A 42,838-nucleotide genomic window follows, 5' to 3' on the forward strand; every position below is an offset into this window, starting at 1 on the left:
CCGAGGCACCGCAGCAGCCCGCCCCCGCGCCGGTCCCCGAACCCGCGCCGCAGCCCGAGCCGAAGCCGGTCGCGAAACCCGCGCCGCCCAAGCCCGCGCCGCCGAAGCCTGCGCCCAAACCCGCGCCTGCGGCCAAGCCGGTCCCGAAGCCGCAGCCGAAACCCAAGCCCGCGTCCCCGGCGGCGGAGAAGGCGCCGGCCAAGCCCGCGCCGACGAAACAGGACAGCGCCGCCGCGTCATCGAGCAAGGCCAAGACCCCGCCCGCCGCGTCGAAGGGCAAGGGCAAGACCGAAACCGCCAAGGGCGACCGCCCGCGCGGCAGCCGGCTGGGCAGCGACTTCCTGAAGGGGCTGACCGCCGAAAAGAGCGATGCCAAGCCCAATGACGCGCCACCCTCTGCCGCGCGTGTCGATGGCAAGGCGCTGGCCGCGATCCAGCAGGCGATCGCGCGACAGATCCAGCCGTGCGCCGACCGGCAGGTCGATCCCGGCCCCGGCGCGAACCAGATCGTGACGACGCTGAACCTGCGACTCAACCGCGACGGCACGCTGTCGGCGACGCCGACCGTGGTGCGACAGAACGGCGTCGACGACGACAATCGTCGCTACGCGCGGCGTGTGGTCGATCTGGGGATTGCGGCGTTCAAGGGCTGTTCGCCGTTGAAACTGCCTGCCGAATACTATTCCACCGCCAACGGGGGGTGGAGCAACATCAACTATAATTGGAAACTGCGGTGATGCGATACCGGCTGCTCCTTCTCGCCACGCTCGTTGCCACCCCCGCGTTCGCGCAGCAGGCGCCCGCGCCCGCCGCCGCTGCCGATGCGGCCGCCGCGCCGGCCGGGCAGACCCCGCCGCCGCTGGAAGTCGACGTCACCGGCGGCATCTCCGCGCCGATGCCGATCGCGATCCCGCCGATGCCGACGCAGGCGGTGGTGCAAACGCCGGCCGGCTCGACCGATCAGCTCGGGCGGCAATTGTCGGAGATTGTCGCCAACGACCTGCGCAGCTCCGGCCTTTTTACCCCGCTTGCCCCCGGCCGGATGCGCGCGATCGCCTTCCCGGAAGTGACCGCGCCGGCGTTCGATTACTGGGGCGGGTCGGGCGCGCAGGCATTGGTGCAGGGCTATATCCGCGCCAACGGCGATGGCACGCTGACGGTCGGCTGCTACCTGTATGACGTGTCCGCGCAGACGCAATTGACGCGGCAGGGCTTCGTCGTGCCGCCGTCCGACTGGCGGCGCGCGGGCCACAAATGCGCCGACATGGTCTATACCCGCCTGACCGGCGAGGGCGCCTATTTCGACAGCCGCGTCGTCTATGTCAGCGAGACCGGGCCGAAGGCGAACCGTATCAAGCGGCTGGCGATCATGGACCAGGATGGCGCGAACAGCCGCTTCCTGACCGCCGGTTCGTCGATCGTGCTGACCCCGCGCTTCGCACCGAATCAGCAGTCGATCGTGTACATGAGCTATGTCGGCAAGACCCCGGCGATCTACGTCTACGATCTCGGCTCGGGGCGGCAGCGGCTGGTGGTGCAGAACGTCGCGACCACCTTCGCGCCGCGCTTCTCGCCCGATGGGCGCTATATCCTGTTTTCGATGGCACAGGCCGGTAACACCGATCTTTATCGCGTCCCGGCGGGCGGTGGCGCGCCGCAGCGGCTGACCAACTCGCCCGGCATCGACACCGGTGGCAGCTATTCGCCGGACGGATCGAAGATCGTGTTCGAGAGCGACCGCTCGGGCGGGCAGCAGCTCTACGTCATGAACGCCGATGGTTCGAACCAGCACCGGATCAGCTTCGGCGGTGGCCGCTACGCCACGCCGGTCTGGAGCCCGCGCGGCGATCTGATCGCCTTCACCAGGATCCAGGGGGCGTTCCGCATCGGGATCATGAGTCCCAGCGGGCAGGGCGAGAAGCTGCTGACCAACAGCTGGCAGGACGAAGGCCCGTCGTGGAGCCCGAACGGCCGCGTCCTGATGTTCTTCCGCCAGGGACGCGGCAATGCCGGCAAGGCCGACCTTTGGTCGGTCGACCTGACCGGCGTGAACGAGCGTCGCGTACCCACCCCGCTCGACGGATCGGACCCCGCCTGGGGACCGTTACGTCCGTAACCCGATCATCGATCGACCATAGAGGAGACACCCGATGGCCCGTCTGACCACCACCCTACTGATGGCGACCGCGCTGGTCGCGACCGCCGCCTGTTCCAAGAAGCGCCCCGAGGTGCTGCCCCCCGCGCCGGGTGCCGCGCCGACCACGCCGGCCCAGACCGGTCCGGTCGATCCGAACGGCGGCGTGACGCCGGGGTCGGCCGCTGACTTCAAGCGTTCGACGCAGGGCGACACCGTGTTGTTCGGGCTGGACATGTACGACATCGACTCGACCGCACGTGCGATCCTGGATTCGCAGGCCGACTGGCTCCAGCGGTACAACAACGTCAACATCACGGTCGAAGGCCATGCCGACGAGCGCGGGACGCGTGAGTATAACCTCGCGCTGGGCGACCGCCGTGCCAATGCCGCGAAGAACTATCTGGTTGCGCGCGGTATCGCGCCGTCGCGGATCACCACGATCAGCTATGGGAAGGAACGCCCGGTCGCGCTGGGTTCCGACGAGGCGAGCTGGGCGCAGAACCGCCGCGCGGTGACGGTCGTCGTCAACTGATGCGGTGACGGGCCGAGGCACAGCCGCCGGCCCGGTCGCCTAGGCGCCGCGCAGCGCCCAGCGCAGCACGCGGCTCATGCCCGCCGCCCCGGCGCGGATCGCCGGACGCGCGATCGGTGCCGGGGTGCGGCCGTGCAGCGCCGCCGCCCAGTCGGGCAGCAGGTCCAGCGCCGCCGCGCCCGCCATCGCCAGCCCCGCCGCCTCGGCGCGGTCGTCGCCGGGGGCGAGCAGCGCGTCGGCGACCTCGCGCGTGCGATGGTCGCAGCGCAGATCGGGGCGCACACCACGATAGTAAGCCGCGATGTCGGCGCGCGAGCGCGGAACGTCGCGCGCGCCCAGTCGCTCGGCAACGATCGCGACCTCGGCGATATAGCGGTCCTGATCGTCGCCGCTCATCCCCGCATCGCGATAGCGCAGATAGCCGCGCAGGAAGCTGTCGGTTTCCGCAACATGCACCCAGGTTAGCAGCGCCGGATCATTGGCGTTATAGTGGGTGCCATCGGGCAGCGTGCCGTGCACGCGATCGTGGATCATGCGGACGTGCGCGATCGCGCGCTCGGCGGCGTCGGTCGGGCCGTAGGTGGTGACGGCGATGAACTGCGCGGTCCGCCGCAGCCGCGACAGCCGATCCTGCCGCCAGTTGCTGTGATCCCACACCCCCGCCAGCGCGCCGGGATGCAGCATCTGGAGCAGCAGCGCGGAGATGCCGCCGATCATCATCGCGGAAAAATCGCCATGGACGCGCCAGGCGGGCGTCGTCGGGCCGAACAGCCCATTGTCGCCGGGCGGACGCGCGAGATCCAGTTCGCCGCTGCCCACCAGCCCGCGCAATCGCCGCGCGAGCGTGGCCCGGGCGCGATCCACCGACATGATCGGCGGCGCGCGTCCGGGCCGGTCGGGGCTCAGCCCTCGGTCGCCGCCGACTTGCGACGGCCACGGCCCGAAGCCGGTGCCTCGGCGGCGGCGGGTGCCTCGCCGCGGCGCGCGCCGGGCTTGCGACCCAGGCCGATCTTCTTCGCCATGTCGCGACGTGCTTCCGAATAGCTTTCGGCGACCATCGGATAGTCCGGCTTCAGACCATAACGCTGGCGATACTCGTCCGGGGTCAGACCATGGCCGGCCAGATGGCGGCGCAGCGTCTTGTACGGCTTGCCGTCGATCAGCGAAATCAGATGATCCTTCGATGCCAGCGACTTTCGCACCGATACCGCCGGAATATATTCGGCGCTGGGCTCTTCCTGGGTTGCCGGGGCAGTCGTCGACGACAGATTGGTTACCGCATCGTGCATCGTGCGCAGAAATGCCGGGACGTCCTCACCCGACGCACGGGTGTTGGGATTTGCCAGCCATGCGATCGTCAGCTCGGTCGCAAGCTCAACCGCATTGGCAGTGATCGTATCATCGGACATCGCGAACTCCCTTATTTAATTGGTGTGCCGTAGACAGCGATGCAACGCAGGTCAACGCACCTCGCATCATGAAGTTGATGTGCGTCTATTTACCTTCGTAAATATCGCGCAACCGGCCGAAATATCCGCGTCGATCAATAAAAGCGCTCGGCACTCGCTTGACCCTGATGGAAGGCGGCGTCCATGATCCGTGTAGCAACGGGTGAGAAAAAAAGGGGCATCGACATGAATTCGGGTCGCGCCATACGTGCGCTGCTGTCCGCGGCGATAGTCGCCGTGCCGCTGGCCGGTTGCGCCGCCGATGGCAAGAAGCCGGCAACCGCCGAGAAGAAGGCGCCGCCGGTCCGTTATGCGCGCGATCCCTATCCCTCGACCTATCGCGCCTATCCGGGAGCGCCGACGCTGGTGCGCAACGCCACCGTCTTCGACGGCGAAGGCCGACGCATCGATGGCGGTGCGGTGCTGTTCGCGGACGGCAAGGTGGTCGCGGTCGGCCAGACACTCGACGCGCCGGCCGGTGCGACGGTGATCGACGGGCAAGGCAAGTTCGTTACCCCCGGCATCGTCGATATCCACAGCCATCTCGGCGATTATCCCAGCCCCGGTGTCCAGGCGCATTCGGACGGGAACGAGGCGACCGCGCCGATTACCGCCGATGTCTGGGCCGAACACAGCGTCTGGCCACAGGACCCGGGCTTCGGGCGCGCGCTGGCCAACGGCGGCGTGACGACGTTGCAGATCCTGCCGGGCTCGGCGAACCTGATGGGCGGGCGCAGCGTCGTCCTGAAGAACGTCTACGCCCGCACGATGCAGGCGATGAAGTTTCCGGGCGCGCCGTACGGGCTGAAGATGGCCTGCGGTGAGAATCCGAAGCGCGTTTATGGCTCGAAGAACCGCGAACCCTCGACCCGGATGGGCAATGTCGCGGTCGATCGCCAGACCTGGGCGAAGGCGGTCGCGTACAAGCGCAAATGGGACAAGTACGAGAAGGAAGGCGGCGATCCGCCCGAGCGCGACATCGGGATGGACACGCTGCGCGGCGTCCTGTCGGGCGAAATCCTGGTCCAGAATCATTGCTATCGCGCCGACGAGATGGCGATCGTCCTCGATATGGCCAAAGAGTTCGGCTACAAGGTGACGGCGTTCCATCATGCGGTGGAGGCGTACAAGATCGCCGATCTTCTGAAGGCCAGCGGCACCTGTGCGGCGGTATGGGCCGACTGGTATGGCTTCAAGATGGAAAGCTATGACGGGATCGGCGAGAATCTCGCGATCCTCGATCGGTCGGGCGCGTGCGCGATGATCCATTCGGACGACGAAAACGGCATCCAGCGGCTCAACCAGGAAGTGGCCAAGGTTCTGTCATCGGCGCGCCACGCCGGTATCCAGATCAGCGACGCGGCGGCATGGAAATGGCTGTCGCTCGGGCCGGCGACCGCGCTCGGCATCGATGCGCAGACCGGCAGCCTGAAACCCGGCAAGATGGCCGATGTCGTGCTGTGGAACGGCAATCCGTTCAGCGTCTATACCCGGCCGGAGAAGGTGTGGGTCGACGGTGCGTTGCTATACGATGCCAATGATCCGAAACGCCGCCCGGTCAGCGACTTCGAACTCGGCCAGCCCGGATCGGGAGATGTGAAGTGACGCGCGCGCTGTTCCTTCTCGCCACGATGCTGGCGACGCCCGCTGCGGCGCAAACCGTCGCCATCACCGGTGGCACGGTCGCGATCGGCGACGGCTCCGCGCCGATCGAGGGCGGCACTGTGGTGATCGCGAACGGGCGGATCGTCGCTGCCGGGCGCGGGGTCGCGGTGCCGGCCGGTGCGCAGATCGTCGACGCGACGGGCAAATGGGTGTCGCCGGGCGTGGTCTCGGCGATCACCGACCTGTCGCTGGTCGATGCCGATGGCGTGCAGGAAAGCAACGACGCGGGCGCGCGCAATTCGCCGTTCAAGGCGGGAATCGACGTGTCGCTGGGCGTCAATCCGGCGGCGGTCAAGGTCGCGAACGAGCGGCTGGGCGGCGTCACGCGCGCGCTGGTCGCGCCGAATGCCGGCGGATCGATCTTCGCCGGTCAGGGCGCGGTGATCGATCTGGGGGCGGATCCCGATGCGGTGACGCGCCCGCGCGCCTTCCAATATGTCGAACTGGGCGAGGAGGGCGGGAAGCTCGCTGGCGGCAGCCGTCCGGCGGCCCATGCGTTGCTGCGCGACGCCTTCGCGCAGGCGCAGGATTACCGTCGTAACCCGGCGGCGTTCGACGGCCGGTCGCGCGATGCGCTGGTGCTGCGCGCCGATGCCGATGCGCTGCTGCGCGTGATCGACGGGCAGGTGCCGCTGCTGGTGCATGTCGAGCGCGCGGCGGACATCCGCAACGTGCTGGCGCTGACCCGCGACTATCCGAAGCTGAAGCTGGTGCTGGTCGGTGCGACCGAGGGCTGGCTGGTCGCCAAGGAAATCGCCACGGCGCGCGTGCCGGTGATCGCGGCGGCGCTGGCCGATCTGCCCGCCAATTTCGAGAATCTCGCGGCGACCGAATCGAACGTCGGGCGGATGCGCGCGGCGGGCGTGCCGGTGGCGCTCGCCTCCACGGGCGCGTCGGGCGGCGACCACGTGCTGCGCCAGTTCGCGGGCAATCTGGTCGCGATCGCGCGCATTCCCGGCGCGACCGGACTGGACTGGGGGCAGGCGCTGGCGTCGATCACCAGCGCGCCGGCCGAGGCGATCGGGATGGGCGGCGAGATCGGCAGCCTGCGCACCGGGCGTCGCGCCGATGTCGTGCTTTGGGACGGCGATCCGCTGGAGCTGTCGTCGGTACCGGTCGCGACCTGGATCGACGGCCAGCCGCAGCCGATGCGGTCGCGGCAGAGTGAGTTGCGCGACCGCTATCTGACGTCGACCGAGGGGGCGCTGCCCAAGGCCTACGAGCGGCGGTAGATCGCCGCCACCGTCGTTCCCGCCCGCGCGGGAATGACGGTGGGCGCGCGTCTTACCCCATCGTCAGCACGATCTTGCCCACGTGCGCGCCCTCTTCCATCCGGCGGTGCGCGTCGGCGGCCTGGGCCAGCGGGAAGGTGCGGTCCATTACCGGCTTCAGCTTGCCCGCGGCCGCGAAGGGCCAGACGGTGCGCGCGATCTCCTCGGTCACGAGCGCCTTGAACGCGGCATCCCGACCGCGTAGCGTCGATCCCGTCAGCGTCAGCCGGCGGCGCATGATGTCGAACAGCGGCACCGTCGCCGAGGCGCCACGCTGCACCGCGATCGACACATGCCGCCCGTCTTCGCTCAGGCATTGCAGGTTGCGCGGGACGTAATCGCCACCGACCATGTCGAGCACCGCCGCACAGCCGCGCCCGCCGGTGATCTCCTTCACCCGCGCGACGAAATCCTCGCTCTTGTAGTTGATCGCATGATCCGCGCCGATCGCCAGCGCCGCCGCGCGCTTTTCGTCCGAGCCGACCGTGACGATCGTCTCCAGCCCGAACAGATTGCCGAGCGTGATCGCCATCGTCCCGATCCCGCTGGTCCCGCCATGGACCAGCACGGTATCGCCCTCAACCGCGAACGCGCGCTCGAACAGGTTCGTCCACACCGTGAACAGCGTTTCGGGCAGCGCGGCGGCTTCCACGTCCGACAGCGCGTCGGGCACCGGAAGGCATTGCGCGGCGGGCGCGACCGCATATTCGGCATAGCCGCCGCCGGCGATCAGCGCGCAGACGCGGGTGCCGAGCAGGTCCGGATCGACGTCGTCGCCCAGCGCGACCACCTCGCCCGCGATCTCCAGCCCCGGAATCGACGGCGCACCCGGCGGCGGCGGGTAGTTTCCCTGTCGTTGCAGCACGTCGGGCCGGTTGACCCCCGCCGCCGCGACTCGCACCAGCACCTCGCCCGCGCGCGGCGGCGGGACCGGGCGCTCCACCGGCACCAATACGTCGGGCCCGCCGGCCTGAGCGGGGTCGATCGCCTGCATCGTATCGGGCACGTCGGTCATGTCGGTCGCAAAGCCCCTGTTCTGCTTGCGCCGGCCTTATTGACTTCACCCGGCTGGGCGTCAACGATGCGGGCGTGGACCTGGACGACATCCTTGGGGCGCGCCCCGACGATCCGCTGGCCGCGCTGCTGCGCGAGGATCTCGATCGCCTGTCCGTCTCCGAACTGGAGGTGCGCGTCGTCGCGCTGGAGGGCGAGATTGCGCGCACCCGGCGCAAGATCGACGGCGCCGTTAACCATCGTGCAAGCGCCGACGCGCTATTCAAGCGGTGAGGGTCGACGCACCGGTTCGGCGACATGACGTGCCCGGTGCGAAGGGTGGGTGCTTGATGAAGCGCCGGTCGATCACGACATTCGTGGCAAGGGGTCGCGTGTCCTCACGCGGCCTGCAAGGAGTAACCTGATGCCGTCATTCGCCAGCGCTCTCGAGACCACGCTGCACAAGGCGCTCGAGGCCGCCTCGTCGCGCCGCCACGAATATGCGACGCTCGAACATCTGCTCCTCGCGCTGATCGACGATGAGCACGCCGGGCAGGTCATGTCCGCGTGCGGGGTCGATCTGGGCGAGTTGAAGACCACGGTCGCGCATTATCTCGATACCGAACTGGGGGCGCTCAAGGTCGATGCCGCGACCGATCCGTCGCCGACCAGCGGCTTCCAGCGCGTCGTCCAGCGCGCGATCCTGCACGTCCAGTCGTCGGGCCGCGACGAGGTGACCGGCGCCAACGTCCTGGTCGCGCTGTTTTCCGAGCGCGAGAGCTATGCCGTCTATTTCCTCCAGCAGCAGGACATGAGCCGGCTGGATGCGGTGAGCTACATCAGCCACGGCGTCGGCAAGGGCAATGCCACACCCGAGGCGACCAGCGTGAAGGGCGCGGCCGAGGAAGAGAAGAAGGAAAAGCCCGAAGCATCGGGCAAGAAGGGCGAAAGCGCGCTCAAGCAGTTCACAGTCGATCTCAACGAAAAGGCCAAGATTGGCAAGGTCGACCCGCTGATCGGGCGCTCGGCGGAGGTCGATCGCACCGTGCAGATCCTGTGCCGCCGGTCGAAGAACAACCCGCTGTATGTCGGCGATCCCGGTGTCGGTAAGACCGCGATCGCCGAGGGGCTGGCGCGCAAGATCGTCGAGGGCGACGTCCCCGACGTGTTGAAGCCGGCCGTCATCTACTCGCTCGACATGGGCGCGCTGCTGGCGGGCACCCGCTATCGCGGCGACTTCGAGGAGCGGTTGAAGGCGGTCGTCAACGAGCTGGAGAAGCTGCCCCATGCGGTGCTCTTCATCGACGAGATCCATACCGTCATCGGCGCGGGTGCGACCAGCGGCGGCGCGATGGACGCGTCGAACCTGCTGAAGCCGGCGCTGTCGGGCGGCACGATCCGCTGCATCGGATCGACCACCTACAAGGAGTTCCGCAACCATTTCGAGAAGGATCGCGCGCTGCTGCGCCGGTTCCAGAAGATCGACGTCAACGAACCGACGATCGAGGATACGATCAAGATCCTCGCCGGGCTGCGTTCGGCGTTCGAGGAGCACCATTCGGTCAAGTACACGCCCGAGGCGATCAAGTCGGCGGTCGAACTGTCTGCGCGCTACATCAACGACCGCAAGCTGCCCGACAAGGCGATCGACGTGATCGACGAAGTGGGCGCGATGCAGATGCTGGTGCCCCCGACCAAGCGCAAGAAGACCATCACCGCGCGTGAGATCGAGGCGGTGATCGCGACGATGGCGCGCATCCCGCCGAAGAGCGTGTCGACCGACGACAAGAAGCAGCTGGAAACGCTGGAAACCGACCTGAAGCGCGTCGTGTTCGGGCAGAACATGGCGATCGAGAAGCTGTCCTCGGCGATCAAGCTGGCGCGCGCGGGGCTGCGCGAGCCGGAGAAGCCGATCGGCAACTATCTGTTCACCGGCCCGACCGGCGTGGGCAAGACCGAGGTCGCCAAGCAACTGTCGACGATCCTTGGTATCCCGCTTCAGCGATTCGATATGTCCGAATATATGGAGCGGCATTCGGTCAGCCGGCTGATCGGTGCGCCTCCCGGCTATGTCGGCTTCGACCAGGGCGGGTTGCTCACCGACGCGGTCGACCAGAACCCGCATTGCGTGCTGCTGCTCGACGAGATCGAGAAGGCGCATCCCGACCTGTTCAACATCCTGTTGCAGGTGATGGACAACGGGCGCCTGACCGACCAGCACGGAAAGACCGTCGACTTCCGCAACGTCATCCTCATCATGACGACGAATGCGGGCGCGGCCGACATGGCGCGCGAGACGATGGGCTTCGGCGCACTGACCCGCGAGGGCGAGGACGAGCAGGCGGTGCAGAAGATGTTCTCGCCGGAGTTCCGCAACCGCCTCGATGCGATCGTGCCGTTCGGCTATTTGCCGACCGAGGTGGTCGCGCGCGTCGTCGACAAGTTCATCCTGCAGCTTGAACTGCAACTGGCCGACCGCGACGTGCACATCAAGCTGGACGACGAGGCGAAGACGTGGCTGACCGAGAAGGGCTATGACAAGCTGTATGGCGCGCGTCCGATGGGCCGGCTGATCCAGGAGAAGATCAAGCAGCCGCTGGCCGAGGAGCTGCTGTTCGGCAAGCTGGTCCATGGCGGCGAGGTGACGGTGCATCTGAAGGACAATGCGCTGAGCTTCGCGATCGAGCCGGCCGCACCGAAGAAGCCGGGCAAGAAGAAGGGCAAGGCCGCGCCGGCGGCGGCCGAGTAACCACTGGTGGGCCGGGGGAACCCGGCCCGCTTCGCTCGCGGCGACCACCGGCTTGTTAACCGGTTGCGGCGGCGGTTCATCGCTCGACGGCCGCCGATGGCACGGCCAAACTGTCGGAAACAATAGTTTTTTTGTTCACGCACCGCGGGGTGCGGCGCACAATTCTTCATGCAATCGTTACAATTGTAAACGAAACGGTCGTTACGTTAACCTTCTGTTTGCACTTTCGCCCTTAGCGTTCCGCCATGTTCGGGGGGAGCCAGCATCATTTTTGGGGCATCTGCGCCGCGATCCTGGTGCTGATCGGGGTCGTGCCGACCGCGCGGGCACAGGCCGACTTTCCGATCGATACCTGCTTCCGTCCCGCGCGGGACGGGGAGCGGCCGGCGGCGATCCTTGCCGACCCGCGCGGTTTCGATTGCCGGGCCGTGACGCGCGGCGCCGGGCCGGGCGACTATTGGGTGTTGTCCGCACCGCTCCCCCCGCTGCCGGCGAACGTGCGCGTCCAGTCCGGCAGCGTCTGGCAGGAGGGCATGACGCTCTACACCCGCTACGCCAACGGCACGATCCGCGCCGGGGGCTTCACCAGTGCGGATTCGTGGCGCCACCTGCGGCTCGGCGCGCTCTTCGAAGTGCCGATCCCGCGCGCCGCCGCCCGACCGGTGCGGCTCCTGTGGCATGTGCGCGGCGCGGCCAATGTGCGCGGCATCGTCCTGCACCCGCGACTGGTGAGCGCCGAACAGTCGCAACGCTACGAGGTGCAGCTCGCCGCATTTTACGCGGCGTTCGGCGGACTGGCGGTGGCCTTGCTGCTGTTCAACGCCGCGTTGGGCACCGCGCTGCGTCAGCGGTTCCAGCTGCCCTATTGCGCGATGGTCGTGCTGCTGCTCGGCTATGCCGCGTCGTCGTCGGGGTTGCTCGGGCAGCTGACGGGCATGGACAACAACCTGCGGCTGCGCCTCAATGCGCTGCTGCTGGCCGGCACCTTGTCCGCCGCGCTGATCTTCGCGCGGCGCTTCTTCGGCGACGTGGTGATGCGCGGCTGGGTAGGGAGGGCGATCCCGGTCGCGGTGGCGGGGTTGATGGCGACGACCACCGTCTACGTCGTTACCCTGCCGTATCGCCCGCTGCTGCTGGATCGGTTGCTGTCGCTGGTGTTCGCGGCGACACTGGCGATCGCCTTCCCGCTGCTCTGGCGCAGCTGGCAGGGAACGGATCGCTATGCGCGCGCTTTCGCGATCGCCTGGGGGCTGCCGCTGCTGACGGCGTCGGCACGGGTCGCGCAGGCGCTGGGCCTGATCGGGTGGAGCTTCTGGGTCGACAATTCGACGCTGGTCGCGATGGCGCTGGAGGCGTGCTGCAGCGCCATCGCGATCGCGTGGCGGATCAAGCAGATCGGAGAGGAGCGCGACCAGGCGCGCGAACAGGAGATGCTGGCCCGGTTGCTGGCCGACAGCGATCCCCTGACCGGGCTCATGAACCGCCGCAGCTTCCTTCGCGAGGCGATCGGGCGGCGTGAACCGCACCTGCTGGTGTTGATCGACATCGATCATTTCAAGCAGGTCAACGACACGCTCGGGCACGATGGCGGGGACCAGGTGCTGCGCGTGTTCGCGGAGGCGGTGCGCGCGGCGGTGCCGCCCGATGCACTGGTCGCGCGGATCGGCGGCGAGGAGTTTGCGGTGCTCGCCGACGCCGACGCCACCGACCTGCCCGATGCGATCCTGGCGCAGGTCCGGGCCGCGCGGATGCCCTACGACCTTACCGTCACGGCCTCGCTGGGCAGCGAACAGGGTGCGATCGCGACCGAGCCGGAGTGGAAGGTGCTCTATCGCCGTGCTGACGACGCATTATATGCCGCCAAGCGTGCCGGGCGCGATCGCGCGCGCTGGGCGGCGGCGGCCTGAATCTCTGTTCATCGCGTGGGTTGGCTGTTATGGTCGTCGCGTCGAAACAGGGACGTCGATCATGCCGCAATCGCCGGACTATAAACGCCGCCGTATCGTCGTCGCCGCGATCGGCGCGCTGCTGCTGGTCGCCGGGAACGATCGACCGATGATCGGTACGATTTCGGTCACGATGGACGAGCGGCGCCTGCCGCAGGTCGGGGCCGAATGGTCGCCGCCGCTGGCCTTCGCGACCGCCGCGCTGGCGCAGGCGATGGCGCTTATCCAGGCGCTCGCCGCCCGCTGACGGCTTGCGCGCCACGGTTTGTTGCTTACAACCGTGTCAATGACTGGAGAGCATGCCTGGCGTAACGCCTATCGCCATCCCGTTGCGTGGGATTCCGCTTATCCGCCGCTGTCGATGCCGGCGTTGTTCGACGAATCGGCAGCGCGTTTCGCGGCGCGGCCGGCGATCGATTTCCTCGGGCGACATTACAATTATGCCGAGCTGGCGGATGGCGTGCGGCGGGTGGCCACCGGGCTCGCGGCGCTGGGCTATGGCAAGGGCGACCGGGTCGGGCTGTTCCTGCCGAACGTGCCGCATTACCTGGCCGCCTATCACGGCGCGCTGCGGCTGGGCGCGACCGTCGTCAATTTCTCGCCGCTCTATTCGGTAGAGGAATTGTGCCATCAGGTGGCGGATTCGGGGACGCGGGTCCTGTTCACCATCTCCGCGACCGCGCTGCTGCCGACCGCGCTGAAGGTACTCGAGAAGAGTGGGTTGGAACGGTTGGTGGTCGGGTCGGTGGCCGGCGCGCTGCCGCCGGGCAAGTCGCTGCTCTACCGCCTGTTCAAGCGTGCGGAGACGGCAGAGCGCCCGACCGATCCGCGCGTCATCGCCTTTTCGACGCTCATCGCCAATGACGGCGCGCTGCCGCCGCCCGCGATCGATGCGGAACGCGATGTCGCGCTGATCCAATATACCGGCGGCACCACGGGCGTGCCGAAGGGCGCGATGCTGACCCACGCCAACGTTACCGCCAATGCGCGGCAGGTGGCGCAGCTCGACCCGCACCCGGAGGCGGTCGATCGCATCCTTGGCGTGCTGCCGCTGTTCCATGTCTTCGCCAACACCTGCGTCATGAACCGCACGATCGTGACGGGTGGCGAGATGGTGCTGCTGCCGCGCTTCGACGCCGCGCAGGCGCTGGCGACGATCAACCGGACGAAGCCGACCTCGCTGCCGGGCGTGCCCACCATGTACCAGGCGCTGCTCGACCATCCCGCGCTGGCGAACACCGACTTTTCATCGTTGCGGGTGTGTATCTCGGGTGGCGCGCCGCTGAATGCCGAGTTGAAGGCGAAGTGGGAAGCGACGACGCATTCGACGCTGATCGAGGGCTATGGCCTGTCGGAGAGCACTGGCGTGCTGACCACCAACCCCTATGAGGGTGGGCAGAAATCGGGCACGATCGGGCAGCCGCTTCCCGCCACGCGCATCCGGTTGGTCGACAAGGAGGATCCGACGCGCCCGGCGCCGGAGGGCGAGCCGGGCGAGATCGTCGCGCTGGGGCCGCAGGTGATGGCCGGTTACTGGAACCGTCCCGATGCCGACGACACGACCTTCGCGATCGACGCCGATGGGCGACGCTGGCTGCGCACCGGCGATGTCGGGACGATCGACGCGGACGGTTTCATCGCGATCGTCGACCGGCTGAAGGACATGATCGCGGTCGGCGGGTTCAAGGTCTTCCCAAGCCAGATCGAGGCGATCCTCTATCACCATCCGGCGGTTCGCGAGGCGCTGGTGATCGGGTTGCCGGACGCCTATCGCGGCGAGATGCCGCGCGCTTACGTGACGCTCAACGAGGGTGCGGAGGCCGATGGCGCTGCGCTGGCGGCATGGCTGAACCCGCAGCTTGGCAAGCACGAGCGCGTCGATCGCGTCGTGGTGCGCGAGACGATGCCCAAGACGATGATCGGCAAGCTCAGCCGCAAGGATCTGATCGCCGAGGTCAAGGCGGAGATGGCGAACCCGCCGATCACCCCGGCGTGAGGGGGGCGGCATTCAACCCCCTCTCTCCGGTCGCTCCGGCGACGGCCGGGGTCGAGTTGCGAAGGCCGAGATAGCGGAACGCCATACGTCGTCACGCTCGGTCCGCCGCTGGACCCCGGCTTTCGCCGGGGTGACGGGCAAGGTAGGGGACGGGGCGCGTCGTTATTCCGCCAGGCCGCTCCACTTCTGCTCCGAGCCGGCATTCGCCACGACCGCTTCGACGAAGGCCATCGTCCGCACGCCGTCTGCGACCCCGGGGAACCACGCCGCCGCACCCGCCGGCGCCACCGCATCGCCGCCCCGGATCGTAGCCGCGACCGCGCGGTACAGGTTGGCGAACGCCTCGATATAGCCTTCCGGGTGCCCGGCGGGCGTGCGCAGCCGCGCCATCGTCGTCTCGGCCAGTCCCGGTCCGCCCGCCCGGACCATCTCGGCGGGGCGATCGAGCCAGCGCAGCGTCAGCGTGTTCGGCTCCATCTGCGCCCAGTCGAGCCCGCCCTTCTCGCCGTGGACACGCAGCCGCAGGCCGTTTTCGTCGCCCGCCGCGACCTGCGTCGCCTTCAGCACGCCGCGCGCGCCGTCCGCGAAGCGCAGCAGGACACTGACGTCGTCGTCCAGCCGCCGCCCCGGCACATGGGTGGTCAGGTCCGAACAGAGCGACTCGACGCGGCACCCGCTCACATGCTCGGCCAGCTGGAAGGCGTGCGTCCCGATATCGCCAAGGCAGCCGCCCAGCCCGGCGCGCGCCGGATCGGTCCGCCATTCCGCCTGCCGGTTGCCCTCGGCATCCAGCGCGCTGCTCAGCCAGCCTTGCGAATATTCGACCTGGATCAGCCGGATCGCGCCGAAGTCGCCGCGCGCGACGCGCGCCCGGGCCTCCTCGACCATGGGATAGCCGCTGTAGGTGAAGGCCAGCGCATAATGCCGCCCGCTCCGCTCGGCGGCGGCGGCGATCGCATGCGCCTCTTCGAGATTGAGCGACATCGGCTTTTCGCACACGACGTGGAAACCGGCGTCCAGCGCGGCGATCGACATCGGCGCGTGGAGGTGATTCGGGGTCACGATCGCGACCGCGTCGATCCGCTCGCCCTCCGGCAGCGCACGCTCGGCGGCGAGCATCGCATCGAACGAATCGTAGACGCGCGCCTCATCCAGACCCAGCAGGTCGCCGGTGCGGCGGTTGCGGCCTTCGTCGGTGCTGAACGCGCCGGCGACCAGTCGCCAGTCACCGTCGATGCCGGCCGCCATCCGGTGAACCGCGCCGATGAACGCGCCTTCGCCACCACCGACCATGCCCAGCTTAAGTGGTTCTATCCGTGCCATTCATCCTCCCGTCATGCGCCGTACTGCAATTACGAAAGTCGTAATGTCAGCCGCCTTGCTATCGTCCGGTTTAACGGTAAACTGGCGGCAATCAAACGGGAGAGATGCGAATGAAGTTGATCGCCGGTCTGGTCGCCGCGCCGATCGCCGCCGTCACCGCGCTGGCCGTATCGGCCCCGGCGCCGGCGCAGCAGAACGGGCAGCAGGCATTCGCCGCGTGCAAGGCATGTCACACGCTCAACAAGGGCGGCCGCAACGGCATCGGCCCGAACCTGAGCGGATTGTTCACGCGTCCGCCCGCTTCCGCACCCGGGTTCAACTACTCGCCAGCCTTCAAGAAGGCGCAGATCAAGTGGACCGACAAGTCGCTCGACACCTATCTCGCGGGTCCGCAGAAGATGGTGCCGGGCACGCGGATGCCGATCTCGACGCCGGACGCCGCCAAGCGCGCCGCGATCATCGCCTATCTCAAGGCCGAGACAGTCAAGTGACCGCAACCGCAACCCCGGCCATGCGCGGTCCCGGCGTGTTCCTGGCCCAGTTCATGGGCGACGCGGCGCCGTTCGACACGCTCGACAACGCGGCACGCTGGATGGCCGAGGCGGGGTATGAGGGCGTGCAGATCCCGACCCGCGACGAGCGGTGCATGGATCTCGCGCTCGCCGCCGAGAGCCAGGATTACGCCGACGAGCTGGTCGGGCGCTGCCGTGAGGCCGGGGTCGCGATCACCGAATTATCGACGCATCTGCAAGGGCAATTGGTCGCGGTCCATCCGGCCTACGACACCGCCTTCGACGTGTTCGCGCCCGAGGAATTGCGCGGCAAGCCCGCCGAGCGGCAGGCGTGGGCGGTCGAGCAGTTGAAGCTGGCGGCGAAGGCCAGCCGTCGCCTCGGGCTCGACGCGCATGCCACCTTCTCCGGCGCGTTCGCCTGGCCGTTCGTCTATCCGTGGCCGCAGCGCCCCGGCGGCATGGTCGAGGAGGCGTTCGCTGAGTTGGGCAAACGCTGGACCCCGATCCTCGATGCGTTCGAGGAGCAGGGCGTCGATCTGTGCTTCGAGCTGCATCCCGGCGAGGACCTGCACGACGGCATCACCTTCGAGCGGTTCCTGGACGCGGTCGGCGGACACAAGCGCGCCAACATCCTCTACGATCCCAGCCACTTCGTGCTGCAGGCGATGGATTATCTCCAGTTCATCGACTTCTACCACGACCGCATCCGCATGTTCCACGTCAAGGACGCGGAGTTCAACCCGACCGGCAAGGCGGGCGTGTACGGCAGCTATTCGGACTGGGTCGACCGGCCGGGCCGCTTCCGCTCGCTGGGCGACGGTCAGGTCGATTTCGGCGGCATCTTCTCGAAGCTGACGCAATATGGCTATCGCGGCTGGGCGGTGCTGGAGTGGGAATGCTGCCTGAAGCATCCCGAGGACGGCGCGCGCGAAGGTGCGCCGTTCATCGCCGCGCATATGATCCGCCGCCCCGAACGCGCGTTCGACGATTTCGCGGGCGGGGCCGATCCGGCGGCGAACCGGCGCCTGCTCGGGCTCGGTTGATCGGCCGGGCCGCGGAACAAGACGACAAGATAAATCAGATAGGGCGGGGGTTTGAGGGTGCAGGCAGAGGCAGAGGTGTTCACGGGGCAGCATCGGTCCCGGTTGTTCTGGTTGAGCGTCCTCGCGCTCACCACCGCGGCGGTCAGCGCGTCGTTGCGCGCCGCGATCGCGAGCAGCCTGAAGGCGCAGTGGATCGATCCGATCGCCCCCGTCCAGGCGGGCGAGCTGATCGGCGCGGCGCTGGGATCGGCGTTCCTGGGCTTCGCGATCACCCTGTTCGTCGCCAGCGCCTTGCTCGACAAGATCGGCGCGAAGCGGATCGTGGTCGGATCGGGGCTTTGCTTCATTCTCGGCACCGCGCTGATCGTCGGCGCGGGGGCGATCGCCACCGGCATGACCATCTACTCGCTCGTGTGGCTGGGCATGATGCTCAGCGGGATCGGCTGGGGCCTGGCCGAGGCGTCGATCAACCCGCTGACCGCACGCCTCTATCCGGATGAGACGACCCACCGTCTGAACGTTCTGCATGCCTGGTATCCGGGCGGGCTGATCATCGGCGGCCTCGCGGGCGTGCTGCTGGCCAATGTGCTGCCGTGGCAGGCGATCATGGGACTGGTGTTCCTGCCCGCGATCGGCGTCGTCCTGATCGGGGCGACCACCACCTTCCCGCCCGCGCCCAAGGTCGTCGAGGGCGAGAGCTTCGGTACGATGATCGGCGAGGTGTTCCGCCGCCCCAGCTTCTTCGTGTGGTTCGGCGCGATGTTCCTGACCGCATCGTCGGAACTGGCACCGGGCCAGTGGCTCGACGTCGCGCTCACCAACCGCGTCGGGATGCGTGGCATCCTGTTGCTGGTGTACGTCAGCGCCCTGATGTTCGTGTTCCGCCACTTCGCGGGGCGTCTGGCGGGCAAGCTGTCCAATCCGGGCCTGTTGTGGATTTCCAGCCTGCTGGCGGCGATCGGGCTGTTCCTGCTGTCGCGCGCGCAGTCGCCAGTCGCGGCGATCCTCGCCTCGACCGTCTGGGGGTTGGGCGTCTGCGCGATGTGGCCGACGATGCTCGCCTCGGTCGCGGAACGCTATCCGCGCGGCGGGGCGTGGGCGCTCGGGCTGGTCGGCTCGGCGGGTGCGCTCGCCAGCTTCTTCGTCCTGCCGCTGCTGGGCGGCATGTTCGACGAGGCCAAGGTTCAGCTGGCCGGTGGGCCGGAGGCGTTCAAGCGCCTGACCGGTGAGGCGTTGCGCCAGGTCGAGGATGCGGCGGCGTCGCAGTCGTTCGCGAAGCTGGCGCTGGTGCCGGTCGTGCTGCTGTTCGTGTTCGGCGCCATCTGGCTGTCGGAGCGTCGCCGTCGCGCGGTGGCGGTGGCGTGACGCCGTCGCGTCGCTCCGTACTGGCGGGCGGCGTGGCCGCGGCGTTGTCCTCGTCGGCGCAAGGTGCCGGCAAGGTAAGCAATGCCGCCACCTTCTCGCTCAACTTCGCGCCGCACGAGGGCAGCTTCGCCAGCCGCGGCAACCGGCTGGAGCAGATCGCCTTCGCGGCCGATCAGGGCTTTCGCGGCTGGGAGGATAATGAGGCGCGGGGCCGCTCGATCGACGAGCAGAACGCGATGGCCAGGGCGCTGCAACAACGCGGCATGACGATGGGCGTGTTCGTCGCCTCGATGCCGAAATGGTCGGAGTTCAGGCCGGCGTTCGGCAGCGACGACGGCGCCGAGCGCGAGGCGTTCCTTGCCGACATCCGCGCCTCGGTCGAGGTCGCCAAGCGGCTGAACGCGAAACACATGACGGTCGTCACCGGCTTCGTCGACCACAAGGTGCCGATGGATATCCAGACCGGACGCATCATCGACCTGATGCGGCGCGCGGGCGACATTCTGGCGCCACACGGGCTGGTCGCGGTGATGGAGCCGCTCAACACGCGGACCGATCACCCGAACGTCTATATGCAGTCGTGGGCGGCGGGCTATGCGGTGGCGCGCGGCGTCGACAGCCCGGCGATCAAGATCCTGACCGACTGTTATCACGAGCAGATCCAGTCCGGGAACCTGATCCGCTCGTTCGGAATGGTCTGGGACGAAATGGGCTATATCCAGTTCGGCGACAATCCCGGCCGCAAGGAGCCGGGGACCGGCGAGGTCAATTACCACAATATCGTGCGGTTCCTGCGGACACGTCGCTACGGCGGCGTCATCGGCATGGAACACGGCAATTCGCAGCCGGGGCGGGCGGGCGAGGAGCGGCTGATCGCCGCCTATCGCGCGATCGACGCGGCGTGACCCCACGCGCGGCCATGATCTTGGGAGAGGGTTGAGTGATCGACAGACGACAAGCGTTGGGCGGGATCGCCGCCATGTTCGGGGCGTCGCTTTACGCGCCGCTCGCGCGCGCGGCGACCGCCGCGGCGGGCAAGGGCGGGGTGGTGCCCGTCATCAGCGAAGGCCCGCCCAGCGTGCAGGTGTTCACGCCCACGCAGCGCGCGGTGATGACCGCGCTCAGCGACCGCGTGATCCCGACCACCGACACGCCGGGGGCGATTGCGGCCGAGGTGCCGGCGTATATCGAGAAGCTGCTCGCCGACTGGGCGCTTCCGGCTGATCGCGTGCCGATCATCGCCGGGCTGGACGCGATCGAGGCTCAGTCGATGAAGGACTATAGAAAGTCCGCCGCGCAGGTGACGCCCGCGCAGCAGGACGCGCTGCTGACGCTGGCGATGGACGACAAGCTGCCCGGCGGCGCGACGTTCTTCGAGCCGTTCCGCCAGATGGTGATCGCGGGCTATTACACATCCGAGATCGGCATCACGCAGGAGCGCGAATATCTGCCCGTCCCCGGCAGCTATGACGGCGCTTTCCCCTATTCCAACGTCAACAAGGTCTATTCCTCATGATGACCAACCGTCGCAATGTCCTCGCCGGCGCCGGCGGTCTCGCCGCGCTCGGGCTGTTCGGGTCCGCCGCGCAGGCCGCGCAGCTCGGCGCGATCGGGATCCAGCTCTACACGGTGCGCGAGCTGTTCGGGCCGGACCCGATGGGCACGCTCGAGAAGATCGCCAAGATCGGCTATCGCGAAGTCGAATATGGCGGTGGCGGTTATGACAAGATGGATCATGCCGCGCTGCGCCGCACGCAGGACCGGCTCGGACTCAAGGCGCCATCGGCGCACGTCCCCTATGAGTGGCTGCTCGCCGATTTCGACGGCGCGGTAAAGATGGCCAAGACGCTGGGCGTGGACACCGTGATCCTGCCCTACATGACCGATCAGCATCGCAACGAGGCGGGCTGGAACGAAGCGCTGCAGAACTTCAACCGCTTCGCGCGCGATCTGAAGAAGGCCGGGCTGGGCTTCGCGTACCACAACCACGACTTCGAATTCACGGTGAAGCCGGGCGGGGTGAGCCTGTACGATCGCCTGATCAAGGAGTGCGATCCGGCGCTGGTGAAGCTGGAGATCGACCTGTTCTGGGCGATCACGGCGGGCGAGGACCCGCAGGCGCTGATCCGGCGTCTCGCAGGGCGCATCTACGCCTATCACGTCAAGGACAAGCGCGCCGACGGCAGCATGTGCGCGGTCGGCGAGGGCAAGATCGATTTCGGTGCGATCTTCAAGCTCAACCGCATCGCCGGCGTGAAGCATTTCTACGTCGAGAACGATCAGTGCCCGGCACCGTATATTCCCGACATCACCACCAGTTACCGCACGTTGCGCGGCCTACGCTTCTGATCGCGCGACGGAGAGGATAAAGATATGGCAGCGACCGACACTTTCGACGCGATCGTCATCGGCTCCGGGGTCAGCGGCGGTTATGCCGCCAAGGAACTGACCGAAAAGGGCCTGCGCGTCCTGATGCTCGACCGGGGCATCATGGTGGAACATGGCGAGGGCTATCCGTATGACGGCAAGCCCGCCTACGAGGTACCCGCCCGCAACTCCATGCCCAAGGGGTTGATGGAAAGCGATTATTTCATCACCAGGCACGGCTATGTCACGCCCAGCAACCGCAAGTTCTACAACGACGACCGGCTGAACCCCTATGCCTATGACGAGGGCAGCAAGTTCTACTGGATTCGGCCGGCGGCGGTCGGCGGCAAGTCGCTGATCTGGGGCCGCTGGACGTTCCGTTGGGCGCCCGAGGACTTCATCGCCAACAAGCGCGAGAATGTCGGGATCGACTGGCCGATCCGCTACGAGGACGTCGAGCCCTGGTACAAATATGTCGAGAACTATATCGGCGTATCGGGCTCGCGCGAGAATCTGCCGCAATTGCCCGACAGTGATTTCCAGCCGCCGATGCAGATGAACATCGCGGAAAAGTGGGTGAAGCCGCGGCTGGAGGCCAAGTTCCCGGGGCGCAAGCTGATCAACACGCGCCTGACGAACATGACCGAGGACAAGCCCGACCAGAACCGTACCAAGTGCCAGTATCGCAACCAGTGCGGTAACGGCTGTTCGTTCGGCGCCTATTTTTCGACCCAGGCGGTGACGTTGCCCGCCGCGCGCGCGACCGGGCGGTTGACGCTGCGGTCGGACGCGGTGGTCACCAATCTCGAATATGATCCTGTCAAGAAGCGCGTGACCGGCGTCCGTTACATCGATGCCAAGACGGGTCAGGCGCAGGTCGTGAAGGCGCGGATGGTGTTCCTGTGCGCCTCGGCGCTCGCGTCGGTGCAGATCATGATGAACTCGAAGCGTCCGGACGGGCGCAGCTGGTTCGACAGCAGCGGGACGCTCGGCAAGTATGTGATGGATCACATCTTCCGTGTCAGCATCGGCGGCAACATCCCCGGCATGACCGAATATATCGAGTACGGTCGCCGTCCGGGCGGCGTCTATATCCCGCGCTTCCGCAACGTCGGTGGCGAGGAAGGCGTCGGGTTCAAGCGCGGTTACGGCTATCAGGGCTCGGCATTCCGCGCACCGGCGGGGCCGGTCGGCTTCGGCAAGTCGATGAAGGAAGGGATGCGCAAGTACGACACCTGGCGCTTCGGGATGACCGCGTTCGGCGAGTGCCTGCCGTACGAGGACAATCGCGTGTCGCTGCACCCGACCAAGGTCGATCGTTTCGGCGTGCCGCTCATGGTGTTCAACGTCACCTTCCGCGACAACGAGCTGAAGATGATGGCCGACGCGCGCGAGCAGGGCGAGGCGATGCTGCGCGGTGCGGGGCTGACGGACGTGAAGAGCAGCGAGGGCGAGCACGTCCCCGGCGACGCGATCCACGAAATGGGCGGTGCGCGCATGGGCGCCGATCCGCGTACGTCGGTGCTCAACAAGTGGAACCAGGCGCATGACGCGCCGAACCTGTTCGTCACCGATGGCGCTCAGATGGCGTCGGTGTCGTGCGTCAATCCGTCGCTGACCTTCATGGCGCTGACCGCGCGTGCGGCGGACAATGCCGTCAAGCTGATGAAGGCGGGCACGATCTGACGCGAGAGGTTCCGACCCCGCGCGGGACCACCGACCGGCGACGCGAACGTGTCACGATCCGGGCGGTGGCCGCGCGGGCCGGCGTGTCGGCGATGACCGTGTCGAACGTCATCAACCGCGCCGGCCGCGCCAGCCCGGCGACCGTCGCGGCGGTGCGGGCGGCGGTCGAGGAACTGGGCTATGTTCCGAATGTCGTCGCGCGTCGCCTTGCCCGGGCGCGCGCGACGACGGTCGGCGTGCTCTACGCCGGGGAGCGGACGCCGTTCCTCGATGCGATTCTGGTCGGCGCTTTGCGCGCCACCAATGCGCGCGGCCTGCAACTGGTGCTGTACCATGAGGAGCAGCTGTCGCTGGACGCGGCGGAGGGGGCGGTGCTGTCGCTGGCGCGCAGCGGCGCCGACGCGCTGCTGCTGGTGCCGCCGTTCGCGGAGCTGCTGTGCGACTCGGCGGTGCTGGCGGAACTGGCGCTGCCCGTCGCGGCGATCGCCACCGATCAGGTCGCGCCGGGCATGTCGACGGTGCGGATCGACAATCGCGCGGCGATGGCGGATCTGACCGCGCTGGTCGTCGCGCGCGGCTATCGCCGTATCGCGCTCGTCGCCGGACGACGGGATTATTCGGTCAGCGCGGCGCGGATCGCGGGCTTTCAGGACGCGCTCGCGGCGCATGGCCTGCCCAGTGAAGCCGGGCTGATCGTCGAGGGCGGCTTCGATGTCGCGTCGGGCGAAGCGGCGGCCCGCCGGCTGCTGGCGCGCGACGTGCGCCCCGACGCGATCATGTGCAGCTGCGACGACATGGCGGCCGGGGTGATCGCCGAGGCGCATCGCCGCGGGCTGCGGCTGCCGCATGACCTGGCGGTGACGGGCTTCGACGATACGATGGTGGCGGCACGGATGTGGCCGTCGCTGACCACCGTCTATCAGCCCGCCGAGGAGATGGCCTTTCGCGCCACCGAGCAGTTGATCGGGGCGGGCGATGGCGATCTGGTCGCCAACGACCTGATCGTCGCGCACACGATCGTCGAGCGCGAATCGACGGCATCGTTGCGCGCCGTCATCACCTGATTCGAGCCGGCGGCGACGAGGTGTCAGCCGCGGACCAGGGCTGCCGAGACCATGGCCGCACGGGCGCTGAACAGGCTGGATCACGCGCCGGCGCGGAACGGCCCCGATCCGGCGCGTTCGCTGCGCCTCCGCGTGGACCAGCCGATCGCGTCCCCGACGCTCAGGGATGGACGTGGCCCTCCGGCGACGGATCCTCCAGATCGATCGCCACGCGACGCGACTTGTCGGGCTTTCGCCGTGCCGCCCTGGCGCCACCCTTCGCCACGTCGGCCACCAGCAGGAACGGATTGGTCGCCTCCCCCTCGCGTTCGCAGCAGCTGCCGGGGGCGATCAGGTTCTGCACGCCGCGCACCAGCGCCGTGCCCGCGCCGAGAATATCCAGCCCGCCCTGACATCCGCCGACGCGCGTGCCGCACGGCGAGCCTTCCGCCGCCAGCGCGCCCATGCCGGTCATGTCGCGGTTCACGGGCATCGGCCGCGTCGAGGTCGCCTCGTTCGGCAGCGGCAGCGCCTGTTCGGGCAGCGGATCGGCGCACACCACCACTTCGTCCTTGGGGGTGGCGCGCGTGCATGCCTGATCCTTGACCGGCACGAGGATCGAATGGCCCTGCGGCACCGTCGACGCGGCGGCGGAAGTGGTCTGGAGCAGGAGCGCGACGATCATCATCGCCGGGCAGACTGCGCGTCGGCCCGGCGGTCGTCAATGCCGCTTACGGACGCAGCGCGGCGTCGTCGCGATCGTCCAGTTCGTCCTCGCCGACGCTGCCGTCGTCGAATTCCTCCTGCACTTCGTCCTCGTCGATATCCTCGGAATCCTGTTCGGCATCGACGACCTGACCCGCGACCTCGCCGTCGGTCATCAGCAGCTCGTCCTCTTCCTCGGCATCGTCGTCAGCGCCCAGATCGGGGTCGAGATCGACGATGATCGTGCCGTCGCCCGGCCCGTCGCGCGTCGCCTCCAGGATCTCGGCGCGCTGGCTCTCGTCATAGCCGTCCTCGTCGTACCCGTCGTCGCCCGAACCCTGACCGTACACCTGATGGCCGCCCATGGCGCACCTCCTGATTGTTGCGCGCAACGAACGGCAGATGCCGCCGCGGAGTTCCTTGGCGTGCGCGGTTCGCGCGCTGGCAACAGGGCGCAAAGGCGCCTAACTAGGGATATCAGACGATTGGATGTTCCGTGATGCTCGATACGCCTGCCGCCGCAGTCCCGACCCTCAGCCTCGCCGATCAGGCGCGCGATCCCGATGCCTTCGCCGCCGCGCTGGGCGGATCGTTCGAGCGGTTCGGCTTCGCGATCGTCGCCGATCACGGCGTGCCGCAACCGCTGATCGACCACGCCTGGGCGCAGACGGAGGCGCTGTTCGCGCTGCCCGAGGACGAGAAGCGCCGCTATCACGTCTCGGGCGGCGGCGGGGCGCGGGGCTATACGCCGTTCAAGACCGAGATCGCCAAGGACGCCCGCCACGTCGACCTGAAGGAATTCTGGCACGTCGGTCGCGAACTCGCCGCGGGGCATCGCTATGCCGGCGAGATGGCGCCGAACATCTGGCCTGACCGGCCGAAGGGGTTCCGGGACACGTTCATCGAACTGTTCGCCGCCTTCGACCGTGCCGGCGACCGGCTGCTGTCAGCGATCGCGCGCCACCTCGGCCTGGCGCCCGACTGGTTCGATCCGGCGGTGAAGGACGGCAATTCGGTGCTGCGTCTGCTCCATTATCCGCCGATCCCGGCCGATGCGGAGGGAGTGCGCGCGGGCGCGCATGAGGACATCAACCTCATCACCCTGCTGCTGGGCGCGGAGGAGGCCGGCCTCGAACTGCTCGACCGCGCGACCGGCCAGTGGCTGGCGGTGAAGCCGCCGCAGGGGGCGATGGTCGTCAACGTCGGCGATATGCTGCAACGGCTGACCAACCATGTCCTGCCGTCGACCACGCACCGCGTCGTCAACCCGCCGCCCGAACGGCGCGGGCATTCGCGCTATTCGATGCCGTTCTTCCTGCATCCGGCGCCCGACTTCCTGATCGAGACGCTGCCGCAGACGATCACGGCGGAGAACCCGAACCGCTATCCGGAGCCGATCACCGCCAATGGTTATCTCCACCAGCGGCTGGTCGAGATCGGGCTGATCAAGGCATGACCGACCTGGCGGGCATCCACCACGGCGACCTGCGACTGGACCGCGACGCCACGGTGTCGGGGATCGTCAGCGGGGGCGTGTTCGTCGCGGCGGGATGCCGCGTCACCATTTCCGGCATGGTGCGCGGCGACGTGGTGGCGGAGGCGGGCGCGACCGTCGACATCACCGGGATCGTCAGCGGCGCGCTCCACGCCGATGGCGCGACCGTCCATGTCACCGGGATCGTGTCGCTCGCCTGACCGTCAGGCGATGCGGTCGGGCACCTCGGCCGCATCCGCCGCGATCGCGCTGTCGGGCGCGACCGCCTCCCAGGGGAAGACGAACCAGTCCTTCGTCACGGCGCGGTCGATCGTCCGCGCCGCGATGTCGACGCGCTGCGCCGATCCGGTATTGTCGATCAGCGTCGCGAACCGCACATCCCGGGCACCGGCCGCCGCCAGCAGGTCGCGCAGGGCCGCGATCGTCCGTCCGGAGTCGTTGATGTCGTCGATGAACAGCAGGCGCTCGCCACTGCGCGCCAACACCGTCACGACGTCGCCGAGCAAGGCATCGTCCTGCGCCGAATAGTCGATCGAGCGCATCGGCAGCCCGGTCGCGTGGCTCAGATACACCGCCGGCACCAGCCCGCCGCGTCCGATGCCGACCAGCAGCGTCGGCGGTGCGGAATCGGCACGAATCGCGTCGGCCAGATGCGAAACTAGGGCGAGCAGCTCGTCATGGGTGACGTGGGTAAAGATCGGCATCATGGCGACATAGGGCGCGCCGGTGCGGGGCGAAAGGCCGTGTCCATCACCCGCAGCCGCGCCGCGCGTAGCCCGGGATCCATGATGGCGCATGAGCCGGGGCCTGGGAATGTGCGGACGGGCCGCATCCCGCGCGGCGCGGCGCGGGGCGGCAACGGTAGCGACGATGCGGTGTCGCCGCCGGCCAGGCACACGCCCGCCACGGAACACCGACGCGACACGCGCCTCGTTTGCCGTCCCCGGATCGGCGCGCTTACCTCAGCGGCGCATCAGTCCGCCCAGCACGCCGCGCACCACTTGCCCCAGCAGACCGCCGCCGCCGCCGCGCCGCGACGATCCGAACACCGCCTTCGTCACCTCATTGGCGACCGCGCGCCCGACCGCCGACGACGCCGAGCGCGTCGCGGAGGTCATCGCGCGGTTCCACGGGTCGTTCGCCGCGTCGCGCGCCTCCGCCCGGCGCGCGCGCTCCGCCTCGCGCGCGGCGCGGGCGTCGTCCCTCGCCTGCGCCGCCGCGGCCTTCTCCGCCTCGCTCGTCGCGCGGGCGGCCGCGGCGGCGGCGGCCGCTTCCTGCGTCTTCGTGGCCAGCAGTTCCTCTGCCGACTCGCGATCGACCAGTGTGTCGTATTTCGCGCCGATCGGGTCGCTCTGGATCAGCACGCGGCGTTCCTCCGGCGTGACCGGGCCGACGCGGCTCGACGGCGGGCGGATCAGCGTTCGCTGGACGGGCGAGGGCGCGCCATCGGGCTGGAGCAGTGAGACCAGCGCCTCACCCGTCTTCAGCTCGGTGATCGCGGTCGCGACATCGACGCCCGGATTGGCGCGGAACGTCTCGGCGGCGGCCTGCACCGCCTTGCGGTCGCGCGGGGTGAAGGCGTTGAGCTTGTGCTGGACGCGGTTGCCGAGTTGCCCCGCCACGCTGTCGGGCACGTCGATCGGGTTCTGGGTGATGAAATAGACGCCGACCCCCTTCGAGCGGATCAGCCGCACCACCTGCTCGATCCGGTCGAGCAGCGCGGGCGGCGCCTCGTCGAACAGCAGGTGCGCCTCGTCGAAGAAGAAGCACAGCTTCGGTTTGTCGGCATCGCCGACCTCGGGCAGATGCTCGAACAATTCGCCCAGCAGCCACAACAGGAATGTCGAATAGAGCCGCGGCGACGCCATCAGCTTGTCGGCGGCCAGGATGTTGACCAGTCCGCGCCCCTGATCGTCGGTGCCGAACAGATCGTCCAGCGCCAGCGCCGGCTCCCCGAAGAAATGCGCCGCGCCCTCGGCCCGCAACTGCAGCAGCGCGCGCTGGATCGCGCCGACCGACTGCTTCGAGACGTTGCCGTAGCGGGTCGTCAGTTCCTCGGCCCGCTCCGCGCAATGCGCCAGCATCGCCTGCAAATCATCGAGGTCGAGCAGCAGCAGCCCTTCCTCGTCGGCGACATGGAAGGCGATCGTCAGCACGCCCTCCTGCACCGCGTTCAACCCCATCAGCCGCGCGAGCAGCAGCGGCCCCATCTCGCTGATCGTGGTGCGCACCGGATGGCCCTGTTCCCCGAACAGATCCCAGAATTGCACCGGCGTGTCGGCATAACGCCAGTCGGTATCGCCGATCTCGGCGGCGCGCGCGGCGAAGGCGGCGTGCGGCTTCGCGGTCGCCGATCCCGGCATCGCCAGCCCCGACAGGTCGCCCTTCACATCGGCCAGAAAGCAGGCGACTCCGGCGTTCGCGAAGCCCTCGACGATCCCCTGCAGGGTTACGGTCTTGCCGGTGCCGGTCGCGCCGGCGATCAGACCATGGCGATTGGCGCGCGCCAGCTCCAGTCGTTGCGGGTTCGCGCCGCCTGCGTCCGCGCCGATGAAAATGCCGCTGTCCGTCATGCGTCGCCTCTCCGCGCTCATCAACAAAAGAGCCGCCGCACCATGCGATGCGGCGGCCCGTTTGGCTAGGTCGGCGTGGCGCGGCTTACTTGATCTTCACCGCGATGAAGCCGTTGGTCTGCCGCCCGCGCGTGACGCTGAGCAGCACCGACGGACGGCCCGCTGCCTTGGCCGCGGCGACGATGCGCGCGACATCGGCGGCGGTGCGCACGGGCTGCGAGTTGACGGCGGCAATGACATCGCCGCGCTTCAGCTTCTGGCCGGCATCGCTCGACGGATCGACCGCCGCGACCACCACGCCCTGCACGGTCGAGTCGACCCCGATCGCGCGCGCGATCTGCGGTGTCAGCGGCTGGACGGCCAGACCGATCGAACTGGAGCTGGGCGCGGCCTGATCGGTGCCCTCGTCGGGCAGCCCGTCGTCGTCGTCGCCACCGCCGACCAAGGCAGCGAGCTGGTCGTCGGTCGGGCGCGTCGTCACGGTCGCGTTCAGCGACTGGCGCTTGCCGTCGCGGATCACGTCCAGCTTGATCGTCGAGCCGGGCGTGGCACCCGCGACCAGCGACGACAGCGACCGATCCGGCGTCACCGTCTCGCCGTTGATCGCCACCACCACGTCGCCGGCGCGCAGCCCGGCCTTGGCGCCCGGCCCGCCGGGTTCGGTGCGCGCGATGATCTCGCCCTGATCCTTGGGCAGGCCCAGTGCCGCGGCGATGTCATCGGTCATCGGCTGGATGCTGACGCCCAGATAGCCGCGCTTGACCGCTTCGCCCTTCATCAGCGTGTTGATGATCGGCTTGGCCTCGGTCGTCGGGATTGCGAAGCCAATGCCGATGTTGCCGCCCGACTGCGAATAGATCTGGCTGTTGATGCCGATCACTTCGCCGTTCAGGTTGAACATCGGGCCGCCCGAATTGCCCTGGTTGATCGCGGCATCGGTCTGGATGAACGTGTCGAACGGGCCGCGCCCGGTCGAGCGATGGACCGCCGAGACGATGCCCGCCGTCACCGTGCCGCCCAGCCCGAACGGCTGGCCGATCGCCACCACCCAGTCGCCGACGCGCGCGCGGCTGGAATCGCCCAGCTTCACGAACGGCAGCGGGGTCGCCGAGGTGATCTTGAGCACGGCGAGATCCGAGGTCGGGTCGCGGCCGACCAGCTTGGCCTTGTATTCCTTCTTGTCCTGCAAGGTGACGGTGATCGATTCGACCGTCGCGCCCTTCGCGGCCGGCGCGATGACGTGGTTGTTGGTGACGACGTAACCGTCCGGCGAGATGAGGAAGCCGGAGCCGAGCGACTGGCCCTCGCGCGTGACGGGCGCACCGCCACTGCCGCCACCGCCGAACTGGCCGAACAGGTCGCCGAACGGCGTGCCCGCGAACGGATTCGCCTGCTGCTGTACCGTCACCTTCTGCGTGGTGGAGATGTTGACGACCGCCGGCTGAAGCTTGGCGACCATGTCCGCGAAGCTCATCGGCGCGCCGGCGCGCGGGGCGCTGGCGGTGATGGCGCCGGGCTCGTTCTGCGCGACCTGCGCGTCGGCGCGGTTCTGCAGCGTCAGCGACGCCGCCGTTCCGCCGAGCAGAAGGGCGCCGGTCAGGGCGTAGGCGTAGCGCACGGTTTTCATATCCTCTTGGTCATCCACTCATGAAAGGGAAGAATACGCCGCATGATGTGCCGTGGTTGCGATGAACGGCGTTTGAATAGTCGCGCCGTCCGTCGTCCTCAGCGTCCACCCCCCTCGAACGCGCGAAGATAGCCGTTGTTCGGGCTCATGATGATATTGGTCGAACCTTCCGGCTGCGGCCCGCCATCGGCGCCGAACGTGTGGCGATAGCTCTGCATCGCGCGGTAGAAGTCATAGAAATCAGCGTCCTTGCTGAACGCGTCGGCGTAGATGCGCGCGGCCTGGGCATCGGCCTCGGCGCGGACGATCTGCGCCTGCTTCTGACCCTGCGCGCGGATCGTGTTCGCCTCCTGCTGGCGCGCGGTCCGCATCCGCTGCAACGCGCTGTCCAGCGGGCTGCCATCGGGCAGGTCGGCGTGCTTGATGCGCACGTCGATGATCTCCGCGCCATATTGCCGGGCATAGCGTTGCAGCAGGTTCTGGATCGCGTCCATCACCGCGCCGCGTTCCGGACTGAGCAAGGTCGCGAACGGCACCTTGCCCAGTTCGTTGCGCAGCGCCGTACCCAGCAGCGGGCGCAGCTGGTCGGCGACGCGCTCCTCGGTGTTCGACGTGCTGCCGGTCGAGGTGACGGCACGCAGCGGATCGACGATGCGGAAGCGCGCATAGGCATCGACGTTCAGCCGCAGCTGATCGGTCGACAGCACCAGCGTGTTGTCGAGATCGGCGTCGAGCACGCGCTTGTCGACCCACACGATCTTGTCGATGAACGGCACGCGCGCGATCAGCCCGGCGCCGTCCTGACCGATGCGCTGCCCCGGCTGCCACTGGTTGACCAGCCGCACCGGATTGTTGAGCCGCAGGACCACCGCCTGTTGCGTCTCCGGCACGATCGCGAAGGTCGCGGCGGCGATGATCGCCAGCACCAGCGCGATCATCCCGATCGCGATCGGATTTCGAAGCCAGTGCGACATCAGCGCTGCCCCTCCTGCGCCGGAGCGGGTGCGGCGGGCGAGGACGACGGCGGCGCGGCCGCCGCCCCTTGCGTGGGCTCGGTCAGCCGCCGCGTCCGATCCAGCGGCAGATAGGGCACGACGCCACCGGGCGTCTCGACGATCGTCTTGTCGGTCCTGGCCAGCACGGCCTCCATCGTCTCGTAATACATGCGGCGGCGCGTCACCTCCGGGGCGAGGCGATATTGCGCATACACCTGGTCGAAGGCCGATGCCTCGCCCTGCGCGCGCGCGATCACCTGTTGCGAGTAGGACCGCGCGTTGTTGAGGTTGCCGACCGCTTCCTGCTGCGCGGCCGTGACCGCGTTGAAATCGTCGACCAGCGCGGCGGGCGGCGATGCCTGCTTGATCGACACGCCCTGCACGCGCACCCCGGCCTGATAGCTGTCGAGGATCTGCTGCATCACCTGCGCCACCCGCGCCTCGATCGTCCCGCGCCCCGCGCCGATCGCGTCGTTCATCCGCGTCGTCGCCAGCACCGCGCGCATCGCGCTTTCGGCGGTGGCGCGCACCGTCTCCTGCGGATCCTTGATCTCGAAGACGTAATTGCGCGGGTCCGACACGCGCCAGCGGACGGTGTAGGCCAGATCGATGATGTTCTGGTCGCCGGTCAGCACCGTTTCCCCGCCGTCCTGCGGGAATTCGTCGGTGCGCACCTGCTCCACGTCCACCTTCGTCACGTTGACGATCGGCGCGGGCAGGGTGACGCGGATGCCCGGCTCCAGCATCCCCGAATATTTGCCGAAATAGGTGACGACGCCGCGCTGCTGCGGCCCGATCTGATGGAAGGAGGTGAGCAGCAGCCACAGGCCGACCAGCAACGTGACGCCGATCAGCCACAGCGTCCGCGCCGATGCGCCGAGCGGCAGGTTCGGGCCGTTGCCGCCACCGCCGCCACCACCGCCGACGCGCGCCTTCTTCAGGAATTCGTCGAGCGCGGTCGGCTTGGCCGCGCCGCGCTTGCCGCCGGGGGGGACCGACCACGGGTTGCGCGGGCCGGCACTGTCGTCGCCGCCCCCCCAGGGTCCGTTGTTGTCGGCGGCAAGGATGATCGGGCGCCGGAGCCAGCGTCGCAGGATGGTCATGATGGTCTTTATAGGAGCGGTGCGCGCGAAAAACAGTGCCAAGCGGCGTGCGCGCGCCTACGGAACGCGGTCATGAGCGAGAAAGAGCTGACGGCAGGGGTGATCGGCGCGGTTCGCGCGGTCGCCGGCGACCGTGCGACGGTGCGAATCGAGGGGCGGCGGATCGGCGTCGTCATCGATGCCAGCGGGCTGGACGCGACCGCGCGCGACGCGCTGGAGGCCAGCGTGCGGATGGCCGCCGCGGTGCCGGGCCATGACGTCCGCACCGTCGTCACCGCCGAGCGGGTGCAGCGCCGCATCGTCGCGGTGGCGAGCGGCAAGGGCGGGGTCGGCAAGTCGACGCTGTCCGCCAACCTGGCCATCGCGCTGGCGAAGGCGGGGCGGCGCACCGGGCTGGTCGATGCCGACATCTACGGTCCGTCGCAGCCGCGGCTGATGGCGGTCGAGGGGACGCGACCGCAGGCGCGCGACAAGGTGCTGCTGCCGGTCGCGACACCCTATGGCGTACCCTTGCTGTCGATGGGGCAATTGGTCGAGCCGGGGCGCGCGATCGCGTGGCGCGGGCCGATGACGGCGGGCGCGCTGGGTCAGTTGATCGATGGCGACTGGGGGGCGACCGATACATTGGTCGTCGATCTGCCGCCGGGTACCGGCGACGTGCAACTGACGATGGTGCAGAAGCATCGCCCGGCCGGTGCGGTGATCGTGTCGACACCGCAGGATCTGGCGCTGATCGATGCGCGCCGCGCGATCGACCTGTTCGAGAAGGCCGGGGTGCCGATCATCGGGCTGGTCGAGAACATGGCCGGCTATGCCTGTCCGCATTGCGGCGAGGTGTCGGACCCGTTCGGGCGTGGCGGGGCGGAGGCGGCGGCGCGCGAGGCGGGCATCCCGTTCCTGGGTCGCGTGCCGCTCGACATCGCGATCCGCACCGCGTCGGATGCGGGCGAACCGCCGGCGGCGCAGGCCGACGATCGCGTGTTCGCGCCGCTTGCCGCGCAGGTCGCGGCATGGCTGGCGGCGCACTGACGCAACCCTGTCGGTCGCCTGCCGTTCTGCCCTCCGAGAGGAGAGCGCGATGCCGCTGACGACCGATGCCGAGATCAAGGCGCTGCTGGAGGAAACCCGCACGATCGCGCTGGTCGGCGCGTCCGATCGCCCGACGCGCCCGTCGAACGGGGTGATGGCGACGCTCCAGGCGCATGGATACCGCGTGATCCCGGTCAATCCGCAGATCACCGGCGCGCATGTCCACGGCGAGTTCGTGTTCCGCGAGCTGTCGCAACTGGGTGATCCGATCGACATGGTCGATATCTTCCGCCGCTCGTCCGACGCCGGGGCGGTGGTGGACGAGGCGATCGCGATCGGCGCGAAGTCGGTGTGGTTGCAGATCGGCGTGATCGACGAAGCCGCCGCCGCGCGCGCCGAGGCGGCGGGGTTGAAGGTGGTGATGGATCGCTGTCCGGCGATCGAGTTGCCGCGGCTGGGCGTGGGGCGGATCGGGGCGTAACCGCCGCTTCCGTCATTCCCGCTTCTCGGAAAGCCCCCCCGTCATGCCGGACTTGTTCCGGCATCCATGGTTCCGCAAGCGCTCGGGCTGTTGAGTTTGCGGTGCCATGGACCCCGGCCTGCGCCGGGGTGACGGATGGGCAGGGCCGGCGAAGCGGTTTCGCCTAGGGGGCGCCTGAGAGGTGATTGACGGGACACAGGCGGCCGGCACGCTCCAAGCAGCAATGGGCCGCTCGACCCTCCCCAAGGATCGTCACACCTGTTACATCCCTCCCCAGAAGAAAAAGGGGAGTGCATGTCCAGTCTGTTCCGGCGCAAGCCGATCGCGGTCGAACACGGCGACGGCCCGGTGCTCGCCCGTACCTTGTCCTGGCCGCATCTGGTCGCGCTGGGGGTCGGCGCGATCGTGGGGACCGGCATCCTGACGCTGATCGGCGTCGGCGCGGATCGCGCCGGGCCGGCGGTGATGCTCAGCTTCGTGATCGCGGGCGCGATCTGCGCGTGCGCCGCGCTCGCCTATGCCGAGATGTCGACGATGATCCCGGCGTCGGGCAGCGCCTATACCTACAGCTATGTCGTGCTGGGCGAGGTGATCGCGTGGGTGATCGGCTGGTCGCTGATCCTCGAATATTCGCTCGTCGTCTCGACGGTGGCGGTCGGCTGGTCGGGCTATGCCTCGGCGCTGCTGACGCCGCTGGGGTTTCCGGTCGCGCTGACCAACGGGCCGGAACTGGGCGGGATCGTCAACCTGCCGGCTGTGTTCATCATCGCGGTGGTCGCGGGGCTGTTGTGCCTCGGCACCAGGGAGAGCGCGACGCTGAACGCCATGCTGGTCGCGGTGAAGCTGGTCGCGCTGATCGTGTTCGTCGCGGTCGCGCTGCCGCATTTCGATGCCGCGAACCTGCATCCGTTCATGCCGCACGGCTTTTCGGCCTCGGTCGACGTCGACGGCAAGGAGCGCGGGGTCATGGCGGCGGCGGCGATCATCTTCTTCGCCTTCTACGGCTTCGACGCGATCTCGACCGCGGCGGAAGAGACCAAGAACCCCGGGCGCGACCTGTCGATCGGCATCATCGGGTCGATGTTCGGGTGCATCGTCATCTATGTCGGCGTCGCGGTGGCGGCGGTCGGTGCGCTCAGCTATACGCGCTTCGCGGGGTCGCCCGAGCCGCTGGCGCTGATCCTGCGCGACATCGGGCGGCCGGGCTTCGCGACGTTCCTGGCGGCGAGCGCGGTGATCGCGCTGCCGACCGTGCTGTTGGGCTTCCTGTTCGGGCAGAGCCGCATCTTCTTCGTGATGGCGCGCGACGGGCTGCTGCCGGGCGCGCTCGCGAAGGTGTCGCGGCGCGGCGCGCCGGTGCGGATCACGCTCATCACCGCCGGCTTGGTCGCGGTGATCGCGGGGGTGATGCCGATCGACGCGATCGCGGCGCTCGCCAATGCGGGAACGCTGGCGGCGTTCGTCGCGGTGTGCGTGTGCATGATGGTGATGCGTCGGCGTGCGCCCGACGCCCATCGGACCTTTCGCGCGCCGTTGGCGAATGTCGTGGGCACGCTGGGCGTGCTGGGGTGCGTCTATCTGTTCTTCAGCCTGCCGTTCAAGACGCAGGAATATTTCTTCCTGTGGAACGTGGCGGGGCTGGTGCTGTATTTCGTCTGGGGGCGGAAGCGGGCGGTGGTGGCCTGATGCGCCCACCCCGTCATTCCCGCGCAGGCGGGAATCCAGATTCTCTGACGTCGCGCTGCCACCGAGCGACCGGCGCGTCTGGATCCCCGCCTTCGCGGGGATGACGGATAGGGGACGGCTCAGCGCTTGCGCACGAATTCCGCGCGCAGCACCAGTCCCTTGATCCCGTCGAAGCGGCAGTCGATCTCCTGCGGATCGCCGGTCAGTCGAATCGACCTGATCGCGGTGCCGCGCTTCAGCGTCTGGCTGGTGCCCTTGACCTTCAGGTCTTTGATGAGTGTCACCGCGTCGCCGTCGGCCAGCAGATTGCCGACCGCGTCGCGCACCTCGACGCCCTCCGCCGAGGCAGCCGGCGCCGCCGCTGCCTCACCCGCCGGCACCCATTCGCCGGTCGCCTCGTCGTAGACGTATTCCTCGCTCAACCCTCGTAACCCCCAAAAGAAGAAAGGGAGGACCAGCGGCCCTCCCTTCCCGAAAAAACCTACTGACGGCCGCCGCGTTACGCAGCGAGGTTCCGCAGCACGTACTGCAGGATGCCGCCGTTCAGGAAATATTCCAGCTCGTTGACCGTATCGATCCGGCAGCGGGTCTGGAACTGCTCGGTCGACCCATCCTGGCGCTTCAGCGTGACGGTCACCTCCTGGCGCGGGCGAAGATCCGCGACGTGGTGGATCGTGAACGTCTCGTCGCCGGTCAGCTTCAGCGTCTCGCGCGTCACGCCCTCGGCGAACTGGAGCGGCAGGACGCCCATGCCGACCAGGTTCGAGCGGTGGATACGCTCGAAGCTCTCGGTGATGACCGCGCGAACGCCGAGCAGGTTGGTGCCCTTCGCCGCCCAGTCGCGCGACGAGCCGGTGCCATATTCCTTGCCCGCGATGATGACGAGCGGGGTGCCGTCCGCCTTGTGGCGCATCGCCGCGTCATAGATCGGCATGACCTCGCCCTCGTAACGGCTCATGCCGCCCTCGACGCCGGGGACCATCTCGTTCTTGATGCGGATGTTCGCGAACGTGCCGCGCATCATGACCTCGTGATGGCCACGGCGCGCGCCATAGCTGTTGAAGTCGGCGCGGCTGACCTGATGCTGCTGGAGCCACGTGCCCGCCGGGCTGTCGGCCTTGATCGAGCCGGCCGGCGAGATGTGGTCGGTGGTGATCGAGTCGCCCAGGATCGCCAGCGGCTTGGCCTCGATGATGTCGGTCACCGGCGCCGGGGTCATCTCCATGCCCTCGAAATACGGCGGGTTGGCGACATAGGTCGAACCGGCGCGCCACGCATAGGTGTCCGACCCCGTGACGTCGATCGCCTGCCACTTCGAATCGCCCGCGTACACATTGCCGTAGCGGGCGCGGAACATGCCGTCGTCGATGTTAGCGGCCATGAGGTCCGAAACCTCCTGGTTGGTCGGCCAGATATCGCGCAAGTACACATCCGCGCCATCGGTACCCTGACCGATCGGCGTGTCGTTCATGTCGGTCGTCACCGTGCCCTTCAGCGCATAAGCGACGACGAGCGGCGGCGAGGCGAGGAAGTTCGCGCGCACGTCGGGCGATACGCGGCCCTCGAAGTTGCGGTTGCCCGACAGCACCGAGGCGGCGACGAGATCGTTCTCGTTGATCGCCTTCGAGATCGGCGCGGCCAGCGGCCCCGAATTGCCGATGCAGGTGGTGCAGCCATAGCCGACCAGGTTGAAGCCGATTGCGTCGAGATCCGCCGACAGCCCGGCCTTGTCGAGGTAGTCGGTCACGACCTGCGACCCCGGCGCCAGCGAGGTCTTCACCCACGGCTTCGGCTTCAGCCCCAGCGCGTTCGCCTTGCGCGCGACCAGACCGGCGGCGACCAGCACCGACGGGTTGGAGGTGTTGGTGCAGCTGGTGATCGCGGCGATGACCACGTCGCCGTCGCCGATGTCATGGCCACGCTCGTCGACCGCGACGCGCGCGGGCTTCTCGCGGTGGTACAGCTTGAACAGGTCACCGTTGAACACCTCGTCCACGGTGTCGAGGCTGACCTTGTCCTGCGGGCGCTTCGGGCCGGCGAGCGACGGCACGACCGTCGACATGTCCAGCTCCAGCGTGTCGGTGAACACGGGGTCCGGGCTGTCGGCATAGCGCCACATGCCCTGCGCCTTGGCGTACGCCTCGGTCAGCGCGACCACCTCGTCCGGGCGGCCGGTCAGGCGCATGTAATCGAGCGTCTTGTCGTCGACCGGGAAGAAGCCGCAGGTCGCGCCGTACTCGGGCGCCATGTTGGCGATCGTCGCACGATCGGCCAGCGTCATCTGGTCGAGGCCGGGGCCGTAGAATTCCACGAAGCGGCCGACCACGCCCTTGGCGCGCAGCATCTGCGTGACGGTCAGCACCAGGTCGGTGGCGGTGATGCCCTCACGCAGCGAACCGGTCAGCTTGAAGCCGACGACCTCGGGGATCAGCATCGACACCGGCTGGCCGAGCATCGCGGCCTCCGCCTCGATCCCGCCGACGCCCCAGCCGAGCACGCCCAGGCCGTTGATCATCGTCGTGTGGCTGTCGGTGCCGACCAGCGTGTCCGGATACGCGATCGTCGCGCCGTTCTTCGCATGGTCGCCGGTTTCCGCCGACGCCCAGACCGCATGGCCGATGTACTCAAGGTTCACCTGGTGGCAGATGCCGGTGCCCGGCGGCACGACCTTGAAATTGTCGAGCGCCTTGCTGCCCCACTTCAGGAACTCGTACCGCTCGGCATTGCGGGCATATTCGAGGTCGACGTTATCCTCGAACGCCTTGGGCGTACCGAATTCGTCGACCATGACCGAGTGGTCGATGACGAGGTGGACGGGGACCTGCGGATTGATCTTCGCCGCGTCGCCGCCCAGCTTGGTGATCGCGTCGCGCATCGCGGCGAGGTCGACCACGCACGGCACGCCGGTGAAGTCCTGCATCAGCACGCGTGCGGGGCGATACTGGATCTCGCGGTCCGAACGACGCTCCTGCTGCCAGTCGACGATCGCCTTCACGTCCGCCTCGGTCACGGTCACGCCGTCCTCGAAGCGGAGCATGTTTTCCAGCAGCACCTTCATCGAGAAGGGCAGGCGGCTGATGTCGCCGAACTTCGCCTCGGCGGTCTTCAGCGAGAAATAGTCGTAGGACTGGCCCCCGGCCTGAAGCGTCTGGCGGGCGTTCAACGTATCCTGGCCGATGGCCGTCATGGGCAGTCCTTTCTTCAAGGGCCGTCGTCGGACGCGGCGCGTGCGGGCGCGCGGGCGCGGCGACGGGAGCGAAACTCTCGATCGCCGCGGGCGATAGCAGCGGTGCCGCATGTGCGAAAGGGGGATGCGTCACTCGGCACCGGTGGCACGTCCGTGCGCCGGTTCGCGGCGCACGGACGGTTTCGGACACCACGGTCGGGCGGAAGAGCGCGCAGGGGTGGCGCGATGGCTGTCACGGGTCCCGTCGCCACCCCGCCCGGGCGGATCGGGCAGGCGCCACCGGACCGGGATGGCGTCGGCGTCGGGAGCCCGGCGCTCAGAACTCCGACCAGTCGTCTTCGACCACCGCAAGCGCGCTGTTGCCCGCGGTGCGCGGAGGGGCGGTCCTGCCGCCACGTCGAACGGCGCCGGCGACGCGCTGTTGCAGCTCATGCACGGGGGAGGCGGGCGCTGTGCGGGCGTCGCCGACACGGAAGCGCGCGATCTGGCGGCTCATCTGGTCGACCTCGGAGGCGAGGCTGCGCGCGGCGGCGGTCGCCTCCTCGACCATCGCGGCGTTCTGCTGCGTCACCCCGTCCATCTCGGCGACGGCGGTGTTGATCTGCTGCAGGCCGGTGGCCTGCTGTTCAGCCGATGTCGCGATCGCGGAGACGAGCTCGTTGATCTCGCCGATCTTGCTGATGATGCGCGAGAGCGCGTCGCCGGTTTCGCCGACCAGCCGCACGCCGGCCGTCACCTGTACGGACGAGGCGGTGATCCGCGTCTTCACGTCCTTCGCCGCCTCGGCGGAGCGTTGTGCCAGCGCGCGCACCTCGGAGGCGACCACCGCAAAGCCCTTTCCGGCGTCGCCGGCGCGAGCCGCCTCGACGCCGGCATTGAGCGCGAGCAGATTGGTCTGGAACGCGATGCCGTCGATCACCGAGATGATGTCGGAAATCTCGTTCGAGGTCCGTTCGATGCCGCCCATGGCGTTGACCGCGCGGTGCACCACCTCGCCCGATCGCTCCGCTTCGTCGCGGGCGTTGCGGACCGCGACGTCCGCGCGTGTGGCGCGCTCCGCCGTCGAGCGGACCATCGACGTGATCTCGTCCATGGCCGCCGCCGTTTCCTCCAGCGATGCCGCCTGCTGCTCGGTCCGCTGCGAGAGATCGTCGGAGGCCTGGCGAATGTCGCTGGCGCCGCTGTTGATCCCGCTCGCGGATTCGGTGACCTGCGCCAGCGCGCTCCGCAAGGAAGCCGCCGCATCGTTGAAATCGGAACGGAGCTTGGCATAGGCGGGAGGGAATGCGTCCTTCAGCTCGCAGGTGAGATCGCCGTCCGCCAGCGCGGCCAGTCCGGCCGCCAGTGCCTCGGTCGCCTGCGCGGCGGCGACGGCCTTTTCCTGCTCACCCCTGACGACGGATTCGCGGAAGATGTCGACCGCGCGCGCGATGTCGCCGATCTCGTCCTGCTGATCGAGGTGCGGCACCTCCGCGTTGCCGTTCTGCGATGCCAGGCCGCGGATCGTCTCCGACAGTCGCCGGATCGGCGCGACCACCTTGGAAGAGATGATGACGAGCGAGACCGCCAGCGCGGCGATCCCCGCGATGACGAGCGCGATCATCATGTCGCGGTTCGTGCGGGCGGTGGCGGCGGCCTCGTTGCCGGTCCGCTCCGCGATTTGGAGCTGGAGGTCGACGAGCTTGCCGATGGATTCGGACACCGGATCGATGCTCTGGTACAGTCTGTTCAGGACGAAGCTGTCGAGTGCCGCACGGTCGCCGTTGTTCAGGATGGTCTGCAGTTCGGCGACATGTTGGTCGGCGATCCGCATGCGGGCCTCGGCCTCGGCGGCAAGGATCGCCTCCTTCCCCGTGATCTGCGTGGCGCGATACGCCTTCCAATGCTGGCGCAACATCCGCGAACCATCGCGCACCTTCGCGGCCGACCGGGCGAAGCTGAAGTTGCCGTTGCGCGCCTTGTGCGATGCATCGACGATGTCGACGGCATATTTGTCCGCGACGGTCTTCAGGTCGCGCATCGGCACGACACGATCCTTGATGATCGAATCGAGCGCGGTCTTGCTGTTGCCCATGCTCAGAAAGGACAGCGTTGCGAGCAGCATGATCGACAACGCCAGCGCCGACAGGCAGGCGAACAGCTTCTTCCGGATAGTCATGCGATCCTCCTGAAAGGATCATGTAATGTGGGATGCTTAATATTTCGCTTCGTGATGAAGCAACGCCGCCTGTTCGACAGTCGCGCGACACACGGATCGCGACAGCGCCATGAAATCGATGGCTTTATCAGGTGCTCCGCAACATCGCCGGTCGTCGGTCTGGCCGGGTTTGAGCGTGAGCCAAGGTCGCCGACTCGTCGCGCGCCATCGTGATCTTCGCGCCGGAGGGTCGATATCTGGCGTCCGTCGCGCAGACGGCCGTTACACCTGTCCGATCATCTCCGTCAGCACTTCAAGGCATGCGACCCCCAGCGCCCTGGACCGTGCGCCGCTCCAGCCGAATTCGGAATCGGCATTGGCGTCGTGATCCTTGAAGGGCATCTCCAGTGTCACCGAGACCGCGCCGAAGCGCTCGGCAAGCTGGTTGGTCGACATCGACAGGTTCGCCTTGCCCGGGGCGGAGCGGTCGTAGCCCAGCTCGGTCTGGAAATCCGGGGTGTGCGCGGCAAGCCGGCGGCCGAATTCATAGAATGTCGCGCCATGTTCGTCGGTCCACGAGGGAATCCCCTCGAAGCCGGCGATGAAGTTCGCCGCGATCGCCTCGTCGCCATGAACATCGATCGCGAAGTCGACGCCGGTGCGGTCCATCTCGGCCAGGACGCAGAGCACCTCCGGGCTGCGCTCCGCGCTGGGCGCGTGCCATTCGCGGTTGAGGTTCACCCCCGCCGCATTGGTGCGCAGGTGCCCGCGTCGCGTGCCGTCCGGGTTCATGTTGGGAACGACATGGACCGTGGCGGCCGACAGCAGCGTGGCGGCGGCGGGGCCGGTCAGCCACTCCAGCGCGCCGTCCATCCACCATTCGGCCATCGATTCGCCGGGATGCTGGCGCGCGTAGAGCCACACCTGCTTCGCGCCGGTGCCGATCCGGAAATAGTCGATCGCCTGCCCGTCCAGCGTCGTGCCCAGCTCGCGATGCGCGACGCCCGGCCGCGCGGCGATGCGCGCGATCAGGCGCGCGTGCATTTCCATCGTATAGGGCGCGAAATAGGCGAACCAGGCAAGGTCGCCCTGCCCGGTCCAGTCGAAGGACAGGACGCCGCCGTCATAGCGCGTGTCGATCTGCCGCCAGGCGTCCAGATCGGTGGAGGCGCGCGTCCGATAGCCGGGCCAGCCGAACGGATAGGCGGACCGGCCGGCGTTCAGGATGCGGAAGGTGACGCGCTTGCCGGCGAGGCCGGCGGCGCGAAAGTAGAACCACTGGAAGAAGTCCGACTGGTGATCGTGGACGATCTCCAGATCGCAGCGCCAGTCGTCGCCCGCGCCCTCGATCGCGACCACGCGGATGTTGCCGCCATCGAAGGCGGCGTTGAGCTGGATCGTCATCACTTCACCGTCACGGTGCGGCCCGAATCGCCGGGGAAGTCCTTGAACAGCGCGCCCGCCAGCCGCGTCGCGACGGAATTGGCATCGGCATCGGGGGCGGACGTGTCGGTCAGCGTCTGCGCCTGTCCTTCCCAGATCGCGTCCGCGCCATGGCGGATGCGCACCGCCAGTTCGGTGACGGTGCCGACGCGCGCGCCGCCGCCGCCCAGCGGGAAGCTGAACTCGTATGCCGGCTTTCTCCTGAAAAAAAAAACAAAAAGAACAAAAGACCAGTCCAAAATGTCAGTATGCATTAACAAACACAAGAGCCGATGCTCACCATCAAACGCACAAGTGTCCA

The 42,838-nt window shown here is 68.2% G+C and carries 38 protein-coding genes and 1 pseudogene; 23 read left to right on the plus strand and 16 right to left on the minus strand.

What is annotated here, in order from left to right; translation table 11 throughout:
• The 3 genes from NS334_RS13805 to pal form a co-directional block, all read left to right on the plus strand.
• The coding region (locus NS334_RS13805; protein ID WP_058756537.1) for a hypothetical protein at positions 1 to 737 on the plus strand (737 nt) is incomplete at its 5' end.
• A complete protein-coding gene (gene tolB / locus NS334_RS13810) occupies positions 737 to 2,116 on the plus strand; it encodes a Tol-Pal system beta propeller repeat protein TolB (RefSeq protein WP_058756538.1) in 1,380 nt (459 codons plus the stop codon). The genes NS334_RS13805 and tolB, both read left to right, overlap by 1 nt.
• Positions 2,117 to 2,150: 34 nt before the next feature.
• On the plus strand, positions 2,151 to 2,669 hold the full coding sequence (pal, locus tag NS334_RS13815; RefSeq protein WP_058756539.1) for a peptidoglycan-associated lipoprotein Pal: 519 nt from the start codon (positions 2,151 to 2,153) through the stop codon (positions 2,667 to 2,669).
• Positions 2,670 to 2,708: 39 nt separating this feature from the next.
• On the opposite strand, the gene NS334_RS13820 is transcribed toward pal, so the two are convergent.
• Both NS334_RS13820 and NS334_RS13825 read right to left on the minus strand, forming a co-directional pair.
• On the minus strand, positions 2,709 to 3,539 hold the full coding sequence (locus NS334_RS13820) for an oxygenase MpaB family protein (RefSeq protein ID WP_083500488.1): 831 nt from the start codon (positions 3,537 to 3,539) through the stop codon (positions 2,709 to 2,711).
• Between the two features lie 32 nt (positions 3,540 to 3,571).
• A complete protein-coding gene (locus NS334_RS13825; RefSeq protein WP_058756541.1) occupies positions 3,572 to 4,078 on the minus strand; it encodes a MucR family transcriptional regulator in 507 nt (168 codons plus the stop codon).
• 225 nt (positions 4,079 to 4,303) lie between these two features.
• Here NS334_RS13825 and NS334_RS13830 point away from each other — a divergent pair, with 225 nt between their 5' ends.
• Both NS334_RS13830 and NS334_RS13835 read left to right on the plus strand, forming a co-directional pair.
• Positions 4,304 to 5,722 carry an amidohydrolase gene (locus tag NS334_RS13830; RefSeq protein ID WP_058756542.1) on the plus strand — a complete coding sequence of 473 codons (1,419 nt, stop codon included), beginning with the start codon at positions 4,304 to 4,306 and terminating at the stop codon, positions 5,720 to 5,722.
• Complete coding sequence (locus NS334_RS13835; protein WP_058756543.1) at positions 5,719 to 7,014, plus strand: amidohydrolase family protein; 1,296 nt, start codon at positions 5,719 to 5,721, stop codon at positions 7,012 to 7,014. Before NS334_RS13830 ends, NS334_RS13835 begins: the two co-directional genes overlap by 4 nt.
• 52 nt (positions 7,015 to 7,066) lie before the next feature.
• Here NS334_RS13835 and NS334_RS13840 read toward each other — a convergent pair whose 3' ends face one another.
• Positions 7,067 to 8,068, minus strand: coding sequence for an NAD(P)H-quinone oxidoreductase (locus NS334_RS13840; protein WP_193753107.1), 1,002 nt, complete (start codon positions 8,066 to 8,068; stop codon positions 7,067 to 7,069).
• A gap of 74 nt (positions 8,069 to 8,142) precedes the next feature.
• Here NS334_RS13840 and NS334_RS13845 point away from each other — a divergent pair, with 74 nt between their 5' ends.
• The 5 genes from NS334_RS13845 (at position 8,143) to NS334_RS13865 (ending at position 14,737) form a co-directional block, all read left to right on the plus strand.
• Positions 8,143 to 8,340, plus strand: a complete 198-nt coding sequence (locus NS334_RS13845) for a DUF1192 domain-containing protein (RefSeq protein WP_058756544.1) — start codon at positions 8,143 to 8,145, stop codon at positions 8,338 to 8,340.
• Between the two features lie 130 nt (positions 8,341 to 8,470).
• Positions 8,471 to 10,795: an ATP-dependent Clp protease ATP-binding subunit ClpA gene (gene clpA, locus NS334_RS13850; protein WP_058756545.1), complete on the plus strand. Its 2,325-nt coding sequence runs from the start codon at positions 8,471 to 8,473 to the stop codon at positions 10,793 to 10,795.
• 245 nt (positions 10,796 to 11,040) lie between these two features.
• The gene (locus NS334_RS13855; protein WP_083500489.1) at positions 11,041 to 12,702 is read left to right on the plus strand and encodes a GGDEF domain-containing protein; all 1,662 of its coding nucleotides are present in this window, start codon (positions 11,041 to 11,043) and stop codon (positions 12,700 to 12,702) included.
• 61 nt (positions 12,703 to 12,763) lie between these two features.
• Positions 12,764 to 12,988, plus strand: coding sequence for a hypothetical protein (locus NS334_RS13860; RefSeq protein WP_153002753.1), 225 nt, complete (start codon positions 12,764 to 12,766; stop codon positions 12,986 to 12,988).
• 39 nt (positions 12,989 to 13,027) lie between these two features.
• Positions 13,028 to 14,737: a long-chain-fatty-acid--CoA ligase gene (locus NS334_RS13865; RefSeq protein WP_058756547.1), complete on the plus strand. Its 1,710-nt coding sequence runs from the start codon at positions 13,028 to 13,030 to the stop codon at positions 14,735 to 14,737.
• Between the two features lie 162 nt (positions 14,738 to 14,899).
• Here NS334_RS13865 and NS334_RS13870 read toward each other — a convergent pair whose 3' ends face one another.
• Positions 14,900 to 16,060 carry a Gfo/Idh/MocA family protein gene (locus tag NS334_RS13870; protein WP_058756548.1) on the minus strand — a complete coding sequence of 387 codons (1,161 nt, stop codon included), beginning with the start codon at positions 16,058 to 16,060 and terminating at the stop codon, positions 14,900 to 14,902.
• A 110-nt stretch (positions 16,061 to 16,170) separates the two neighbouring features.
• Between NS334_RS13870 and NS334_RS13875 the strand changes: the two genes are divergently transcribed.
• The 8 genes from NS334_RS13875 to NS334_RS13910 all read left to right on the plus strand — a co-directional run bounded on the left by NS334_RS13875 (position 16,171) and on the right by NS334_RS13910 (position 24,097).
• Complete coding sequence (locus NS334_RS13875; protein ID WP_058756549.1) at positions 16,171 to 16,551, plus strand: c-type cytochrome; 381 nt, start codon at positions 16,171 to 16,173, stop codon at positions 16,549 to 16,551.
• A 20-nt stretch (positions 16,552 to 16,571) separates the two neighbouring features.
• Complete coding sequence (locus NS334_RS13880; RefSeq protein ID WP_058756572.1) at positions 16,572 to 17,615, plus strand: sugar phosphate isomerase/epimerase family protein; 1,044 nt, start codon at positions 16,572 to 16,574, stop codon at positions 17,613 to 17,615.
• Between the two features lie 111 nt (positions 17,616 to 17,726).
• Positions 17,727 to 18,980, plus strand: coding sequence for an MFS transporter (locus NS334_RS13885; protein WP_241491960.1), 1,254 nt, complete (start codon positions 17,727 to 17,729; stop codon positions 18,978 to 18,980).
• On the plus strand, positions 18,977 to 19,885 hold the full coding sequence (locus tag NS334_RS13890; RefSeq protein ID WP_058756551.1) for a TIM barrel protein: 909 nt from the start codon (positions 18,977 to 18,979) through the stop codon (positions 19,883 to 19,885). Before NS334_RS13885 ends, NS334_RS13890 begins: the two co-directional genes overlap by 4 nt.
• 35 nt (positions 19,886 to 19,920) lie before the next feature.
• Positions 19,921 to 20,496 carry a gluconate 2-dehydrogenase subunit 3 family protein gene (locus tag NS334_RS13895; protein WP_058756552.1) on the plus strand — a complete coding sequence of 192 codons (576 nt, stop codon included), beginning with the start codon at positions 19,921 to 19,923 and terminating at the stop codon, positions 20,494 to 20,496.
• Positions 20,493 to 21,329, plus strand: coding sequence for a sugar phosphate isomerase/epimerase family protein (locus NS334_RS13900; RefSeq protein ID WP_058756553.1), 837 nt, complete (start codon positions 20,493 to 20,495; stop codon positions 21,327 to 21,329). Before NS334_RS13895 ends, NS334_RS13900 begins: the two co-directional genes overlap by 4 nt.
• Before the next feature lie 24 nt (positions 21,330 to 21,353).
• Entirely contained in the window at positions 21,354 to 23,033 is a 1,680-nt protein-coding gene (locus NS334_RS13905) for a GMC family oxidoreductase (RefSeq protein WP_058756554.1), read from the plus strand.
• 65 nt (positions 23,034 to 23,098) lie between these two features.
• Positions 23,099 to 24,097, plus strand: coding sequence for a substrate-binding domain-containing protein (locus NS334_RS13910; protein ID WP_241491961.1), 999 nt, complete (start codon positions 23,099 to 23,101; stop codon positions 24,095 to 24,097).
• A gap of 160 nt (positions 24,098 to 24,257) precedes the next feature.
• On the opposite strand, the gene NS334_RS13915 is transcribed toward NS334_RS13910, so the two are convergent.
• A complete protein-coding gene (locus NS334_RS13915) occupies positions 24,258 to 24,761 on the minus strand; it encodes a hypothetical protein (RefSeq protein WP_241491962.1) in 504 nt (167 codons plus the stop codon).
• A 46-nt stretch (positions 24,762 to 24,807) separates the two neighbouring features.
• Positions 24,808 to 25,146 carry a hypothetical protein gene (locus NS334_RS13920; RefSeq protein WP_058756556.1) on the minus strand — a complete coding sequence of 113 codons (339 nt, stop codon included), beginning with the start codon at positions 25,144 to 25,146 and terminating at the stop codon, positions 24,808 to 24,810.
• Between the two features lie 134 nt (positions 25,147 to 25,280).
• Here NS334_RS13920 and NS334_RS13925 point away from each other — a divergent pair, with 134 nt between their 5' ends.
• Both NS334_RS13925 and NS334_RS13930 read left to right on the plus strand, forming a co-directional pair.
• Positions 25,281 to 26,237 carry an isopenicillin N synthase family dioxygenase gene (locus NS334_RS13925; RefSeq protein WP_058756557.1) on the plus strand — a complete coding sequence of 319 codons (957 nt, stop codon included), beginning with the start codon at positions 25,281 to 25,283 and terminating at the stop codon, positions 26,235 to 26,237.
• Complete coding sequence (locus tag NS334_RS13930) at positions 26,234 to 26,476, plus strand: hypothetical protein (protein ID WP_058756558.1); 243 nt, start codon at positions 26,234 to 26,236, stop codon at positions 26,474 to 26,476. Before NS334_RS13925 ends, NS334_RS13930 begins: the two co-directional genes overlap by 4 nt.
• Positions 26,477 to 26,479: 3 nt before the next feature.
• Here NS334_RS13930 and NS334_RS13935 read toward each other — a convergent pair whose 3' ends face one another.
• The 5 genes from NS334_RS13935 to hflK all read right to left on the minus strand — a co-directional run bounded on the left by NS334_RS13935 (position 26,480) and on the right by hflK (position 32,574).
• Positions 26,480 to 26,980, minus strand: a complete 501-nt coding sequence (locus NS334_RS13935) for a phosphoribosyltransferase (RefSeq protein WP_058756574.1) — start codon at positions 26,978 to 26,980, stop codon at positions 26,480 to 26,482.
• A gap of 258 nt (positions 26,981 to 27,238) precedes the next feature.
• Complete coding sequence (locus NS334_RS13940; RefSeq protein ID WP_058756559.1) at positions 27,239 to 28,849, minus strand: helicase HerA-like domain-containing protein; 1,611 nt, start codon at positions 28,847 to 28,849, stop codon at positions 27,239 to 27,241.
• Between the two features lie 85 nt (positions 28,850 to 28,934).
• Positions 28,935 to 30,467, minus strand: coding sequence for a Do family serine endopeptidase (locus NS334_RS13945; protein WP_058756575.1), 1,533 nt, complete (start codon positions 30,465 to 30,467; stop codon positions 28,935 to 28,937).
• A gap of 107 nt (positions 30,468 to 30,574) precedes the next feature.
• Entirely contained in the window at positions 30,575 to 31,450 is an 876-nt protein-coding gene (hflC, locus tag NS334_RS13950; RefSeq protein ID WP_058756560.1) for a protease modulator HflC, read from the minus strand.
• On the minus strand, positions 31,450 to 32,574 hold the full coding sequence (hflK, locus tag NS334_RS13955; RefSeq protein WP_058756561.1) for a protease modulator HflK: 1,125 nt from the start codon (positions 32,572 to 32,574) through the stop codon (positions 31,450 to 31,452). The genes hflC and hflK overlap by 1 nt, the downstream gene beginning before the upstream one ends.
• A gap of 72 nt (positions 32,575 to 32,646) precedes the next feature.
• Here hflK and NS334_RS13960 point away from each other — a divergent pair, with 72 nt between their 5' ends.
• The 3 genes from NS334_RS13960 (at position 32,647) to NS334_RS13970 (ending at position 35,770) form a co-directional block, all read left to right on the plus strand.
• Positions 32,647 to 33,603, plus strand: a complete 957-nt coding sequence (locus NS334_RS13960) for an Mrp/NBP35 family ATP-binding protein (RefSeq protein WP_058756562.1) — start codon at positions 32,647 to 32,649, stop codon at positions 33,601 to 33,603.
• Positions 33,604 to 33,652: 49 nt separating this feature from the next.
• Positions 33,653 to 34,084 (plus strand): CoA-binding protein, encoded by a 432-nt coding sequence (locus NS334_RS13965; RefSeq protein ID WP_058756563.1) that lies wholly within the window; start codon positions 33,653 to 33,655, stop codon positions 34,082 to 34,084.
• Between the two features lie 294 nt (positions 34,085 to 34,378).
• Positions 34,379 to 35,770, plus strand: coding sequence for an amino acid permease (locus NS334_RS13970; protein WP_058756564.1), 1,392 nt, complete (start codon positions 34,379 to 34,381; stop codon positions 35,768 to 35,770).
• Between the two features lie 119 nt (positions 35,771 to 35,889).
• On the opposite strand, the gene NS334_RS13975 is transcribed toward NS334_RS13970, so the two are convergent.
• From NS334_RS13975 to NS334_RS13995, 5 genes and pseudogenes are all read right to left on the minus strand, one after another.
• On the minus strand, positions 35,890 to 36,192 hold the full coding sequence (locus NS334_RS13975; protein WP_193753108.1) for an alkylphosphonate utilization protein: 303 nt from the start codon (positions 36,190 to 36,192) through the stop codon (positions 35,890 to 35,892).
• A gap of 77 nt (positions 36,193 to 36,269) precedes the next feature.
• Entirely contained in the window at positions 36,270 to 38,957 is a 2,688-nt protein-coding gene (gene acnA, locus NS334_RS13980; protein ID WP_058756566.1) for an aconitate hydratase AcnA, read from the minus strand.
• A gap of 316 nt (positions 38,958 to 39,273) precedes the next feature.
• Positions 39,274 to 41,115, minus strand: coding sequence for a methyl-accepting chemotaxis protein (locus NS334_RS13985; RefSeq protein WP_058756567.1), 1,842 nt, complete (start codon positions 41,113 to 41,115; stop codon positions 39,274 to 39,276).
• Between the two features lie 261 nt (positions 41,116 to 41,376).
• Positions 41,377 to 42,498 (minus strand): M14 family metallopeptidase, encoded by a 1,122-nt coding sequence (locus NS334_RS13990; RefSeq protein ID WP_058756568.1) that lies wholly within the window; start codon positions 42,496 to 42,498, stop codon positions 41,377 to 41,379.
• A pseudogene (locus NS334_RS13995) lies at positions 42,498 to 42,838 on the minus strand (hypothetical protein); the annotation flags it as partial. The pseudogene NS334_RS13995 and the gene NS334_RS13990, both read right to left, overlap by 1 nt.

The sequence above is a fragment of the Sphingomonas endophytica genome, assembly GCF_001476895.1.
Taxonomy (GTDB): Bacteria; Pseudomonadota; Alphaproteobacteria; order Sphingomonadales; family Sphingomonadaceae; genus Sphingomonas; species Sphingomonas endophytica_A.

What these genes read in the sequence shown, in the direction of transcription:
- NS334_RS13935 (WP_058756574.1), bottom strand. Translation starts at nt 26,980, where the DNA reads ATGCCGATCTTTACCCACGTCACCCATGACGAGCTGCTCGCCCTAGTT.
- NS334_RS13875 (WP_058756549.1), top strand. Translation starts at nt 16,171, where the DNA reads ATGAAGTTGATCGCCGGTCTGGTCGCCGCGCCGATCGCCGCCGTCACC.
- NS334_RS13880 (WP_058756572.1), top strand. Translation starts at nt 16,572, where the DNA reads ATGCGCGGTCCCGGCGTGTTCCTGGCCCAGTTCATGGGCGACGCGGCG.
- NS334_RS13820 (WP_083500488.1), bottom strand. Translation starts at nt 3,539, where the DNA reads ATGTCGGTGGATCGCGCCCGGGCCACGCTCGCGCGGCGATTGCGCGGG.
- clpA (WP_058756545.1), top strand. Translation starts at nt 8,471, where the DNA reads ATGCCGTCATTCGCCAGCGCTCTCGAGACCACGCTGCACAAGGCGCTC.
- NS334_RS13860 (WP_153002753.1), top strand. Translation starts at nt 12,764, where the DNA reads ATGCCGCAATCGCCGGACTATAAACGCCGCCGTATCGTCGTCGCCGCG.
- NS334_RS13960 (WP_058756562.1), top strand. Translation starts at nt 32,647, where the DNA reads ATGAGCGAGAAAGAGCTGACGGCAGGGGTGATCGGCGCGGTTCGCGCG.
- NS334_RS13905 (WP_058756554.1), top strand. Translation starts at nt 21,354, where the DNA reads ATGGCAGCGACCGACACTTTCGACGCGATCGTCATCGGCTCCGGGGTC.
- NS334_RS13930 (WP_058756558.1), top strand. Translation starts at nt 26,234, where the DNA reads ATGACCGACCTGGCGGGCATCCACCACGGCGACCTGCGACTGGACCGC.
- NS334_RS13970 (WP_058756564.1), top strand. Translation starts at nt 34,379, where the DNA reads ATGTCCAGTCTGTTCCGGCGCAAGCCGATCGCGGTCGAACACGGCGAC.
- NS334_RS13865 (WP_058756547.1), top strand. Translation starts at nt 13,028, where the DNA reads ATGACTGGAGAGCATGCCTGGCGTAACGCCTATCGCCATCCCGTTGCG.
- hflC (WP_058756560.1), bottom strand. Translation starts at nt 31,450, where the DNA reads ATGTCGCACTGGCTTCGAAATCCGATCGCGATCGGGATGATCGCGCTG.
- NS334_RS13900 (WP_058756553.1), top strand. Translation starts at nt 20,493, where the DNA reads ATGATGACCAACCGTCGCAATGTCCTCGCCGGCGCCGGCGGTCTCGCC.
- NS334_RS13870 (WP_058756548.1), bottom strand. Translation starts at nt 16,060, where the DNA reads ATGGCACGGATAGAACCACTTAAGCTGGGCATGGTCGGTGGTGGCGAA.
- tolB (WP_058756538.1), top strand. Translation starts at nt 737, where the DNA reads ATGCGATACCGGCTGCTCCTTCTCGCCACGCTCGTTGCCACCCCCGCG.
- acnA (WP_058756566.1), bottom strand. Translation starts at nt 38,957, where the DNA reads ATGACGGCCATCGGCCAGGATACGTTGAACGCCCGCCAGACGCTTCAG.
- NS334_RS13855 (WP_083500489.1), top strand. Translation starts at nt 11,041, where the DNA reads ATGTTCGGGGGGAGCCAGCATCATTTTTGGGGCATCTGCGCCGCGATC.
- NS334_RS13915 (WP_241491962.1), bottom strand. Translation starts at nt 24,761, where the DNA reads ATGATCGTCGCGCTCCTGCTCCAGACCACTTCCGCCGCCGCGTCGACG.
- NS334_RS13985 (WP_058756567.1), bottom strand. Translation starts at nt 41,115, where the DNA reads ATGACTATCCGGAAGAAGCTGTTCGCCTGCCTGTCGGCGCTGGCGTTG.
- NS334_RS13830 (WP_058756542.1), top strand. Translation starts at nt 4,304, where the DNA reads ATGAATTCGGGTCGCGCCATACGTGCGCTGCTGTCCGCGGCGATAGTC.
- NS334_RS13920 (WP_058756556.1), bottom strand. Translation starts at nt 25,146, where the DNA reads ATGGGCGGCCATCAGGTGTACGGTCAGGGTTCGGGCGACGACGGGTAC.
- hflK (WP_058756561.1), bottom strand. Translation starts at nt 32,574, where the DNA reads ATGACCATCCTGCGACGCTGGCTCCGGCGCCCGATCATCCTTGCCGCC.
- NS334_RS13825 (WP_058756541.1), bottom strand. Translation starts at nt 4,078, where the DNA reads ATGTCCGATGATACGATCACTGCCAATGCGGTTGAGCTTGCGACCGAG.
- NS334_RS13925 (WP_058756557.1), top strand. Translation starts at nt 25,281, where the DNA reads ATGCTCGATACGCCTGCCGCCGCAGTCCCGACCCTCAGCCTCGCCGAT.
- pal (WP_058756539.1), top strand. Translation starts at nt 2,151, where the DNA reads ATGGCCCGTCTGACCACCACCCTACTGATGGCGACCGCGCTGGTCGCG.
- NS334_RS13940 (WP_058756559.1), bottom strand. Translation starts at nt 28,849, where the DNA reads ATGACGGACAGCGGCATTTTCATCGGCGCGGACGCAGGCGGCGCGAAC.
- NS334_RS13840 (WP_193753107.1), bottom strand. Translation starts at nt 8,068, where the DNA reads ATGACCGACGTGCCCGATACGATGCAGGCGATCGACCCCGCTCAGGCC.
- NS334_RS13990 (WP_058756568.1), bottom strand. Translation starts at nt 42,498, where the DNA reads ATGACGATCCAGCTCAACGCCGCCTTCGATGGCGGCAACATCCGCGTG.
- NS334_RS13965 (WP_058756563.1), top strand. Translation starts at nt 33,653, where the DNA reads ATGCCGCTGACGACCGATGCCGAGATCAAGGCGCTGCTGGAGGAAACC.